Source organism: Achromobacter sp. ESBL13, assembly GCF_036668755.1.
In the GTDB taxonomy this organism is placed as follows: domain Bacteria; phylum Pseudomonadota; class Gammaproteobacteria; order Burkholderiales; family Burkholderiaceae_B; genus Achromobacter.
This window is the reverse complement of record NZ_JAZEVT010000006.1, coordinates 400,179-457,849: the sequence shown is the minus strand read 5'-3', so window position 1 is coordinate 457,849 and position 57,671 is coordinate 400,179. Positions and strand designations below refer to the sequence as shown.

The 57,671-nt window shown below is 65.6% G+C and carries 49 protein-coding genes and 1 tRNA gene; 37 read left to right on the top strand and 13 right to left on the bottom strand.

Annotation, left to right across the window (positions count from 1 at the left end; genetic code table 11):
• Positions 1-12 precede the first annotated feature (12 nt).
• On the bottom strand, positions 13-303 hold the full coding sequence (locus tag V6F88_RS23420) for a metal/formaldehyde-sensitive transcriptional repressor (RefSeq protein ID WP_046805570.1): 291 nt from the start codon (positions 301-303) through the stop codon (positions 13-15).
• Positions 304-431: 128 nt separating this feature from the next.
• On the opposite strand from V6F88_RS23420, the gene hutC reads away from it, so the two are divergent.
• The 8 genes from hutC to V6F88_RS23380 all read left to right on the top strand — a co-directional run bounded on the left by hutC (position 432) and on the right by V6F88_RS23380 (position 10,317).
• Positions 432-1,175 carry a histidine utilization repressor gene (gene hutC, locus V6F88_RS23415; RefSeq protein WP_332612585.1) on the top strand — a complete coding sequence of 248 codons (744 nt, stop codon included), beginning with the start codon at positions 432-434 and terminating at the stop codon, positions 1,173-1,175.
• On the top strand, positions 1,172-1,768 hold the full coding sequence (locus V6F88_RS23410) for a HutD/Ves family protein (protein WP_332612584.1): 597 nt from the start codon (positions 1,172-1,174) through the stop codon (positions 1,766-1,768). The genes hutC and V6F88_RS23410 overlap by 4 nt, the downstream gene beginning before the upstream one ends.
• A gap of 136 nt (positions 1,769-1,904) precedes the next feature.
• Positions 1,905-3,584: a urocanate hydratase gene (gene hutU, locus V6F88_RS23405; protein WP_332612582.1), complete on the top strand. Its 1,680-nt coding sequence runs from the start codon at positions 1,905-1,907 to the stop codon at positions 3,582-3,584.
• 83 nt (positions 3,585-3,667) lie between these two features.
• Entirely contained in the window at positions 3,668-5,080 is a 1,413-nt protein-coding gene (locus V6F88_RS23400) for a purine-cytosine permease family protein (protein ID WP_332612580.1), read from the top strand.
• A 45-nt stretch (positions 5,081-5,125) separates the two neighbouring features.
• Positions 5,126-6,655 carry a histidine ammonia-lyase gene (gene hutH, locus V6F88_RS23395; RefSeq protein WP_332612578.1) on the top strand — a complete coding sequence of 510 codons (1,530 nt, stop codon included), beginning with the start codon at positions 5,126-5,128 and terminating at the stop codon, positions 6,653-6,655.
• 127 nt (positions 6,656-6,782) lie between these two features.
• Positions 6,783-8,189 (top strand): amino acid permease, encoded by a 1,407-nt coding sequence (locus tag V6F88_RS23390; protein WP_332612577.1) that lies wholly within the window; start codon positions 6,783-6,785, stop codon positions 8,187-8,189.
• Positions 8,190-8,246: 57 nt separating this feature from the next.
• Complete coding sequence (gene hutI, locus V6F88_RS23385; protein ID WP_332612576.1) at positions 8,247-9,464, top strand: imidazolonepropionase; 1,218 nt, start codon at positions 8,247-8,249, stop codon at positions 9,462-9,464.
• Between the two features lie 88 nt (positions 9,465-9,552).
• Positions 9,553-10,317 (top strand): carbon-nitrogen hydrolase family protein, encoded by a 765-nt coding sequence (locus tag V6F88_RS23380; RefSeq protein ID WP_332612574.1) that lies wholly within the window; start codon positions 9,553-9,555, stop codon positions 10,315-10,317.
• 56 nt (positions 10,318-10,373) lie between these two features.
• Here V6F88_RS23380 and V6F88_RS23375 read toward each other — a convergent pair whose 3' ends face one another.
• Both V6F88_RS23375 and V6F88_RS23370 read right to left on the bottom strand, forming a co-directional pair.
• Positions 10,374-11,972, bottom strand: coding sequence for a methyl-accepting chemotaxis protein (locus V6F88_RS23375; protein WP_332612572.1), 1,599 nt, complete (start codon positions 11,970-11,972; stop codon positions 10,374-10,376).
• Positions 11,973-12,118: 146 nt separating this feature from the next.
• On the bottom strand, positions 12,119-13,537 hold the full coding sequence (locus V6F88_RS23370) for an MFS transporter (RefSeq protein ID WP_332612612.1): 1,419 nt from the start codon (positions 13,535-13,537) through the stop codon (positions 12,119-12,121).
• 431 nt (positions 13,538-13,968) lie between these two features.
• Between V6F88_RS23370 and V6F88_RS23365 the strand changes: the two genes are divergently transcribed.
• The 4 genes from V6F88_RS23365 to V6F88_RS23350 all read left to right on the top strand — a co-directional run bounded on the left by V6F88_RS23365 (position 13,969) and on the right by V6F88_RS23350 (position 18,631).
• A complete protein-coding gene (locus V6F88_RS23365) occupies positions 13,969-14,472 on the top strand; it encodes a Csu type fimbrial protein (RefSeq protein WP_046805579.1) in 504 nt (167 codons plus the stop codon).
• Positions 14,473-14,483: 11 nt separating this feature from the next.
• Complete coding sequence (locus tag V6F88_RS23360; RefSeq protein WP_332612570.1) at positions 14,484-15,197, top strand: fimbrial biogenesis chaperone; 714 nt, start codon at positions 14,484-14,486, stop codon at positions 15,195-15,197.
• Positions 15,198-15,284: 87 nt separating this feature from the next.
• Positions 15,285-17,594: a fimbria/pilus outer membrane usher protein gene (locus V6F88_RS23355; RefSeq protein ID WP_332612569.1), complete on the top strand. Its 2,310-nt coding sequence runs from the start codon at positions 15,285-15,287 to the stop codon at positions 17,592-17,594.
• Positions 17,594-18,631: a Csu type fimbrial protein gene (locus V6F88_RS23350; RefSeq protein WP_332612611.1), complete on the top strand. Its 1,038-nt coding sequence runs from the start codon at positions 17,594-17,596 to the stop codon at positions 18,629-18,631. The genes V6F88_RS23355 and V6F88_RS23350 overlap by 1 nt, the downstream gene beginning before the upstream one ends.
• 7 nt (positions 18,632-18,638) lie before the next feature.
• Here V6F88_RS23350 and V6F88_RS23345 read toward each other — a convergent pair whose 3' ends face one another.
• Complete coding sequence (locus tag V6F88_RS23345) at positions 18,639-20,768, bottom strand: site-specific recombinase (protein ID WP_332612567.1); 2,130 nt, start codon at positions 20,766-20,768, stop codon at positions 18,639-18,641.
• A 16-nt stretch (positions 20,769-20,784) separates the two neighbouring features.
• The gene (locus V6F88_RS23340; protein ID WP_332612566.1) at positions 20,785-22,476 is read right to left on the bottom strand and encodes an MFS transporter; all 1,692 of its coding nucleotides are present in this window, start codon (positions 22,474-22,476) and stop codon (positions 20,785-20,787) included.
• A 550-nt stretch (positions 22,477-23,026) separates the two neighbouring features.
• On the opposite strand from V6F88_RS23340, the gene V6F88_RS23335 reads away from it, so the two are divergent.
• Complete coding sequence (locus tag V6F88_RS23335; RefSeq protein WP_104144852.1) at positions 23,027-23,458, top strand: ribosomal maturation YjgA family protein; 432 nt, start codon at positions 23,027-23,029, stop codon at positions 23,456-23,458.
• Between the two features lie 115 nt (positions 23,459-23,573).
• On the opposite strand, the gene V6F88_RS23330 is transcribed toward V6F88_RS23335, so the two are convergent.
• Entirely contained in the window at positions 23,574-23,789 is a 216-nt protein-coding gene (locus V6F88_RS23330) for a hypothetical protein (protein WP_052946040.1), read from the bottom strand.
• A 236-nt stretch (positions 23,790-24,025) separates the two neighbouring features.
• On the opposite strand from V6F88_RS23330, the gene V6F88_RS23325 reads away from it, so the two are divergent.
• The 4 genes from V6F88_RS23325 (at position 24,026) to V6F88_RS23310 (ending at position 25,821) form a co-directional block, all read left to right on the top strand.
• On the top strand, positions 24,026-24,757 hold the full coding sequence (locus tag V6F88_RS23325) for a TenA family transcriptional regulator (protein WP_332612565.1): 732 nt from the start codon (positions 24,026-24,028) through the stop codon (positions 24,755-24,757).
• Between the two features lie 74 nt (positions 24,758-24,831).
• A complete protein-coding gene (locus V6F88_RS23320) occupies positions 24,832-25,131 on the top strand; it encodes a 2Fe-2S iron-sulfur cluster-binding protein (protein WP_332612564.1) in 300 nt (99 codons plus the stop codon).
• A 4-nt stretch (positions 25,132-25,135) separates the two neighbouring features.
• Positions 25,136-25,465 (top strand): ferredoxin, encoded by a 330-nt coding sequence (locus tag V6F88_RS23315; RefSeq protein ID WP_332612562.1) that lies wholly within the window; start codon positions 25,136-25,138, stop codon positions 25,463-25,465.
• Positions 25,462-25,821 carry a 2Fe-2S iron-sulfur cluster-binding protein gene (locus V6F88_RS23310; protein ID WP_332612561.1) on the top strand — a complete coding sequence of 120 codons (360 nt, stop codon included), beginning with the start codon at positions 25,462-25,464 and terminating at the stop codon, positions 25,819-25,821. Before V6F88_RS23315 ends, V6F88_RS23310 begins: the two co-directional genes overlap by 4 nt.
• 112 nt (positions 25,822-25,933) lie before the next feature.
• Here the strand turns inward: V6F88_RS23310 and V6F88_RS23305 are convergent, their stop codons facing one another.
• Positions 25,934-26,659 (bottom strand): GntR family transcriptional regulator, encoded by a 726-nt coding sequence (locus V6F88_RS23305; protein ID WP_332612560.1) that lies wholly within the window; start codon positions 26,657-26,659, stop codon positions 25,934-25,936.
• Positions 26,660-26,738: 79 nt separating this feature from the next.
• Positions 26,739-27,482 carry a sulfite exporter TauE/SafE family protein gene (locus tag V6F88_RS23300; RefSeq protein WP_332612559.1) on the bottom strand — a complete coding sequence of 248 codons (744 nt, stop codon included), beginning with the start codon at positions 27,480-27,482 and terminating at the stop codon, positions 26,739-26,741.
• A 224-nt stretch (positions 27,483-27,706) separates the two neighbouring features.
• Between V6F88_RS23300 and V6F88_RS23295 the strand changes: the two genes are divergently transcribed.
• From V6F88_RS23295 to V6F88_RS23280, 4 genes are all read left to right on the top strand, one after another.
• Positions 27,707-29,239, top strand: a complete 1,533-nt coding sequence (locus V6F88_RS23295; RefSeq protein WP_332612557.1) for a hypothetical protein — start codon at positions 27,707-27,709, stop codon at positions 29,237-29,239.
• Positions 29,240-29,462: 223 nt separating this feature from the next.
• Entirely contained in the window at positions 29,463-30,896 is a 1,434-nt protein-coding gene (locus V6F88_RS23290; RefSeq protein ID WP_442880385.1) for an aldehyde dehydrogenase family protein, read from the top strand.
• 31 nt (positions 30,897-30,927) lie between these two features.
• Complete coding sequence (locus V6F88_RS23285) at positions 30,928-31,407, top strand: GlcG/HbpS family heme-binding protein (protein WP_104144846.1); 480 nt, start codon at positions 30,928-30,930, stop codon at positions 31,405-31,407.
• Between the two features lie 13 nt (positions 31,408-31,420).
• Entirely contained in the window at positions 31,421-32,434 is a 1,014-nt protein-coding gene (locus V6F88_RS23280; RefSeq protein ID WP_332612555.1) for a 2Fe-2S iron-sulfur cluster-binding protein, read from the top strand.
• Positions 32,435-32,463: 29 nt separating this feature from the next.
• Here the strand turns inward: V6F88_RS23280 and V6F88_RS23275 are convergent, their stop codons facing one another.
• A complete protein-coding gene (locus V6F88_RS23275) occupies positions 32,464-32,901 on the bottom strand; it encodes a universal stress protein (RefSeq protein ID WP_046805591.1) in 438 nt (145 codons plus the stop codon).
• Between the two features lie 222 nt (positions 32,902-33,123).
• Between V6F88_RS23275 and V6F88_RS23270 the strand changes: the two genes are divergently transcribed.
• From V6F88_RS23270 to V6F88_RS23235, 8 genes are all read left to right on the top strand, one after another.
• Positions 33,124-33,339 carry a TOBE domain-containing protein gene (locus tag V6F88_RS23270; protein WP_046805592.1) on the top strand — a complete coding sequence of 72 codons (216 nt, stop codon included), beginning with the start codon at positions 33,124-33,126 and terminating at the stop codon, positions 33,337-33,339.
• 144 nt (positions 33,340-33,483) lie between these two features.
• Positions 33,484-34,947, top strand: a complete 1,464-nt coding sequence (locus V6F88_RS23265) for a DUF3300 domain-containing protein (RefSeq protein ID WP_332612554.1) — start codon at positions 33,484-33,486, stop codon at positions 34,945-34,947.
• A 4-nt stretch (positions 34,948-34,951) separates the two neighbouring features.
• Positions 34,952-35,824, top strand: a complete 873-nt coding sequence (locus tag V6F88_RS23260) for a DUF2950 family protein (RefSeq protein WP_332612552.1) — start codon at positions 34,952-34,954, stop codon at positions 35,822-35,824.
• Between the two features lie 173 nt (positions 35,825-35,997).
• Positions 35,998-36,978, top strand: a complete 981-nt coding sequence (locus V6F88_RS23255; protein ID WP_442880384.1) for a YncE family protein — start codon at positions 35,998-36,000, stop codon at positions 36,976-36,978.
• Positions 36,979-37,102: 124 nt separating this feature from the next.
• Positions 37,103-37,876, top strand: a complete 774-nt coding sequence (locus V6F88_RS23250) for a polysaccharide deacetylase family protein (protein ID WP_442880383.1) — start codon at positions 37,103-37,105, stop codon at positions 37,874-37,876.
• A gap of 2 nt (positions 37,877-37,878) precedes the next feature.
• Positions 37,879-38,886, top strand: coding sequence for a sterol desaturase family protein (locus tag V6F88_RS23245; protein WP_332612551.1), 1,008 nt, complete (start codon positions 37,879-37,881; stop codon positions 38,884-38,886).
• A gap of 156 nt (positions 38,887-39,042) precedes the next feature.
• Positions 39,043-40,824: an esterase/lipase family protein gene (locus V6F88_RS23240; RefSeq protein WP_332612549.1), complete on the top strand. Its 1,782-nt coding sequence runs from the start codon at positions 39,043-39,045 to the stop codon at positions 40,822-40,824.
• Positions 40,812-42,044, top strand: a complete 1,233-nt coding sequence (locus tag V6F88_RS23235) for a T6SS immunity protein Tli4 family protein (RefSeq protein WP_332612547.1) — start codon at positions 40,812-40,814, stop codon at positions 42,042-42,044. Before V6F88_RS23240 ends, V6F88_RS23235 begins: the two co-directional genes overlap by 13 nt.
• Positions 42,045-42,065: 21 nt before the next feature.
• Here the strand turns inward: V6F88_RS23235 and V6F88_RS23230 are convergent, their stop codons facing one another.
• Complete coding sequence (locus V6F88_RS23230) at positions 42,066-42,566, bottom strand: acyl-CoA thioesterase (RefSeq protein WP_332612546.1); 501 nt, start codon at positions 42,564-42,566, stop codon at positions 42,066-42,068.
• 79 nt (positions 42,567-42,645) lie between these two features.
• The gene (locus V6F88_RS23225) at positions 42,646-44,142 is read right to left on the bottom strand and encodes a DUF1254 domain-containing protein (RefSeq protein WP_332612545.1); all 1,497 of its coding nucleotides are present in this window, start codon (positions 44,140-44,142) and stop codon (positions 42,646-42,648) included.
• Positions 44,143-44,370: 228 nt separating this feature from the next.
• Between V6F88_RS23225 and fdnG the strand changes: the two genes are divergently transcribed.
• The 7 genes from fdnG (at position 44,371) to V6F88_RS23190 (ending at position 53,565) form a co-directional block, all read left to right on the top strand.
• Complete coding sequence (gene fdnG / locus V6F88_RS23220) at positions 44,371-47,439, top strand: formate dehydrogenase-N subunit alpha (protein WP_332612544.1); 3,069 nt, start codon at positions 44,371-44,373, stop codon at positions 47,437-47,439.
• A 10-nt stretch (positions 47,440-47,449) separates the two neighbouring features.
• The gene (gene fdxH / locus V6F88_RS23215) at positions 47,450-48,349 is read left to right on the top strand and encodes a formate dehydrogenase subunit beta (protein WP_046805599.1); all 900 of its coding nucleotides are present in this window, start codon (positions 47,450-47,452) and stop codon (positions 48,347-48,349) included.
• Entirely contained in the window at positions 48,342-48,974 is a 633-nt protein-coding gene (locus V6F88_RS23210) for a formate dehydrogenase subunit gamma (protein ID WP_046805600.1), read from the top strand. The genes fdxH and V6F88_RS23210 overlap by 8 nt, the downstream gene beginning before the upstream one ends.
• A 78-nt stretch (positions 48,975-49,052) precedes the next feature.
• Positions 49,053-49,985: a formate dehydrogenase accessory protein FdhE gene (fdhE, locus tag V6F88_RS23205; RefSeq protein WP_332612541.1), complete on the top strand. Its 933-nt coding sequence runs from the start codon at positions 49,053-49,055 to the stop codon at positions 49,983-49,985.
• 4 nt (positions 49,986-49,989) lie between these two features.
• Positions 49,990-51,513: an L-seryl-tRNA(Sec) selenium transferase gene (gene selA, locus V6F88_RS23200; RefSeq protein ID WP_332612540.1), complete on the top strand. Its 1,524-nt coding sequence runs from the start codon at positions 49,990-49,992 to the stop codon at positions 51,511-51,513.
• Positions 51,510-53,456 (top strand): selenocysteine-specific translation elongation factor, encoded by a 1,947-nt coding sequence (gene selB / locus V6F88_RS23195; protein WP_332612538.1) that lies wholly within the window; start codon positions 51,510-51,512, stop codon positions 53,454-53,456. The genes selA and selB overlap by 4 nt, the downstream gene beginning before the upstream one ends.
• A 13-nt stretch (positions 53,457-53,469) precedes the next feature.
• A tRNA-Sec gene (locus V6F88_RS23190) sits at positions 53,470-53,565 on the top strand.
• A 55-nt stretch (positions 53,566-53,620) separates the two neighbouring features.
• On the opposite strand, the gene V6F88_RS23185 is transcribed toward V6F88_RS23190, so the two are convergent.
• A complete protein-coding gene (locus tag V6F88_RS23185) occupies positions 53,621-54,169 on the bottom strand; it encodes a TlpA family protein disulfide reductase (RefSeq protein ID WP_442880382.1) in 549 nt (182 codons plus the stop codon).
• A gap of 158 nt (positions 54,170-54,327) precedes the next feature.
• Between V6F88_RS23185 and selD the strand changes: the two genes are divergently transcribed.
• A complete protein-coding gene (gene selD / locus V6F88_RS23180; protein ID WP_332612535.1) occupies positions 54,328-55,389 on the top strand; it encodes a selenide, water dikinase SelD in 1,062 nt (353 codons plus the stop codon).
• A 102-nt stretch (positions 55,390-55,491) separates the two neighbouring features.
• Here the strand turns inward: selD and V6F88_RS23175 are convergent, their stop codons facing one another.
• On the bottom strand, positions 55,492-57,555 hold the full coding sequence (locus V6F88_RS23175) for an LTA synthase family protein (RefSeq protein WP_332612533.1): 2,064 nt from the start codon (positions 57,553-57,555) through the stop codon (positions 55,492-55,494).
• Positions 57,556-57,671 lie beyond the last annotated feature (116 nt).

Sequence of the window (57,671 nt, the reverse complement as noted above, 5' to 3'; positions counted from 1 at the left end):
ATGTCGGGGGAATTACTTCAAATAGGAACGGACGATGCGCATCAGCTGATCGACCTCGGCCTCGGCGTCGATCCCGGCGTGTTGCGGCCCGCCCTGGGCGGATTGCAGGAAGGTTTCCCGGAGATGGCTTTCCAGCACCTCGGCCATCAGGCCGGTGGCCGCGCCGCGCAAGGCGGCCAGCTGTTGCAGCAGCGCGCCGCATTCCGTGCCTTCGTTGACCGCGCGTTCCAATGCTAACGCCTGCCCCTGGATACGGCGCAGGCGGGTGACGACACGTTTTTTTTCTTCCGGCGAATGCGGCACGGCAGGCTCCGAAAACGATACAGGGGGGGAGTATACGGAAAGCGGCCAGTCATCCGCAAGACATGTGTACCTGTCTATACTACAAGCCGTTTTCCAACGCCTTGCGGCGCCCACCCCAGGATCATTCCGTGGCTTCTTCTCCCCCCCGACTTCCCGTCCAGGCCAATGCCCTGCCCGCCCCGCTGTATGCGCAGGTCAAGCAGATGATTGCGCAGCAGATCCGCACGGGCGCGTGGCCCGCGCACTATCGGGTGCCCTCGGAAAGCGAACTGGTCGAAGAGTTGGGATTCAGCCGCATGACGATCAACCGCGCGCTGCGCGAGCTGACGGCCGAGGGCCTGCTGGTGCGCATGCAGGGGGTGGGCACGTTCGTCGCGCAGCCCAAGGCGCGGTCGGCATTGTTTGCCGTGAACAACATCGCGGACGAGATCGCGGCGCGCAACCATCGGCATCACAGCCGCGTGGTGCGCCTGGCCGAAGAGCCGGCCGGGTCCGAGCAGGCGCTGGCGCTGGACCTGCGCGTGGGTCAGCCCGTATTCCATTCCGTCATCGTGCATTTCGAGGATGACGTGCCCATTCAGCTGGAAGACCGCTACGTCAATGTGCGGCTGGCGCCGGACTACCTGAAACAGGACTTCACGCAACACACCCCCTACGAATATCTGACGCGCGTGGCGCCGCTTAGCGAAGGCGAACATGTCGTGGAAGCCATTCTGGCCAAGCCGCGCGAATGCCAGCTGTTGCAGATCGAGCGCAGCGAGCCGTGCCTGTTGATCCGTCGCCGCACCTGGTCCGGCGACCGCGCGGTAACGCTGGCGCGACTGATCCACCCCGGCTCGCGCCACCGTCTGGAAGGCAAGTTCACAACATGAATCCGCCCGACGTTCGCTTGTATCGCGCGGCCGACTACCCGCGCATGCCCTGGAAAAACGGCGGCGGCACCACGCAGGAGGTTGCCTGCAACCCCGGCGGCAGCACCGCCGAGTTCGATTGGCGCCTGTCGATTGCCGACGTCGCGCAAGACGGCGGCTTTTCAGCGTTCACGGGCTATCAGCGCATCATCACGGTGCTGGAAGGCAGCGGCATTGAATTGAGCGTGGACGGGCAAGCGCAGACGCCGCTGACAACGCTTCAGCCTTACGCATTCCTGGGTGACGCCAAAGTCCATTGCCGTCTGCTGGACGGGCCTATCCGCGACTTCAACCTGATCTACAAGCCGCGGCGTTATCACGCGCGGCTGCAATGGGCTTCCGGCGCTGGGCCATGGGCGTTTCATAGCGACGCGCACAGCGTGCTGGTGCTGAACGCGGGCGACGCGCTGGTGTTGACCGTGGACGGCGCCGACCATGCGCTGCCTGCGCGCTACGACTGCCTGCATGTAGAGGGGCGGCACGCCCTGACGTCGTATCGCCTTGCCGGCTGCGGCGATGTGAAGGCTTGCGTGATCGAGCTGCATCCGCGATAGAGGGAAAAAAGGGCGGGTAAACCCCTATCCAAATTCATCTCGTCCTATCTTGTATATACAAGCATAGGCATCCTATGATGCGGGCAATCGCCGCGCTGCGGGCACGCGCGCGGCAGAACCGATCAAGGAGACTGTCTTGGACCAATCGAATCGATATCGCGATGTCGTCATCCGCGCCCCGCGTGGCAACCAGCTGACCGCCAAAAGCTGGTTGACCGAAGCGCCGCTGCGCATGTTGATGAACAACCTGGACCCGGACGTCGCCGAAAACCCGAAGGAACTGGTGGTGTACGGCGGCATCGGCCGTGCCGCCCGCAACTGGGACTGCTACGACAAGATCGTCGAATCGCTGACCCAGCTGAACGATGATGAAACGTTGCTGGTGCAGTCGGGCAAGCCCGTCGGCGTCTTCAAGACCCATGCCAACGCGCCGCGCGTGCTGATCGCCAACTCCAATCTGGTGCCGCATTGGGCCAACTGGGAACACTTCAACGAACTGGACGCCAAGGGTTTGGCCATGTACGGCCAGATGACGGCGGGCAGCTGGATCTACATCGGCAGCCAGGGCATCGTGCAGGGCACGTATGAAACCTTCGTCGAGGCGGGCCGCCAGCACTATGGCGGTAATCTGGCCGGGCGCTGGGTGCTGACCGCGGGCCTGGGCGGCATGGGCGGCGCGCAGCCGCTGGCCGCCACGCTGGCGGGCGCATGCTCGCTGAACATCGAATGCCAGCAGGCCAGCATTGATTTCCGTCTGCGTACCCGCTATGTGGACGAGCAGGCCACCGACCTGGATGACGCGCTGGCGCGCATCAAGACCTACACAGAACAAGGCCGCGCCGTGTCCATCGCGCTGTGCGGCAACGCCGCCGACGTGCTGCCCGAACTGGTGCGCCGTGGCGTCAAGCCCGACATGGTCACCGACCAGACCAGCGCGCACGACCCGCTGAACGGCTATCTGCCGTCCGGCTGGACGTGGCCCGAATATCGCGAACGCGCCAAGCGTGAGCCGGCCGTCGTCATCAAGGCGGCCAAGCAATCGATGGCCGTGCACGTGCAGGCGATGCTGGCGTTCAAGCGCCAGGGCATCCCCACGTTCGACTACGGCAACAACATCCGCCAGATGGCGCAGGAAGAAGGCGTGGCCGACGCCTTTGACTTCCCCGGGTTCGTGCCCGCGTATATCCGCCCCTTGTTCTGCCGCGGCGTCGGCCCGTTCCGCTGGGCCGCGCTGTCGGGCGACCCGCAAGACATCTACAAGACTGACGCCAAGGTCAAGGAACTGATTCCCGACGACGCGCACCTGCACCGCTGGCTGGAGATGGCGCGCGAACGCATCAGCTTTCAGGGCTTGCCGGCGCGCATCTGCTGGGTGGGTTTGGGCCAACGCGCCAAGCTGGGTCTGGCGTTCAATGAAATGGTGCGCTCGGGCGAGTTGTCGGCGCCCGTCGTCATCGGTCGCGACCACCTGGATTCCGGATCCGTCGCCAGCCCCAACCGCGAAACCGAATCCATGCGCGACGGCTCGGATGCCGTGTCCGACTGGCCGTTGCTGAACGCCTTGTTGAACACCGCCAGCGGCGCCACCTGGGTGTCGCTGCATCACGGCGGCGGCGTGGGCATGGGATTCTCGCAGCACTCGGGCATGGTGGTCGTGTGCGACGGCACGGACGAGGCCGCCGAACGCATTGCGCGCGTACTGACCAACGATCCGGCCACGGGCGTGATGCGCCATGCCGACGCCGGCTACGACATCGCCATTGACTGCGCGAAAGAGCAGGGCTTGAACCTGCCCATGGTCAACGCCCAGCGCTAAGCGCCGCGCAACTCCCGATCCCGCCAACCCGCGTGGGGCCATGACCGCATCGGTTGGCCCCACGTCACTCACGAGGCAATGCGATGGCGCAAGACAGCGAGGCCGGTTCCGCGCCGCTTATCGAGCGGCGTTCGATTGACTACATTCCGCCGTCCGAGCGGCACGGCAAGCTCTACAGCCAGTTCACCCTGTGGATGGGCGCCAACCTGCAAATCACCGCGATCGTCACCGGCGCGTTGGCGGTGGTGTTGGGCGGCGACGTGTTCTGGTCCTTGATCGGGCTGTTCATCGGGCAAGTGCTGGGCGGCGTCGTGATGGCGCTGCATGCGGCGCAAGGTCCCAAGCTGGGCTTGCCGCAGATGATCTCCAGCCGCGTGCAGTTCGGTGTGTACGGCGCCGCGATTCCGATTGTGCTGGTGTGCCTGATGTACCTGGGCTTCACGGCCACGGGCACGGTGCTGTCCGGTCAGGCGCTCGGGCAGTTGTTCGGCGTCAGCGATACCGTGGGCATCCTGATCTTTGCGTCGGTCATCGTGGTGGCCACGCTGTTCGGCTACCGCGTCATTCACCTTATCGGGCGCGTTGCCACCGTGTTTGGCCTGATCGCGTTCGTGTACCTGTTCACCCGCGTGATCGCAGTGGGCGATGTGGGGCAGCTGCTGCAAATCCGGCATTTCGCCTGGGGGCCGTTCCTGTTGGCGGTGTCGCTGGCGGCGTCCTGGCAGATCGCCTATGGCCCGTACGTGGCGGACTATTCGCGCTATCTGCCGGCCTCGACGTCATCGGCCAAGACGTTCCTGGCGGTGGGCCTGGGGTCGGTGCTGGGCGCGCAGATCGCGATGGTGCTGGGCGTGTTGGCGGCCGCGATGTCCGCTGGCCAATTCGCCGGACGCGAAGTGGCGTACATCGTGGGGCTGGGCGGCACGGGCACGATGGCGGCCTTGCTGTACTTCAGCATCGCGTTCGGCAAAGTCACGATTTCGACGCTGAATTCCTACGGCAGCTTCATGTGCATCGCCACCATCGTCAGCGGTTTTCGTGGGCACGTGGAGATATCGCGGCGCCAGCGCGCGGTGGCGGTGGTGCTGATTGTGGGCGCGGCCACGGCGGTGGCGTTGGTGGGCCAGCATTCTTTCCTGAACGCGTTCAAGTCCTTCATCCTGTTCCTGCTGGCCTTCTTCGTGCCCTGGAGCGCGGTGAACCTGGTGGACTACTACTTCGTCAACCGTGGCCGCTATGACGTGGCCGCGTTGTCGGACCCGAATGGGCGCTACGGGCGTTGGAACTGGCCCGGCATCCTGGTGTACGCGTTTGGCGTGCTGGTGCAGATGCCGTTCATCTCGACCAAGCTTTATACCGGCCCCATGGTCGAACGGCTGGGCGGCGTGGACGTGTCCTGGATCATCGGCCTGATCGTGCCCAGCATTCTCTATTACCTATTCGCCCGCCGCGATTCGCGGCTTGCGGCGCACGAGCCGGCACAACGTCCGGTCTGACAACAACATTGCATCAAGCCGGGAAACCGGCGTAGGAGACCCCCAATGGATTTGCACTTGAAGCCCGGCCATCTGACTTTGTCCGACTTGCGGCGCGTGTACCAAGCGCCTGTGCGGCTGACACTGGATGCCGGCGCGGCCGATGCCATCGACGCCAGCGTGGCCACCGTTGAGCGCCTGATCGCGGAAGGCCGCACGGTGTACGGCATCAACACGGGCTTTGGCTTGCTGGCATCCACCAAGATCGCGCGCGAAGACTTGCAAGCGCTGCAAAGTTCGCTGGTGCGCTCGCATGCCGCGGGCGTGGGCGAGCCCCTGGATGACGCCATGGTGCGGCTCATCATGGTGCTGAAGATCAACAGCCTGGCGCGCGGCTATTCCGGCATTCGCCGCCATGTGATCGACAGCCTGATCGCGATGGTGAATGCGGGCGTGTACCCGCACATTCCGTTGAAGGGCTCGGTGGGCGCCTCGGGCGACCTGGCGCCGTTGGCGCATATGTCCATCGTGCTGCTGGGCGAAAGCCGTGCGCGCTATCAAGGCGAATGGCTGCCCGCGCAAGAAGCGCTGGCGCGCGCCGGGCTGGTGCCCTTGACGCTGGCGGCCAAGGAAGGGCTGGCGTTGTTGAACGGCACACAGGTGTCCACCGCGTATGCGCTGCGCGGCTTGTTCGAAGCCGAAGACATGATGGCGGCCGGCCTGGTGTGCGGCAGCCTTAGCGTGGAAGCGATGCTGGGTTCGCGCGTGCCGTTCGATGCACGCATCCACGCCGCGCGCGGCCAGCCGGGCCAGATTGCGGTGGCCGCCGTCTACCGCGAGCTGCTGGGTCAGGACAGCGAGGTCGGCCATTCGCATGCCGATTGCGAAAAGGTGCAGGACCCGTACTCGATGCGCTGCCAACCGCAGGTGATGGGCGCGTGCCTGACGCAGATCCGCCACGCCGCGCACGTGCTGCAAATTGAATCGAACGCGGTGTCCGACAACCCGCTGGTGTTCGTGGCGCAGGGCGACGTGATTTCGGGCGGCAACTTCCATGCCGAACCCGTGGCGATGGTGGCCGACAACCTGGCGCTGGCGTTGGCCGAGATCGGTGCGCTGTCCGAACGGCGCATTGCGCTGATGATGGACAAGCACATGTCGCAATTGCCGCCGTTCCTGGTGGCCAAGGGCGGGGTCAATTCCGGTTTCATGATCGCGCAGGTGACGGCCGCCGCGCTGGCCAGCGACAACAAGGCCCTGGCGCATCCGGCCAGCGTGGACAGCATGCCCACGTCGGCCAACCAGGAAGACCACGTGTCGATGGCGCCCAATGCCGGCAAGCGCTTGTGGGCGATGGCGGAAAACGTGCGCGACATCCTGGCCATTGAATGGCTGGGCGCGTGCCAGGGGCTGGATTTCCGTGAAGGGCTCAAGACGTCGCCGCAGCTGGAGCAGGCGCGCCGGGCGTTGCGCGAGCAAGTGCCGCACTACGAGGAAGACCGCTTCTTCGCGCCCGACATCGCCGCCGCCAGCGGCTTGATTTCGGCGCAGGTGCTGAACGGGCTGATGCCGGCCGGGTTGCTGCCCAGCCTTTGATTCTTCAACCGTCGCGGCGCCCAGCAAGGGGCCGCCACTGCCGCGCTGTGCCGAAGCGTCCATAGAAGCCGCTCGCGCAGCGCTTGATGCTGTACGCCTATACCTATAACAAGGACGGAGACGCAACATGCAAGCTCAAACGCAGGATCTCAAACGGGGACTCAACGCCAGGCACATCCGCTTCATGGCGTTGGGCTCGGCCATCGGCACGGGGCTGTTCTACGGGTCGGCCAAGGCCATCGAGCAGGCCGGGCCGTCGGTGCTGATCGCGTACCTGATCGCCGGCGCGGCCGTGTACATGGTGATGCGCGCGCTGGGTGAAATGGCGGTGAAGGATCCCGTGTCCGGCTCCTTCGGGCACTATGCCACCGCCTACCTGGGACCGGTGGCGGGCTTTCTGACCGGCTGGACTTACGCGTTCGAGATGATCATCGTGTGCCTGGCGGACATCACCGCGTTCGGGCTGTACATGGGCTTTTGGTATCCCGATGTGCCGCGCTGGATCTGGGTGCTGTCCATCGTGTTCTTCATCGGCGCCATCAACCTGTGTTCGGTCAAGGTGTTTGGAGAACTGGAATTCTGGCTGTCGCTGTTGAAAGTGGGCGCCATCATTGCGATGATTGCCGGCGGGTTGGGCATCATGCTGTTTGGTTTTGGCCTGAACGTGGAAAGCGCGGCGACGGGTGTGCATAACCTGTGGGAGCACGGCGGCTTCATGCCCAATGGCGTGGGCGGGCTGATTGCGTCGCTGGCGGTGGTGGTGTTTGCATTTGGCGGCATCGAGATCATCGGCATCACGGCGGGCGAAGCCAAGGACCCCGGCCGCACCATCCCGCGCGCCATCAACGCCGTGCCGCTGCGCATCCTGCTGTTCTACGTGCTGACCTTGTTCGTGTTGATGTCCATTTTCCCGTGGACGCAGATCGGCAGCCAGGGCAGCCCGTTCGTGCAGATCTTTGATGGGCTGGGTATCAAGTCGGCGGCCACCATCCTGAACATCGTCGTGATCTCGGCGGCGGTGTCGGCCATCAACAGCGACATCTTCGGTGCGGGCCGCATGCTGTATGGCATGGCGCGCCAGGGGCAGGCGCCGCGTGGCTTCGCGGCGGTGTCGGATTCCGGCGTGCCGTGGATGACGGTGGTGGTCATGACGGTTGCGCTGCTGCTGGGCGTGCTGCTGAACTACCTGATCCCGGAAGACGTCTTCATGTTGATCGCGTCGATCGCTACGTTTGCCACCGTGTGGGTCTGGCTGATGATTCTGTTATCGCAGGTGGCGATGCGGCGCAAGATGAGCCCGGACGAGGTCGCCGCCCTGAAGTTTCCAGTGCCTTTCTGGCCTGTTGGCCCGCTGCTGGCAATTGCGTTCCTGGTGTTCGTAATCGGCGTGCTGGGATATTTCCCGCGGACCCAGATGGCGCTGGCCGTAGGCGCGGTGTGGATTGCGTTGCTGTGCGTGGCCTACCGCTATCTGGTGCAACCGCGCGGCCCGGGCGGCGGGCTTCCGGCGCCGGTGCCGCAAGGGTCTGACTGAACGAACACGGCGCCCTGCCGCCTTGCGCGGCGCGGCGCCGGCTTTAAGGAGAACTGCATGAGACAGGTCTGGCGACATTGCCACGCCGCCACGATGGTGGACGGGGCGTATTCGGTGATTGAAGACGCGGCCATCGTGACGCATGCCGACCGCATCGAATGGGTCGGCAAAGAAGCGGTGCTGCCGCCGGTCGATGCGGTGCATGAGCATGACCTGCGCGGCGCCTGGGTCACGCCCGGGCTCATCGATTGCCACACGCATCTGGTCTTTGGCGGCAACCGCAGCACGGAATTCGAGCAGCGCCTGCAAGGCGTGGACTACGCGCGGATCGCGGCGCAAGGTGGCGGCATCGCCAGCACCGTGCGCGCCACGCGCGAGGCATCCGAAGACGGGCTGTACGCCAGCGCCCGGCAACGCGCGCTGCACCTGCTGCGCGATGGCGTCACCACGCTGGAAGTCAAATCCGGCTACGGGCTGGACCTGCCCAATGAACGCAAGATGCTGCGCGTGGCGCGGCGCCTGGGCCAGATGCTGCCGATGACCGTGCAGGCAACCTGTCTGGCCGCGCACGCATTGCCGCCGGAATTTGCCGGCCGGCCCGACGACTACATCGACGAGGTGGCGCGGCGCATGTTGCCGGTGCTGGCGGCCGAAGGGCTGATCGATGCCGTCGATGCGTTCTGCGAGCATCTGGCGTTTACGCCGGAACAGGTGGAACGTGTCTTTCAGGCGGCGGTGCATCTGGACCTGCCCGTCAAATTGCATGCCGAGCAGCTGTCGTCGCTGCACGGCGCAACCTTGGCCGCGCGCTACGGCGCCTTGTCGGCGGACCATCTGGAATACCTGACCGAAAGCGATGTGCTGGCCATGGCGCGGGCCGGCACGGTGGCGGTGCTGCTGCCCGGGGCTTTCTATGCGCTGCGCGAAACGCAGTTGCCGCCGCTGGAACTGCTGCGCCGCCATGGCGTGCCGATTGCGATTTCCACCGACCTGAACCCGGGCACATCCCCCGTGCTGTCGTTGCGGCTGATGATGAGCATGGCCTGCACGCTGTTCAAGATGACGCCCGAAGAAGCGCTGGCCGGCGCAACGTTGCACGCGGCGCGCGCCCTGGGGCTGCACGTCACGCATGGCTCGTTGGAAGCGGGCAAGGTGGCCGACTTTGTCGCCTGGGACGTGGCGCACCCGTCCGAGCTGGCGTACTGGATCGGCGGTGACTTGCCCAAGCGCGTGATCCGCCACGGCGCGGTGGTGAATGTGGCGGCGCTGAACTGAGCAGCCGATGCACCATGGCGGGCCCTGGCGTTTTACGATGTCGTTCGGTCGCGCCTGATTCCGGGCGCGCCGTGCATCAGGGGAACGTATGCGGATCTGCATGATGGAAGGGCCGGTGGACTTGATGCCGGACAGCGCCACGTGGGCGGGCATCGCCGACCGAGTGGCCGAGCTGGCGCCGGACCTGCTTGTCACCAATGAAATGCCTTTCGGCCCGTGGCTGGCGGCCTCGGCTGCCTATGACGCCGCGCGCGCCGCCGAGTCGGTGCGCCTGCACGAAGCGGGGCTGACCGCGCTGGCCGCGTTGCAGGTGCCCGCCGTTGTTTCGTCACGCCCCGTGCCCGCCGGCGACCGTCTGGCCAACGAAGCGTTCGCCTTGCAGGGCGGGCGCTACACGGCGCTGCATCACAAGCAGTTCTTCCCAGAAGAGCCCGGGTTCTTCGAAGCCACCTGGTTTCGCCCCGCGATGGACGGCTTTCAGGTGTTCGAGGTGGGCGGCATCCGCCTGGGCGTGCAGCTGTGCACCGAATTGATGTTCAACGAACGGTCGCGCCGCTACGGGCGCGAGGGGGCCGAATTGATCGTGGTGCCGCGCGCCAGCGGCGCGTCCGTCGGCCGCTGGATGACGGCCGGCGCGATGGCGGCGTTGGTGTCGGGCTGCTATGTGGTCAGCTCGAACCGGGCCGGGCGCACGGAGCAGGGCCAGGTGTTCGGCGGCCGGGCGTTTGCATTTCAGCCGGACGGCGAAGTGCTGGCGCAGTCCACCGATACGGAGTCGATCGTGGTCGTCGACGTCGACCCGGCGCGGTCGCGGGCGCAGCAGTCGCAGTATCCCTGCTACGTGAAGGAATAGCCGGTCCGCTGGAATAGCCGGTCCGTTGCGATTGCGAGCGCGGCCCTGCGCCGCGCTCAGGCTGCGATGGCGATGTGCCGTCGGTCTTCGATCAAGGTCGGCAGCCGGAACGCGCTGACGGCGCCTTGCAAACGTTGCGCCTGGTTTTCCAGCGACGTGGCGGCGGCCGCGGCTTCTTCGACCAGCGCGGCATTTTGCTGCGTCACCTGGTCCATCTGATTGACGGCGGTGTTGACCTGATCAATGCCGGTCACCTGCTCTTGCGAGGCGGTGGCGATGTCGTTGACCAGCAGCGTCAGCCGCTCGATGGTGTCCAGGATTTCTTGCATGGTGCGCCCGGCCGTTTCGACCTGGGTGGACCCCGCCTGCACGGTGGCGCTGGAGGCCGACAGCAATTGCTTGATCTCTTTGGCCGCGCCCGCGCTGCGCTGCGCCAGCGACCGCACTTCCGCCGCCACCACCGCGAAGCCCTTGCCCTCTTCGCCCGCGCGCGCGGCCTCGACCGCTGCGTTCAGCGCCAGGATGTTGGTCTGGAAGGCGATGCCGTCGATTACGCTGACGATGTCCTCGATGCGGCCGGAGTCCTGCGCGATTTCGCGCATGGTGCTGACGGCTTCTTTTACTGCCATGCCGCCGCGCTGCACCACCTGGCTGGCCACGACGGCCATCTGATTGGCCTGGCGCGCGTTCTCGGCGTTGCTGGTCACCGTGGACAGCAGTTGCTCCATGCTGGCGGCGGTTTGTTCCAACGACGCGGCCTGTTGCTCGGTGCGGCTGGACAGGTCCTGGTTGCCGGCGGCAATTTCGCTGGAACCCGCGTTGATCTCCACCACGCCTTCGCGCACCGCATGCACGGTGCGCACCAGGCTGTCCTGCATCTCTTGCAGGTAGGGGATGATCTGCCCCACGCAGTTGCGGCCATAGGGCGCCAGTGGCGTGGTCAGGTCACCGCCCGCGATGCGGCGAAAGTGGGCCTTGATGGCGTCCAGCGGACGCCGCACGAAAATCACCACATAGCGGTCGCCCAGGGCCAGCAGGAGCAGGCAGACCGCCAGGACGGCGCCCATGCCGATGTAGGCTTGGCGCCGCTTGGCGGCAGCGTCCGCCCACAGCTGCGTTTCGCGGTCCTTGGCGTAGGCCTCGTAGTTTTCGATGCTCTTGCCGAACGCGCGGCTGGCGTTTACGACGGCCCCGGCCGCATGTTCGCGCGCGCGCTTGATATCGCCGGCTTCCAGGTGTTGGCGTTGCACGGCGATGCCGCCATTGACCAGGGCGTCGAAGCCGGCCTGCATGGGTTCAAGGATGGCGGCGGGCGCGTCTTTGGTGGCTAGCTCGATGAAAAGGGCTTGCTGCTTGCGCGCCTCGTTCAGCGCGCTGTCGATGCTGCGGCCTTCTTCGGCCACTTGCGCGGCCCGGCCTTCGGCGGCGTATTCCAATTGACGCGACAGCCGCAGCCGGGCGCGCATGATCTGATCGTTGACCCGAGACAGGGCGGAGACTTCATGAAGCAGGTCGCCGCTGGTGGCAAGCGCTTCCCCGGCGCTGCGTAACCCGTTGGCGCTAATGGCTGAAAGTCCGATGACCAGTGCACTGACGGCAAGCAGCGTGCACAGGATGAGGCGCCGGATGGTGATGTCTTTCAAAAACTGTGTCATGCGTGTCGTCCCAAATACAGCGAGTGCTGCATAGACAACAACGACCCCGCCGCCGCGATATTTAGCGACTGTTGCACAACTTACGAATATGTCTGCCCGTTCAACGAATATGTCGATAAATACCGCAACAATATTGCGATTTGGCGTTATTTCGAGGGGTGCGGCGTGGGCGTTTGCACGGGTTCGGACGCGTCAAAGCGCAGGCGCGAAAAGCTGGCGATGCAGGCAAGCGCCGCGCACAGCCCGCCCAGCCACAACGCCGCCACCGCGCCATGGGTCGTGGACACGTGGAAACAGGCCGCCACCAGCGCCGCGCCGGACGCCTGGCCCAACAGGCGCACGGTGCCGATCATGCCGCTGGCGCCGCCCGCCCGCGAGGCCGGGGCCGACGTCATGATGGCGCGCAAATTGGGCGATTGGAAAAACCCGAAGCCCGCGCCACAGATGGCCATGCGCCAGCAGATATCCCAGACCGTCGGCGCGGCGGGCAGCAGCGCCATCAACACCATGCCCAGCGCCAACATGGCCAGGCCGACGCCGCCCAGGATGCCCGCCGGATACCGGTCGGACAAACGGCCCGCGATGGGCGCCATGACGGCGACCACGACGGGCCAGGGCGTGATCAGGAAGCCGGTGTGGACCTGGCTGTAGCCCAGCACCGTCTGGAACATGAAAGGCAAGGACACGAAGGCCAGTGCCTGCGCGGCGAACGCACACACGGCGGTGGCGGCCGACAGGGCGAACAGGGGGCGGCGCAACAGGTCGACGGCCAGAATGGGCGCGGGGTGGCCGGCTTGCCGCCGCATCAGCAGCCACAGGGCGGCAACGGCGCCGCCCCATTCCAGCGTGACGCGCGGCCATGGCGCGCCTTGTGCCAGTTCATTGGAGCCCAGCACGAACAGCCCCAGCGTCAGCGCGCAGAGCGCGGCGGCGATGCCGTCAAAGCCGTGCGGGGCGCGGGCGGTTTCCGGCAAGCCGCGCAAGCCCAGGACGGCGGCCAGGATGCCGATCGGCACGTTGATCAGGAACAGCCAGTGCCAGGAGCCCAGCAGCAGGATGGCTGACGCAGCGGTCGGCCCGGCGGCGAACGACAGGCCGACCACCATGGCGTTCAGGCCCAGGCCACGGCCCAGCATCGAAGACGGATAGATGAATCGCAGCAAGGCGCCGTTCACGCTCATCACGCCTGCCGCGCCCAGCCCTTGCAAGATGCGCGCCACCACCAGCGTGGGCAGCGACGGCGCCAGCCCGCAGGCCAGCGACGACAAGGTGAACACCACCAGCCCCACCATGTACACCCGACGGTGCCCCAGGATTTCGCCCAGCGCGGCAGCGGGCAGCAAGCCGGCCACCATGGCCAACTGATAACCGCTGATCACCCAGATCGACCCGGCATCGCTGGCTTGCAGGTCGCGCGCAATGGTGGGCAGCGCCGTGTTGGCGATGGCCGTATCCAAGCTGGCCATGCACACCGCCAACATGACGGCCAACAAGGCGCCCAGGCGTTCCGAGGCGGGCAGGCCGGCGCCGGCCGGGTAAACGGTATTGCGTGAGAACGGGAGCATGGGCGTCAGGGAGGGCGTGCGGGCGGACGTGTCCGGCATCAGGAGGACTGATTCTAATGCGGCATCGGGATTCAACGCTTGGTCAGCCAGCCGCCCCGCGCATCGGTAATCAAACTGATGCCGGCGATCGACCATGCCAAATAATCGCCGAGGCGTCTCGGGATTAATACTTGCTACATGTGCTGAATATCCGCAGAGTCACATGCAGAAACGAAATTCAGCGCGCATTTACAACGAAATGTATGTCCGCAAAATCGGCCGATTTTCATAGGGTGAGTCTCGCAACGCCACCGCTGCGTTGCATTCCATTTTGTCGCAATGGGCAAAATGCGCAGGCGAATTTGAAACTATTCTGCTTGGGTATGCGATATTGCACGTACGATTAATTTCGATTTTCTTGATGGTGCAACTATTTGGGTGGGAGGTTTCCTATGAAGCGCTTGTCCTTGTATGTAGCAGCGTTGTCCGCGTGCGGCGTGGGTTTACCGGGGGTGGTAAATGCGCAAGCCGGTCCCACCGCGAATTTCAATGTCACGCTGACCATTACCGCCAACTGCGTGATTGCCGCGAATAATCTGGCGTTTGGCACCCACGGTGTGTTGAATACCGCGATAACCGGCAATACCACGCTGAACGTCACGTGCAGCAATACCACGCCATATACCGTGGGCTTAAGTTCCGGCACCGGCACCGGTTCCACCGGCACGACGCGGTTTATGCAAGGCACGGGCTCCAATACCGCCACGGTTGCGTATCAGCTGTATCAGCCGAATAGCCCCACCGTTGTCTGGGGCGACGCCCAGGTAGCGGACCGGGTGGGCGGCGTGGGCAACGGCAGCGCGCAGGCACTGGTTGTCAACGGCACGGTGCCGGTGCAAACCACCCCGGCGCCAGACACCTACTCTTCCACGGTCACTGCCACGGTCTACTTCTAGTGCGCGCCCTGATGCGTACGCTGCCGGCGGCCGTGTCGGTGCTGTGCCTGGCGGCGTGGACGCCGGCCGCGCTGGCGGCGGCCTTGCAAATATCGCCGGTGCTGGTGGAGCTTGCGCCCCAGCAGGGGGCCAGCGCCGTCATGCTGCGCAACCCGGGCGCCACACCGATCTACGGCCAGGTGCGCACCTATCGGTGGGACCAGGCCAATGGCGACGATGTCTTGACGCCCACGGAAGATATCCAGGCCAGCCCGCCGATCATCCAGGTGCCGCCCGGCGGCGAGCAACTGGTGCGGCTGGTGCGCGCCTCGCGCGAACTGGAGCCGGTGCAGCGCAGTTACCGCGTCATCATCGACGAGATCCCCGACCCTTCCACCCCCGGCATGAACGGCGTGGTGTTGCGCCTGCGATATTCCGTGCCGGTGTTCGTGGCGGGGGCGGCGGCGTCGCCGCAACCCGAGCTGGCCTGGCGCGTTGCCAAAGAGGGCGACGCCTGGGTGCTGCGGTTATCGAACACCGGCTCGCGCTACGCGCAGGTCGCGGCGTTGCAGATCGTTAACGGGGCGGGCAAGACGGTGGCGAAAGTCGACGGGTTGCTGGGCTACGCATTGGCGCAGCGCGCCCGTGAATGGCGGATTCCCGCAAAGCAGGCCGCGCCAGGCCCGGTGCGGATCAAAGCCCTGATCAATGGTGACGACGTCACCGTCGCCCCGCGCATCGAATGACCGCGCATCGCGCGCGGCTGCGCGAGGGGCAATGACGAGGAAGGCCAGTCCATGGCAGTACGCGCTTGTCTTGGGCGGGGACGACGCATGTGGCGGCTTGCACTTTGCCTGCTGTGCGCGCCGGCAATGGCGGCGGACCCGCCCGACCAACTGGTGTCTTTCGGCAATATCGCCGAGCGTGATGTGTATCTGGAGGTCAGTATCAACGGCGTCAATACGTCCCAATTGATTCGGTTTCGCGACGTGCAAGGCCGGCTGTCGGCCAGCGCGGGCGCCTTGCGGTCGGTGGGTGTGGACCTGTCCACGCTGGGCCTGCCGGATGGCCGCGATATCGCGCTGGATAGCATTGCCGGCGTGCGCTACGCGTACCGGACGGCAGAGCAATCGGTGGACATCCAATTGCCCGACTCGTTGCGCGTGCCCTATGAAGTGGGCGCGGCCGGGGCCACGCAAACGCCGCCGGCCACCTCCGGGCGCGGGCTGCTGCTGAACTACGACGCGTATGCGCAAACCGATTCGCTTTATCGGCTGGCGCTGTTTACCGAGCAGCGCTACTTCGATCCGACCGGCCTGTTCAGCAATACGGGCACGGCGTATCTGGGCGGCGCGGCGGATCGCTACGTGCGCTATGACACCTTCTGGACGCGATCAGACCAGCAGACGATGCGCACGCTGCGGCTGGGCGACACCATCACGTCGTCGTTGAACTGGTCGCGTTCGGTGCGAATGGCCGGCGTGCAATGGGGCCGGAACTTCGCGCTGCGGCCCGACCTGGTGACGTTTCCCGTGTCGTCGTTGAGCGCATCGTCGGTGGTGCCCTCGTCCGTTGCGCTGTACGTCAATGGCGTCCAGCAGTTCTCCGGCAACGTGCCGCCCGGGCCCTTTGTGGTGAACCAGATTCCGGGCATCACGGGCGCGGGCCAGGCCACGCTGATCACTCGCGACGCGCTGGGCCGCACGGTGACAACCTCGGTGCCGCTGTATATCGATACGCGCATGCTGGCGTCCGGCCTGTCCAGCTGGTCGGTGGAAGCGGGCTTTGTGCGCCGCCAGTTCAGCGTGCGCTCGTTCGACTATGACGACAAACCCATGCTGACCTCGTCAGGGCGCTACGGGGTCAGCGACGACCTGACCGTGGAAGGGCACGCGGAAGCGGGCGCCGGCCTGGCCAACCTGGGCGCGGGCGCCTTGGTGAAGCTGGGGCAGGCGGGCGTGCTGAGCGGGTCCGTGGCGGGCAGCGCGGGCAGCTATTCCGGAGGCCAGATCGGCCTGGGGTACCAGTACGTGCGGCCAAGCTTCAGCATCGATATGCAGGCCACGCGCGCGCTGGGCGATTACGGCGACCTGGGTTCGCGCGAAGACGCGCCGGTGCCGCGCCAGACCGAACGCGTCACCGTGTCCCTGCCCCTGACCAGTGCGCAAAGCGTGGCGTTGAGCTACATCGGCTATCGCATGCCGCAGGTGCCGGCGGCAAAGCTCGGGTCGGTGTCGTACACGGTCAATCTGCACAGCCGGGTGGTGCTGACGGCCAGCGCCTACAACGATTTTGCCGAGGACGGTTCGCGCGGTGTCTACCTTGGCCTGTCGCTGATGCTGGGCGATCGTACGCAAGCCACCGCATCGGCAGGTCGGCAGGCCGGGCAGGACACCTACAGCGTGGGCGCGCAGAGCAGCGTGGCGTACGAAGGCGGCTGGGGGTGGGCGTTGCAGAACGGGCGGTCGGGCAGCATGCAATACAACCAGGGGCAGGCCCAGTTTCTGGGCCGCTACGGCCAGCTGACGGGCATCGTGCAGGACTATGGCGGCACGACGACGGCCGCCGCGCAGGCATCCGGGTCGCTGGCCATCATGGACGGCGCGGTGCTGCCGTCGCGCCGCATCAACGACAGCTTTGCGCTGGTCTCCACCGACGGCGAGCCCGATGTGGCGGTGCTGCACGAAAACAGAAAGTTGGGCAGGACGAACCGCAGCGGCTATCTGTTGGTGCCGGACTTGAATTCCTATCAGACCAATCGCCTGGCCATCGACCCGGAGGACCTGCCCGTGGACGTGAAGCTGGACACCACGAAGGCCGTGGTGGTGCCGCAGGCGGGCGCCGGGGTGCTGGCCAAGTTCCAGGTGGAAAAGTACGCGGCGGCCTCGGTCATCCTGCAATTGCCGGACGGCGCGCCGGTGCCCGTGGGCGCCCAAGTCGTGCAGGTGGAAAGCGGCAAGCGTTCCGTGGTGGGATACGACGGAATTGCGTTCGTGGAAGACCTTCAGGCCAGTAACCAGCTGCGGGTGCGTGGCGCTGGCGTATCTTGCCTGGTGGACTTCGATTACGTGCGCGACGAAGAACACCCGCTGCCAACGCTGGGGCCGTATCCGTGCCGGCCGCTGCAAGGAGCGCGGCCGTGATGGCGCGGCGGCGCGGCATGGGGCCGACGCAGGGGGCGGCGCGGTTGCCGCTGCGCTGGCTGTTGTTGTCCGCCAGCGCGGCGTTGGCCATGGCCTATGGCAGCTTGGCGCAGGCCAGTTCCTGCACGTTGGGCGCGGGCACGACATCGACGATGGATTTCGGCGCGGTCAACCCGCTGCTGCCGGCCGATACCGTCAACGATAGTGGGCAGGTCACGGTGACCTGCACCTTTACCGCCCTGGGCCTGTTTGCCCGCGTGTGCTTCAACCTGGGCCTGGGCAATACTAGTACGTCGAACAACCCGCGCACCCTGGGGGCCGGCACGAACCGGATGAACTACAACCTGTACACCAACACCGCACGCACGCAGGTGTGGGGCGCAGCGACCAGTTCCGGCCCGACGTCGGTATTGCTGACCGGCCCGCTGCTGGTTCTGGGCGGGCCGGTGTCGACCACGTTCAAGTTCTACGGCAAGGTGCCGGGCAACCAGCCGCTGGTCTCAACGGTGAACAACGCCAACACGACGTATTCCGAAACCTACCCCAACACGGCCACGGTCGACGTGTTGTTCGGTCTGGGAGCATTGGCCAATTGCCCGCTGTCGACGGTCTCGCAGCGCATCTCCATCCCGTTGACCGTGACGGCACAGGTACAGAAAAATTGCACGATCAACGCGACGGATCTGGCGTTTCCGCCCAAGGGGGTGTTGAGCACAGCGGCCACGGCCACCAGCGCCATCACCGTCAAGTGCACCAATAACAACGCATTTTCGATCGCGCTGAACGGCGGTTCGGTAGCGGGCAACGTGCTGGCGCGCAAGATGAAGCACGCGACGGCGGCCGACACGGTCAGCTATCAGCTTTATCAGGACAGCAGCTACGCCACGATTTGGGGCGACGCTTCGGGCGGCGCCCCGCGCGTGGGCACCGGCACGGGCGCCAACCAAACGTTCACGGTGTACGGCCGGGTGCCGCCCCAGCCTACTCCCCGGCCGGGTAACTACAAGGACGTTGTCACCGCCACCATCACGTTCTGACGCCCGCCTAGGGGGTGGCCGTGGGCGTGGGGGCAGGCCGTGGCTTGACGGGCCAGAACAAGGTGGCGGGCCGTTGCCAGATGCGTTGGCGCACGCCGGCAGATAGCGAATCGCGGTCGCGGCGGCGCAGGTCGCGTGAACGCAGCGCGACGTTGAATGCCAGGGCGAAGCTGACGCCGACGTTCAGAATGCCGGTCAGCGCCGTGCCCGCCACGGCCAGCCAGAAAATCTGTGTGTGCACCACCTGCCAGCCCAGCGTGCCGATCACCGTGCCAAGCTGTCCGGCGCTGAGCGTCACGTGGCGCACTTCGACGTGCGGCCCGAAGAAGCCCACGATGGCCGGCCCCAGGCCCAGCATCAGGCCCAGCGACACGTTGCCGGCGATGCCCGAGATGTTGCGTTGCCAGAAGCCCGCCCAGCGCGCCGCGCCGCGTTCGCCCAGCAGGTGCCGCGCGCGCCGGTTGTAGGCCATGACGTCGTGCACGCGGTGCAGCGCGAACCAGTTGTCGGCCCAGCCCGCGATCAGGCTGGACAACCACAGCAGCACGCCGGTAGCGGCGGCGTACAGGGGGGTCGGCCCCCAGACGGAAAACGACGCCAGTGTTTCCTGCGCTTTCTCGGCGTTGATCAGCGGGCGGTCCAGTGCGTTGAGCGCGAGCCATTGCACTGCCCAGGCCAGCGGAAACACCACCGCCAGGTTGCCCAGGATGGCGGCCGCGTTGGACCGGATCATGGCAAGCGTGTCGTCCAGGAAGGCGTCGCGACCTTCGGGCGTGTAGGCATCGTCCAGACGGTGGGCCAGCGCGGGGCCGGTCATGGCGGGCTGCTTGGTGGCCAGCGTGAAGTGGGCGAAGTGAATGACGAGGAAGCCGCCCGCATAGTTCAACGACGCCAGCAGCCCCTCGATGAACTTGTCCAGATGCAGCGACACGATGAAGAACTTCAGATAAACGGTGAACACCATGATGAAGCCGCCGCCCAGCGACGCCTTGAGCATCGTCAGGTATTCCACCGTGTCGCGCGCGATGTAATGTTCGCCGGTTTCGGCGGTGCGTTCCATGACGCGCCGGGCCAGCTGCGCGAACGACGAGGCGGCCAGGTGGCGGATGCTGCTGCGCGCCTGGGTGGACCGGATCAGCTCGGCGGTCAGGTGCACGAACTTGTGGCGCTGGGTGGGGTCCACCCACACGCCAAGCAGCAGTTCGATGCGGGCCAGGCGCAGTTTCATGCGTTCAATCTGGAACACGACTTCGACGGATACGCCGTTCTTTTCCAGCTCGTCGTAGACGCCCTGGGAGGCGGCGCGGCAGCTGTCCAGCAGCGCGCGGAACACGTTCAGGCGGCGGCCGAATACGTCGCGCGGCGTGGCGGGCGTGGTCGCGCAGAGCTCGGCGGACGCGGCGGCCAGGGCGAAGAAGGGCGATTCTTCAACCCGACCGGGCAGGCGTGTGCGGATGTCCTGGCTCAGGCCGGTCGCGCGCACTTGGCTGACCAGCACCTGGATGCTGCTGGTCAGCGCCTGCTCCAGCCTGGGCGATAGCGGTTCGGCGCCGGTGGCGTCGCGGTGTTGCGGCAGATCGGCCGCGTGCATTGCCGCGTCCTCGCCGGCGCGATACAACGCCCGCATGCGCGCCAGTGTGTCGTCATCCAGGGATTCGATCCAGGCCGCGTCGCCGGTGCGCCGGAAGATCAGCGCGAACAGGCCGAACATGTCGGGGCGATTGGGCGGGGGCGGCAACAGGCGTGCTTGCGCGCGGTCCCAGAACTCGCCCCAAAACCCGGGGTGCGAGGCCACGCCCGTGTCGCACAGCAATGACGTTGGATCGTTATCGGCCACCAGCGAGCGCAACGTGGCGCCCACGCGCGCGGCGCGTTCGGGGTCGCGTTCCAGCACCTGCAATACGTAGCGCAGCCGGGCGTGCTGCGGGTGGTGCGTGGCGGGGGGCGTGGCGGTGCCCGGGGCAGCCGCCACGGCGGCGGCCGGCGGGCTGGGGCGATCCAGCCAGCGGCACAGGTCCACCATCCACATATTGCGGTCGGCCAGCGGCGCGCCGGGGTCGGCGCTGGACAGGATGACGTCCAGCTGCGGGCCGCCGTGCCGCGCGGCGCGCCACTTGCGCCAAAGGGATGTCAGCATGGGCGGGCCTCGCGATTCAGGGGGCTTCGGGGTGTCGGCGCAAGGAGAACCCTTGCGCTTCGTTCATGGCCTGGTAGCTGACATTGCGCGACACCACCGGCGGCTTGTCGCCGCCATGCAGGGCCCGCACTTCGTCCAGCACCATCTTGTCAGCCAGCGTCATGCGGTCGATCATGCGCAGGTACTGCATCCAGCTTTCCACCAGGAACACTTCGCGCCACACGCCTTCGCGCTCCAGGTCGCGAAACAGCTGCCACTGCTGCGCGCCGTTGCGCAGGCGCAGCAGCCGCAAGGGGTGCGCGGCGGCAATCAGCGCGCGCAGTTTTTCGTGATTGATCTGGTATTCCACCGCGACCAGCACGGCGCCATGCTGCGTGTTGAAGCCGGCGGCGGCCATGGCGGGCTCGGCGTTGTCCACGCGGGCGAGCGACTGCGTGTCCAACTGTTCGGGCAGGCGCGAGCGGTACAGCAGCGCCACGGTGATGCCCAGCATGATGCCCGCCGTGGTCAGCGCGCCGGACACGCCCATGGTGCCCGCGAAGTGGCCCCACATGAACGAGCCCGCCGCCAGCCCGCCAAAGATGGCGGTCTGGTACAGCGCCAGGGATCGCGCCTTGACCCAGTCGGGCACCAGCATCTGCACCGTGGTGTTGTAGGTGGCCAGCACGCCGATCCAGCAACTGCCCGCGACCAGCAGGGCCGGAAAGGCCACCCATAGCGTGTGGGTCATGCCCAAGGCCGCCAGGCACACGGCCAGCAATGCGGCGGCCACGGTAACCAGCCCGCTCGCGCCCCAGGCGGCCTGCACGCGCCGCACCACGGCGCTGCCCAGGATGGCGCCCACGCCCAGCGCGCCCAGCATGTAGCCGTAAAGCAGCGCGCTGCCTTCCTCGTGCGCATGCGCCAGCAGCGGCAGCAAGGCCCACAACGCGCTGGCGGACAAGCCAAAAGCAAACGAGCGCAACATCACCACGCGCGTCACGGTCGAGTGCTGGGTGTAGCGCAGCGCCGCCACGACGCCTTCCAGCAAACCTTCGGGGGGCAGACGGCGTTCGGGCAGATCGCGCCGCCAGCGCCAGATCGCCCAGACCAGCGCGCCGTAGCAAACACAGTTCAGCAAGAACACCCAAGGTGCGCCCATGGCGCCCAGCAGCAGGCCTCCAATGGCCGGCCCGACCGCGCGCGCCACGTTGTAGTTCACGCTATTGAGCAGCACGGCGCTGCCGACGTGTTCGCGTGGCACCTGTTCGCCCACTGCCGCCTGCCAGGCGGGTGTCACGATGGCGCTGCCGATGGCAATGCAGAACACCGAGGCGATCAGCGTGACGGGGTGCAGCAACCCGGCAAACGCCAGGATGGTGATGAAGACGCCGCCCGCCAGTTCCATCAGCATGCCGGTCAGCATGACCTTGCGGCGGTCGTAGTTGTCGGCCAGCACGCCGGTCAGGATAGACAGCGCCACCAGCGGAAGCGCCGCGGCTACCTGGATCATGGCAACCATCAACGGGCTGCTTTGCTCGGTGGTGATGATCCAGGCGGCGGCGACGGATTGCGCCCACGTGCCCAGGTTGGCGAACAGGTTCGCAATCCAGATGACGCGGAACGCGGGAAAGGCGAAGGGGGAAAGCGTGCTGACCGTCAGGGGCGCGGCAGGCACCGCGGGCGCGTTCGGCGGCAGGTCGGCGGAGGGCGAGACGGGTTGGAGCATAGGGGCTCGGGGGCGCGTCTGGGTCCGCCCGGAAGGGCGGGCGTTGCTCGGTTGCTCGGGTGATCAATGGTACGCCTGAATCGGGGCCGCTGTGCAAGAGCGCCAGGCGGTGGATAACACTGTGGGTAAACCGGTGGATTGGCGGTGGACAGCCGGGGGATAAGCGGTGGACAACGCGGGATAACTTTGCGAGGCGGCCGGCGAATCGCGACGTTGTAGGGCGCATTGCGACACGGCATGACAGCGCCGTGAAGGGCGCGGTGGTGTGACCATGGCGCCGGGATAACTTTTAGTGACGCATGAAAGGCAGCTGTTTCCGGGTTTTCCCGGGGATATCGAGTACGCTGCCCGGGGTCCGGTTGCCGGCCCTCTTTTCTTGAATTTCGGGCTGCTTGCTTGCCGCCGGGGCTGGCTTCTGCCTGCTACCGGCTATCTGCTGCCCGTGTGTACTGCGCGCCGTCTGCTATGCGCTTTGTACTGCGGGCTTCGTACTGCGTACTGTTGGCTGCGTGCCTGTGCTTGTTACTAGCTTCTAACTGCTTCTTCTCCCATGACCCTGACTTTCAACGGGCGCGCGTTCGCCGCCCTGCTTGCCGTTACCGCGCTGCTGGCGCTGATCGCCTTGTATGGCGCGCCGTACCCGTTCCTGCGCGGGTTCCTGGGCGACGTGATTGCGGTGGGCTGGGCCTACCTGGTGTACCGCACGTTCATCCGCGCGCAGGTCTTGCCATTGGCGATTGCGGCGCTGCTGACGGGGTATGCGGTGGAATTTGGCCAATACCTGGCGCGGCTGTACGGCTGGCAGTTGCAGCAGCCGGTCTTGCGGGTGGTGCTGGGCAGCGTGCCCGACTGGTGGGACGTGCTGGCCTATACCGTGGGATTCGTCGTGGTGTTGTTGTTGGCGGGCGCCAACCAGCGCCGCCAACACGCCGCGTCGCTACAGGACGCGCGCCTGCGTGCAAGCTTGCGCGCCCGCCGCTAGGCGGACGCCGGCGCACCGGCCGGGGGCTGGCGCCCCGGCGGGATGACCGACCACTTCAGCAGCGTTCGCCCCGGCACATCACAAGCCCGGCCTTGCCGGCCGGCTACCAAGACCATTACCCGGCTTGATACATCGGCTCGTCGTCGTTACGACGGGCCGCGGGTGCTGCCGGGCGCAGCGGTTGCAGGCGGGCGTTGCGGAAAGGCGCGAACAGTTCGGCCCAGGATTTGGGCAGCAGCGGCGTGGCGTGGCGCACCGCATCGCGGCGGGCGTAATGCGCCAGCAGCTGCTGGCCGATGGGAGCGTCTCCAAGAGGATGGCGGGTATTCATGGTATTTCCGTATTGCATTGAAAGTGTATTCATTGTACTAGCGCCGCCCCGCATCGTCCAGTTCGCCCGCCGCGCCTGTTGTGCGTCTTCAACTCGTTGATATCAAAGGTTCTGCCCCTTTTTTCACGGCTTTTCTCCGGGATTGCCCTAGCAGTCCGAAACAGTAGACGGTATACAATGTTCTTCATGCCCGGGCTAAACCAGCCTGGAATCCTCCCACTGGACTGGAGCGCGTCATGGCAAAACTGATGAACCGAGATGAATTCCGTACCGCGTTGGAAAACGCGATCAAGGGCAAGAGCGCCAACGCGTCGCCCTTTTCCATTGCCTGGGCCGAAGGCAAGCTCAGCCGCGAGCACCTGTCTCGCTGGGCCGAGAACCACTATCACTATGTCGGCCCGTTCGCGGATTACCTGGGATATCTCTACGCCCGTACGCCCGATACGTACACCGAGGCCAAGGACTTCCTGCTGGCCAATATGTACGAAGAGGAAATCGGCGGCGATCGCCATACCGATCTGCTGATCCGCTTTGCCGAAGCCTGCGGCACGACGCGCGAACGCGTCACCAATCCGGACAACATGTCGCCCACCACGCGGGCACTGCAAAGCTGGTGTTATGCCGTGGCCATGCGTGAAGACCCCATCGTGGCCGTTGCCGGGCTGGTGGTGGGCCTGGAATCCCAGGTGCCGTCCATCTATCGCAAGCAGACGCCGACGCTGCGTGAAAAGTACGGCTTTACCGATGAAGAAGTGGAATTCTTCGACCTGCACATCGTGTCGGACGAGATTCACGGTGAACGCGGTTATCAGATCGTGCTGGAACACGCCAACACGGTCGAGCTACAGCAGCGCTGCCTGAAAATCTGCGAAATCGGCGCCCAGATGCGCCTGCTGTACACCACGGCGCTGTACACCGACTACGTGCAGCACGAGATCAAGCTGCCCGAACTCGGTCTGGCCGCCTGATTCACCCCCGGCGTTTATCGGGGCGGCGCCGCATCGGTGGCGCGCCCCGCCCGCCGCTCCAGGACGACAGACTCATGCCTACCGTTGTATTTCATAAAGGCGGCCAGACCTACACCGATGTGGTCAAGGACAACACCAACCTGGTGGTGCGGGCCGGCATCAAGCAGTTTCCGTATCCGCATCTGCGCTACGAATGCGGCATGGGCAAGTGCGCCAAGTGCGCGTGCCGGGTGCTGGCTGGCGCCGAGCATCTGCCCGCGGTGAACTGGAAAGAAAAGAAGCAGCTGGGCGATCGCATCGAGCAAGGCTACCGGCTGGCGTGCCAGCTGTGGCTGAACCACGATGTTGAACTGGTCCAGGACGCGGAGGCATAAGCCGATGGACGCTGCCTGCTACGTGATCCTGACGACCAAGCCCGGCGTGTTCCACACCGACGTGGGCGCCGACGTCGACATCGTCGAAACCTACGACTACGTTTTCTACGGGCGCACGCTTGCGATGTTTCGCATTGCCCGGTTGCACGGCGAGACGCGCCTGGTGGTGACCGAAGATACGCCGCCCTACGTGGTCAACCGCGTGCCGTCCAAGTTCCTGGAAAAATTCGCGTCTGTCGAGGCCGCCCGCAAGGAACTTGCGCACCTGACGCGCTTCGGCAGCATGGAATCCACCTTGACGCTGCGCCCCGCCGCCGCTGTCGCAGAGCATTGACACCCATGGTTCAGATCACATTTCTATCGAATGGCGGCAAGATTGCCACCGCGCCCGAGAACAGCAACTTGCTGCGCGTGTCGCTCAAGGAAAAGGGCGGCATCCCGTTCAAGTGCGGGGGCGGCTTGTGCGGCACCTGCAAGTGCCGGATCGAAGAGGGGCTGGAAAACACCGACGCGGTCAAGCCGAAAGAGCGCAAGCACCTGCGTCCCGAGGACTTTGAAGCCGGCTACCGCATGGCCTGCCAGACGTTCGTGAACGGCGACGTGAAGGTGTCGTGGGTGGTGCAGAACGGCAAGGGTGTGGTGGTGGGCGTCGGGGCCGATCCGGTCGACGCGCCGGTGCCGTCCGCCTGAAGCTAAGGGGTAATGCGCGTCGCAGCATCGGCTGCGACCGCACATTGTCCGGGACCGGCGTTTCCAAGTCGGCAAAAAAAACCGCAACGCCGCGTTGATTCGCCGCGCCGGGTCAATCCGCCGCGTCGTGGTGCTGCTGCTGTTGCTGCGTTTCCGTGTACGCCTTGGCCGCGTTGTGCACGTGCTGGCTGGCCAGCAAGGCGGCCAGGTCGCCGTTGCCGGCAATCACGGCATTCAGAATCTGCGAATGCTCGTCCCAGTTGGCCTTGGCGCGGTGCATGTTGCTGGGGGCGAACAGCAGCGCCGTGCGATCCCGCAGCGACCGCATCAAATCCGTCAGCACCACATTGCCGCCGATGGTGGCCAGCATTTCATGAAACTGGGAATTCAGCGCCAGGAACTTGTCCAGCTGTTCACTGCGCGCGGCCTCGGTGCCTTCGCGCAGAAAGGCCTGCAAGCGTTCCACCGTCTTGGCATCGCGCCGCTGCGCCGCCAGCTTGGCATTGAGCCCTTCCAGGGTGGCGCGCACTTCAACCATGTCATACGCCACCGCATCCGACAGCACCGATACCGAAGCACCGCGACGCGGCTCGATGGTGACCAGCCCTTCGGCGGCCAAGGCGCGCAACGCTTCACGCACCGGTATGCGCGACACGCCCATCTCTTCGGATAAGCGGCCTTCAACCAGGCGGTCTCCGGGGGTGAATTCCCCGCTGAGAATGCGTTCGCGCAGCTTGTCGCGGATGACGGCGAACAACTGAGGATGCTGCTCGCCGATCTTCAGCGGAGCGGAAGACTGCGTTTCAGCGGCTTGCGGGCTGACAGGCGAAGTGGTCATGGCGAGCATGTGTGGATTAATGGATACAGTCTCCATTGTATTACCGGGTGTAGCAAGGTGCCGTGGCAAAAAGCGCGCATCAGTTGCTCCAAAACGCTTTGATCAGCACACCCACCGCGCCCAGCGCGCATGCCGCAAGCAGAACGACGCGCACGGCGTGGGGCGGCAACAACGTGCGCAACCGGTTGGAGACCGCAAAACCGGCCAGCAGGAAGGGCGCCAGGCTCAGTGCCAGGCCGATGTGATAGCCGGTGTACCGCTTGGCCAGCGCCAGCATGGCAAGCGAAAAGATCGACCCCAGGAACAGCACCACGCCCAGCGTGGCGCGTAAGCGGGGCGGCGCCGTGTGTTGCAGCACGATGGCGATGGGCGGGGCCCCTACCGAGGTCATCGTGCCCATGATGCCGGAGGCCACGCCGGCCCCGGACACGCGGCCCGGCGTGGCGGTAAAGCGCAGCCCCGCCGCGCTTAGCCCCACCGCGATCAGGATCATGCCGGCGAACAGCACGCCCAGCGTCTGCGGCGCGAAGCGCGCCATGGCGTAGATGGCGATCAAGGTACCCACCGCACGGCCAACCAGCGCATACGACACCGACGACCAATCGATGGAAGCCCGTTCGCGCAGCGCCGTCAGCAGCGAGATGAAGCCGCCCAGCGTCAGCAGCGGGCCGGGGGCCAGCTGCGGGAAGAACATCGCCGCCACGGGGGCGGCAAACATGGCGAAGCCGATGCCGCCCACGCCCTGGGCCACCGCCGCGCCGAACACCACGACGGCCATTGCGGCGTACTGCCAAAGATCGGGGTAGGGCAAGGTCGCTGGCATGGGCTACAGCCTTTTATGTATACGATAGTCAGAGAGGCAATTTTGTCACGCCCGCTGCGTTGGATAAAACCACGGGTATTCCCTTGTTTTTACGCCGTTATTCATCCATTTTTCAGAATTATCGGTTTCCCTAGGCGCTGCATATTTCGATTGGTATGGCTTACAACGAAATATAGTATACCGACTGTGGCGATCCAACAGCCACGTCACAAGGGGAATCACGCATGCAAGCGGACGTTGTGCTCACAGCTGCTCACTGGATGTACCTGATCAGCGTGGCCGCCATCATCCTGACGATGATTTTGCGGGCCAATGTGGTGGTGCCATCGGTGATCGGCACCTTTCTGGTGGTGCTGGCCATCACCGGCAATCCGATCAGTGCGCTGATCGGAATCTTCTCGGCCAGCTTCGTGGCCGCCAAGGAGTTGTTCAACATCTTTCTGGTCATCACGTTCATGACCGCCCTGCTCAATTCCCTGAAGACGCTGCAGGCGGACGTGCGGATGGTGCAGCCGTTCCGGCGCATCATGCGGGGCGGGCATTCGTCGTTCATCATCATCGCCCTCTGTACGTATGTGATCTCGCTGTTCTTCTGGCCGACGCCCGCGGTGCCGCTGGTGTCCGCCATCCTGCTGCCCGCCGCCATCGCGGCCGGCCTGCCGCCGCTTGCCGGCGCCATGGCCATCGCCATCGCCGGGCAGGGCATGGCACTGTCGTCCGATTATGTGATTGGCGTGGCGCCCAGCATCAGTGCCAAGGCGGCGGGCGCGGCCGTCAGCGCGGCCGTGGTGGCCGACCGGGCGCTGGTGCTGTCGCTGATCACCGGCGCCGTTGCGCTGGTGACGGCCTACCTGTTGATTCGCAAGCACATCGTGCCCGCCAACGCGGCGTTGCTGGACGCCTGGCAGGCCCGCGCGCAAGACGGCAGCCTGGCGCGGATCGAGCAGTCCGGCTCGTTCGACAAGGCTGAACTGGCACGCGGCACCATGGGCGCCGACCCGGCGTTGCCGCAAGGCCCCGTCGTCAACGACGAGGAACGCCGCCGCGTGCGCTGGTCCAAGACCTTTGCCGTGGTGACGCCGCTGGCCTTTCTGGCCGTGATCGCGGTGATGGTATTGCCCCGCCTGTTCCCGACGCTGCCCGCCCTGCGCGGCGGCGATGCGGCGGCGCTGGTAGGGGGCGTCGCCTTCGTGGTGATGATGCTGGTTACGCTGGCCGCGGAAGGGCCGCGCAAGATGCTGGACGTGTGCCCGGAGCACGTGACGGACGGCTTTGTCTTCGCCTTCAAGGCCATGGGATCGGTGCTGCCGATTGCCGGCTTCTTCTTCATCGGCGCCAACGAAACGGCGGCGCAGATTCTGGGCGTGCCGCAGGCGCAGGCTCCCGGGTTGCTGTTCGAAGTGATTTCGGCGGGCCAGCACCTGATTCCCGAAAACCATTTCCTGGTGGCGTTCGGCGTGTTGCTGGTGGGCATGATCACCGGCATCGACGGCTCCGGCTTTGCCGGCCTGCCGCTGACGGGCACCTTGTCCGGCGCGCTGGGACCCGTGGTGGGCGTGGACCCGGCCACGCTGGCGGCGGTTGGCCAGATGGGCGCCGTCTGGACGGGCGGCGGCACCTTGATCGCCTGGTCGTCATTGATTGCCGTGGCCGGATTCGCCCGAGTCAACGTGCTGTCGCTGGTGCGGGCGTTGTTGCTGCCGGTCCTGCTGGCGCTGTTTGTCTCGACGATCTGCGCGGTATTGATCTGGAGCTGACGCCGCCGGGCGGGTTGATGCCGAAAAGGGGCTCGCGGGCCCCTTTTTCGTGCCCGGGCCTTGGGGTTATCACGGATCGTCGGCAAGTGATTAAAGTATACAATGTTCACAGCTACTCGATTGCCCCGCTGAGCCAATAAGCCCAAGGTTCATTGGGCCACTCGGACCACCCCGTACCGGTAAAGGAAGCGCTTCCGTGGACGATCTTTCGCAGCAGACATTCATGAACCATATCGGCGGCGCCTGGGTGCCCAGCACCGGCGGGCGTACGGCGCCGAATATCAACCCGGCCGACACCCGCGATATCGTGGGCAACTTTCCCGTGTCGGATGCCGACGATGCCCGGCGCGCGGTGCAAGCTGCCGACGACGCCTTCGCCGCCTGGCGCGACACGCCGATCTCCAAGCGCGCCGCCATTCTGTTTCGCGCCGCGCAGTATCTGGAAGACCACGCCGATGCCTTTGCCCGCGAGCTGACCCGCGAAGAGGGCAAGGGGCTGAACCTGGCCAAGGACGAAGTGCTGCGTTCGGCGCAGACGATCCGTTTCTATGCGGTCGAGGGGCAAAGCTTCACCGGCGAAACCTTTGTCAATGACGATCCCGACATGGTTGTCTACAGCCAGCGCGAGCCCCTGGGCGTGGCGGCGGTCATTTCGCCGTGGAACTTCCCGATTTCCATTCCCGCCCGCAAGATCGCGCCCGCGCTGATCGCCGGCAATACCGTCGTCTTCAAACCGTCTTCCGACGCGCCGTTGTCGGGCTACCGCCTGACAGAAGCGTTCGTGCAAGCCGGCTTGCCCCCAGGCGTGCTGAACCTGGTGATCGGGCCGGCGGCGGCCGTGGGCGCGGCCATCACCAGCGCGCCGGCCGTACGCGCCATCTCGTTCACCGGTTCGACGGCCGCGGGCGAACAGATCCACCGCAGCGCGGGGCTGACCACGCGCACGCAGATGGAACTGGGCGGCAAGAACCCGTTGATCGTGCTGGCCGACGCCGACCTGGATCGCGCCGTGGACCTGGCGGTCAAGGGCGGCTTTTCGCTAAGCGGCCAGGCTTGCACGGGCACCAGCCGCGTGCTGGTCGATGCGAAGGTGCGGCAGGCGTTCACCGACAAGCTGGTGGCGCGCATTCAGGCGCTGACCATCGGCAACGGCCTGAAAGGCAATTTCGACCTGGGCCCCTTGGCCACCCGCAAGCAGCTGGACAACGTGTTGGGTTACGTGGCGATCGGCAAAGAAGAAGCCACGCACCTGTGCGGCGGCGACGTGCTTGCCGGCCCCGAGTTTGACCACGGCTATTACGTCACGCCCGCGCTGTTTACCGATGTCACGCAGCAGATGCGCATCGCCCGCGAAGAGATCTTCGGGCCCGTTATCGCGCTGATCGAAGTCGACGGGTACGAGGACGCCATCGCCAAGGCCAACGACACCGAGTACGGCCTGTCCGCCGCTATCGCCACCACGGACGCGCGCTACGCGCACCGCTTCGCGCGCGACATCCAGGCGGGCACCGTCAAGATCAACCGCACCACCACCGGCAACCTGATCAATGCCCCCTTCGGGGGGCTGAAGCACTCCAGCACATCCACATTCCGCGAATCGGGCCGCGTGGGCCTGGAGTTCTACACGCAGATCAAAACCGTCTACCGCGCCGGCTGAACGCGCGGCACACACTGAATAGGCTACGAACATGAAACAGATCTACCGCCTGGAACTGGAAGAAGCGCGCCTGATGGTGCGCGCGGCCATCGCCAAATCCGAAGCGATCGGTGTGCTGGAATCCATCTGCATCGTGGATGACGGCGGCTATCCCATTGCGCTGGAACGCATGGACGGCGCCCGCATCACCGGCCCGCAGATCGCCTGGAACAAGGCGTTTACCGCCGCGGGCCACAAGCGTTCAACGCATCTTTTCAATACACCGCCCAACGGCCCCGCGCTGCCCGGCAACGAAGCGTTCGGCATCCAATGGAGCTTTGACGGCAAGTTCGCCGTGTTCGTGGGCGGCTTCCCTATCGTGGTCAACGACGAGGTGATCGGCGGCGTGGGTCTTAGCGGCGGCAATGGCGAACAGGACACGCAGGCGGGCCTGGCGGCGTTGACGGCGCTGGCCGAACTGCTGGAGCCGCGTGGCATGAAAGTGCTGGTGCAGGCCGACATCAAGAAATAAAGCGAGGCTGGCGATGGCATACCGCGTGCACATTCTTCAAACCGGCGAAGCCTTCGTCGCCGGCCCCGACGAATCCCTGTTGGAAGCGGCCGAGCGCGCGGCGGTGAAGCTGCCGCACGAATGCACCTTCGGCGGCTGCGGTACCTGCCGCATCAAACTGGAATCGGGCGCGGTGGGCTATGAAGAATTTCCGATGGCGTTGACGCCCGAAGAAGCGGCCGAAGGCTACGCGCTGGCATGCCAGGCGCGCGCGCAAAGCGATCTTTGCATCAGCGTGGCCAGCAGCCGGCAGGTGTTTCCCGAGCCGCGCCGGATGTCGGCCACCGTGCACGGCATCCACGCCTACACGGACGACATCCTGCACCTGACGCTGGCGCTGCCCGATGGCCCGCTGGACTATGTGCCCGGCCAGTACATGAACGTGCTGCTACCCGACGGCGAAACGCGCAGCTTTTCGATGGCATCGGCGGCGTCGGGGCGCGCGCAGGTGGACTTCCATGTGCGCCGCATTCCTGGCGGGCGCTATACCGACCAATGGCTGGGCCAGGCGCAAGCGGGCGCTGCGTTGACGATCGAGGCCCCGCTGGGCGTTTTCAGTTACCACGAGGAAGACTGGCGCCCGTTGATCATGGTTGCCACGGGCACGGGCATCGCGCCAATCAGGGCCATCCTGGAATCCTTGCTGGACAAGGAAGACTGCCCGCCCGTCACCTTGTATTGGGGCATGCGCACAGAAGCCGACCTGTACCTGCAGGACGAGATTGCGGGCTGGGCGGGACGCTTGTACGAATTCACTTTCGTGCCGGTGTTGTCACGCGCGGACGCAAGCTGGCAAGGCCGGCGCGGCCATGTGCAGCACGCCGTCCTGCAAGACCACGACGACCTGTCCGAACACGCCATCTACCTGTGCGGCGCACCGGCGATGGTGCAGGACGCCAAGCACCTGTTCGCCGGGCGCGGCGCCAGCCTGGACCATATCTACGCCGACAGCTTCACCTTCCAGCACGCGCTGGAACCGGCGGCGTGACGCCGGGCCCGGCCCCGACCGGCGTCCACCTACCGAAATACCAGCACCGGCAAGCGCGTCTTGGCCAGCACGCGCTGCGTTTCGCTGCCCAGCAGAAAGCCCGTCATGCCGTGCCGCCCGTGCGAACCCATGATGATCAGGTCACAGCCCTGCGTCTTGGCGGTTTCCACGATGGCCTCGTGCGGATGGTCGTTGACCATCACGACGACGTTGCACGGCACCAGCGCGTGTCGGGCCTCCATCTCAAGCCCTTCCAGGTAGCCTTCCGCGTTCTTGCGGGCCTGATCGGTATGGTGCGCCTGCGTGGTGCCCAGCATCTCGGCCTGGTAGACCAGCAGATGGTCTTCGGGAATGGCGCGAATGAGCGTGATGGTGGCGCCCATTTCCTTGGCGAAGACAAGGGCGCGCTTGAATGCCGATTCGGATAGCAGGGAGCCATCCACGGCGATGAGCAAATGCCTGTACATGTTGCCTCTCCTTTAGGAAAAGGAATGTCGAGCAACGGCGAAATCAGTATAGGCCTGCTGATCCGCGCTATCCAGTCCCGCGAAAGGAGGATGCAAAGGAGACGTTACGCGCGCGCGTCCCCCCGGCATAACGTCATGCCGACTAAGTATTTTTCCGCATCCGGACAGGGTGAAAGAATGCCGCTTCGCCTTTCACCTTTTAGCCTCAGGCCGGGACCCTTCATGACCATTCAATCCATCAACGCCCGCAACCAGTTTCGCGGCAAGATCAAAGAGATCATCCTGGGGCCGGTCGTGTCCGAGGTTGACGTGGACACCCCCGCCGGCATCGTCACGTCGGTGATCACCACGCGTTCCGTGAAGGAACTGGACCTGCAGGTGGGCACCGAGGTGTTGGCATTCGTCAAGGCGACCGAGGTGTCCGTCGCCAAGCTGTGAACGGCCTGCACCGGATCGGACGTACTGATCGGCCGTAGTGAAAAATATTCCCTTGCCCCGGCGTTAGGCATATATTGTCATCGCGATATCCGGCAGTTCCCTCGTGGCTTTGAGCTTCATGCGTTGCCTCACGGAGAACGGTTCATGCGTCGACTGCAAGGGTGGTTCATTGGCTGGTTGTGCCTGGGGCTGGCGGTTTGCCTGCCCGCGGCGGCGCAAACCCAGCTGGACAAGGGGCAGCTGGATCAGTTGATGGCGCCGGTGGCGCTGTACCCTGATTCCTTGCTGTCGCAAATTCTCATGGGGGCCACGTACCCCGACGACATCGCCGAAGCAGCGAAATGGTCGGCGGCCCATACCTCGGAATCGGGTGACCAGGCGGTCAAGGCCGTCGAGGCCGAGCCCTGGGATCCCAGCGTCAAATCGCTGGTGGCGTTCCCGTCCGTGATGGACATGATGGGGCGCCAGCCGGATTGGGTGAAATCCGTGGGCGATGCCTTCCTGGCGCAGCCCGACGCGGTGATGGATTCCGTGCAGCGCTTGCGTACGCAGGCGCAAAAGGCCGGCAACCTGAAAAGCACGCCACAGCAAACCGTCACCTCCAGCACCACCAACGACAAGACCGTGGTGGTGATCCAGCCCACCGATCCGCAGGTCGTCTACGTGCCCAGCTACAACCCCAGCGTGGTGTACGGGGCTTGGGCCTATCCCACATATCCACCGTATTACTACCCGCCGCCGCCGGGGTCCGTGTTTGGGACGGCGCTGGTGTCGGGCATCGGCTTCGGCCTGGGGGTGGCGGCCGTCAACTCCATGTGGGGCGGGTTTGACTGGGGACACAACGATGTCGATATCGATGTGAACCGGTACAACAACATCAATGTGAACCAGCGCATCGACAACGCCCGCAACAACAACGTGTCGTGGAAGCACAACCCTGAAAATCGCGGCAACGCGCCCTACGCCGATTCGGCCAGCCGGCAGCGGTTTGACAGTCAGCGCCAGGCGGGTTTGCAAAACCGTCAGTCGGGGCAACGGGTGGGCCAAGGTCAGGCGCAGGGCGCGCGCGCGGCGGGCGCCGGCGGGGGCGCCGCGGTGAATTCTCGCGATGCCGCGCGTGACCGCGCGGCGCAATCGTTCCAGGGGCGCACGGGGCAACCCATCGCGGGCCACAACGAGGGCGGCGGGCGTGGCCAGGGCGCTGCCAACCGGGGCGGGCAAGGGGGCGCCGGGCGGGGCGGTGAAGGCGCGGCCGAACGTGCGCAGAACCGTCCGCAGGACCGCGCGCAGGACCGTTCCCAAACGCGCACGGGCACCGGCGCACAAGGCGGCTCGCACTCGCCCCGATCTTCCAGCGTGTCAACCAACGATCGCCAGGCCGCCGCGCAACGCCAGCGCGCTGACGAATCGGCCGCGCGCGAGCGCGCCCGGGCATCGAACACCAGCAGCGCCTTGAGCGACGCCGGCAACGGCGACCGCATGCGCCAGCAAAGCCATCGCAGCGATATGAATCGCGGCGGCGGCGGGGGCGGTGGTCATCGTGCGACGGGTGGCGGCGGGCATAGAGGCGGTGGCGGCGGCGGTGGCCATTTTGGCGGCCGGAGGTAGCACCATGGACAAGGGAGCTTTCATGACGAATGCCTGGGTTCGTGCGCGTACGCTGGGCGCCGTGTCGCTGCTGGCGCTGGGCCTTGCGGCGCCGGTCGCTGCGCAAAGCGTGTATCCCACCGCGCAGGCCGCGGCCGACGCCTTCACCGATGCGCTGGCCACAAGCGACCCGGCGGCCATGGCCAAGGTGCTGGGACCCAACCACAAGCAGCTGGTGCCCGGCGGCGTGCCGCAAGACGACATCTACCGCTTTCTGGCCGCGTGGGCGAAAAAGCACGAGGTCATCGCCGAGGGCGGCCGGTCGTGGCTGGCCGTGGGCGATTCCGGCTGGACGATGCCCGTGCCCATTGTGAACGCCGGCAAGGACTGGCGCTTTGACCCGGTGGCGGGCAAGGCCGAACTGGCCCGCCGCGCGATCGGCCGCAATGAACTTGCCGCCATCGACACCCTGCAACAGCTGCAGGCCGCGCAAACCCGTTATCAGCAAGGCGTGGGGCAGGGCCGCTACGCCGGCCGACTGATCAGCCGTGCGGGCGCCATGGACGGCCTGTACTGGCCCGAGGTGCCGGGCGCGCCACCCCAGGCGTTCGGCCCGGACGCGCTGGTGATGGGCCCCGAGGTGCCGGCGGCGGACGCGTACTTCGGCTATCGCTACAAGGTCCTGCCGGGCGCGGACAGCACGACTTATCGCATCGTTGCGTGGCCCGCGCGCTACGGGCAAACGGGCATCGGCACCTTTGTCATCGGCCCGCAAGGCGGGGTGCTGGAGTCCGACCTGGGCCCCGCCTCCGCCAGCCGCGCGCAGGCGCTGCGGGAACGCGATATCGCTGCCGGCGCGTGGGTGGACGCCAACGCGCAACCCGTTGGCGGCAAATGACTTTTTGGAAATCCGGGGGCAGTGCCGGCGGGGATGTTGCCAAGTCGCAACAGGCGCAAGCGAATGCCGCCAAAGCCCCCCTTGTTGCCCTTTTGAAAGGTGGCTGTGCCTAAAATGGCGAGCACTGGGATCGGTGCCCGATCCTCTTTTGCCGGACCTTGAAATTGAACCCCTTGCATTTTGTCCGCTACGCCCTGGCCGGCGTAGGGATGGCGCTTAGCGCAGCGGCGGCATCCGCCCCGATTTTTGTCCTGAATTCCCTGGACGCCAACGTCAGCATCGTCGATCCGGTGTCCTACAAGGAACTGCGCCGCGTGCCCACCGGCAAGGAACCGCACCACCTGTATCTGACCCCCGACGAAAAGTCGCTGATGGTGGCCAACGCCACGGGCAACACGATCACGATGATGGACCCCAAAACGGGCGAAATCCAGCGCACGCTGACCGACATCGTCGACCCCTATCAGTTGCAGTTTTCGCCGGACATGAAGTGGTTCGTCACGGCCGCCAACCGGCTGGACCACATCGACATCTACGCGTGGCAGCCGCAGCACAAGGGCGCCGAGCTGAAGCTGGTCAAGCGGGTACAGGCGGGCAAGACGCCCAGCCACATCATGATCGACAAGAACAGCACCACGGCTTACGTCACCTTGCAGGACAGCGACCAGCTGATCGCCATCGACCTGGCGACGCAAACGCCCAAGTGGACGGTATCGGTGGGCAAGACGCCGGCCGACGTGTTCTTGACGCCGGATCAGAAGACCTTGCTGGTGGCGCTGACGGGCGATTCCTTCGTGGAAGCCTATGACGTCAGCCACGGCCCGGCCAAGCTGATCAAACGCATCCCCACCGCCGCGGGCGCCCACGCGTTTCGCGCGCGGGGCGACAAGCGCCATCTGTTCGTCAGCAACCGCACCGCCAATTCCATCAGCCGCATCGACATGCTGTCGCTGACCGTGACCGACACCTTCGCGGTGCCGGGTGGCCCGGACTGCATGGACGTGCTGGCTGACGGCAAGACGCTGCTGGTCACCTCGCGCTGGGCGCGCAAGCTGACGGTGGTGGACCTGGAGCAGAAAAAGGTTGTGAACCAGGTCCCAGTGGGCAAGTCGCCGCACGGCGTCTGGACGCTGAACCATGCGCCGACCCGATAGGGGTTGTTGCCCCCACGCTGCGCCCGCTGGCGCGGACTTGCTGCCCCCCAAGGGGGCTGCCCCGTCTTGGGGCGGCCCGGCGGCGGGTTGTTGCCCCCACGCTGCGCCCGCTGGCGCTAGCTTGCTGGCGCTGGCGCTGGCGCTGGCGTTTGCCGTGCCGCTGGCGAGTGCCGCCGCGCCGACCACCTGCGACAAGCCCGTCTACCTGACCCTGGACACCGGCCACATGGGTGTCGCGCCGCTGATCGCCGATGTGCTCAACCGCCATCACGTCAAGGTCACGTTCTTTTTGGCCAATGAACGCACCAAGACCGACGGCTCCAGCCTGGACGACGTCTGGGCGCCGTGGTGGAAGGCGCGCGCGGCGGAAGGGCATGCTTTCGGATCGCATACCTACGACCACGTTTACTGGCAGGGCGACTTGCCGGGCGGCAAGTTCCGCGTCAAGCCCAGCGCGGGCCCCGACACCGGCAAGCGCGCCGAATGGACGGCCGAACAGTACTGCGCCGACATCAAGCGTTCGGCCACCCGCTTTCACCAGATGACCGGCGCCAGGATGCTGCCGCTGTACCGCGCACCGGGCGGCAAAACCTCGCCCGCCTTGCTGCAGGCCGCCAAGGCCTGCGGCTACGAACACGTGGGCTGGTCGCCCGCCGGCTTCCTGGGCGATGAATTGCCCAGCGATAAATACCCCAACGCGAAGTTGCTGGATCAGGCGCTGCGCACCATCAAGCCCGGCGATATCCTGCTTGCCCACCTGGGCATCTGGTCGCGCCAGGACCCCTGGGCGCCCGCCGTGCTGGAGCCCTTGATTGTGGGCTTGCAGCAGAAGGGCTATTGTTTTGCCACCTTGGACACGCATCCGGCCTATCGCGACTGGATCGCCACGCATCATTGATCATGGACACGTTTAGCCAATTCTTCGGGGCATGCCAGCAATGGCTCTTCGAAACGCTGATCCAGCCCGCGCTGTTTCACCTCGGAATGAGCAACTTCATCGAGGACGGCTATGACGCCACCATGTGGCTGCTGGTCGGCCTGGTGCAGGTTGCCGTGCTGGTGTTGGTGTTCGGCCCGCTGCAACGCCTGCGGCCGGTTGAAGCCGTTACCGACCGACGCCAGATCGGCATCGACGTGCTGTACACGCTGATCCACCGTCTGGGCGTCTTCCGGCTGGCGCTGTTCTTCACCATCGACCCCTTCTGGGACAGCGTCTTCGGCCAGCTGCACGTGTGGGGCTTTGCGCCATTCCAGCTAGACCAGTACTGGCCGGGCGTGACCGACAAGGCCTGGGTCAGCCTCATCATCTATCTGCTGCTGTTCGATGCGGTCGACTACGTCTACCACCGTGCGCAACACCGCTTCGGCTGGCTGTGGGCGCTGCATGCCGTGCATCACAGCCAGCGCCAGATGACCATCTGGAGCGACGATCGCAACCATCTGCTGGACGACATGCTGCGCGACGTGCTGGTCGTGTTCGTGTCGCAGTTGGTGGGCGTGCCGCCGGCGCAGTTCGTGGCGGTGGTGGCCATTACGCAGCTGGCGCAAAGCTTCTCTCACGCCAACCTGCGCATGCACTTCGGCGCGCTGGGCGAACGCCTGCTGGTCAGCCCGCGCTTTCATCGGCATCACCACTCCATCGCGTACGACGCGTCCACGCCCGGTCCCGTCGGCGGCTACAACTTTGCCGCGCTGTTCCCCATCTGGGACGTGTTGTTTCGCACCGCCCGTTTTGGCGTGGGCTATGGCCCCACGGGCATCCACGACCAACAGGCCGAATTGGGCGGCCGCGACTACGGCCGCGGGTTCTGGTCGCAGCAATGGCTGGGCCTGAAACGCATGGTGGGCCGAGACCGCGAACCGGCGGCGGCGCCGCCGCCACCGCCCGGAGCGGCGGAGCGGGCCTGATTCGCCACGCGGGTTCATAGCAATCTGATCCGGAAATCAGACTCTTCCAATAGTCTTTTTTTCGGATCGCCATCACTGTTGCGGGTTAAGTGATTTGCTCGCGCAGCGCCACGCAATCCGCCAAGGCCACGCGCGTGCCCCACTCAGGAGCCCGCCGTGCCCGATACCGCAGCGTCCGCGCAGCGTTTCGCCCCGATGTCCTACAACGCCCGGGGCCAGCCCGTGTTTCAGTGGACCCTGACGCCCGCCGAGCAGTGCGATCCGGTCATCCTGCTGATCCCGCCGGACGCTATCCTGCCAGTCGTATTCGTTCCGGGCATCATGGGCTCGAATCTGAAGTCCGTGCCGGATGACGGGCAAGAAGCCGAACCCGTCTGGCGGCTGGATGCGGGCTTGGCAGGCAAACCTATTGATTTGTTCCGGCGTTGGAACAGCGTTCCCGCAGGGACCCGCCAGGCGGTGTTGCACCCCGACCGCGTGACCGTCGATGACGCTGGCGCCGTGCCCGAGCGTCGCGGGGGGTCGGTGATCGTGCCTTCCGTCGAATCGGCCACGCAAAGCAAACAGGCGCTTATCGATCGCTATCGCGAACGGGGCTGGGGCGAAGTCGGCGAAAGCAGCTATCACCCATTTCTGCTCTGGCTGGAAGACTCGCTGAACAGCTCCTATCGGCCGCACGAGTGGCCGCAATTCCAACTGAAGTCCATGCACCTGGACGTGCCCGACGACCCCTCGTTGCCGCCGCGCCTGAAGCCCGGGCTGGAGGTGCCCCTGGCAGGCCTGGGCGAACACCTGCTGCGCCAGCTGCCGCATCTGAAGACGGACGACCTGTCCGCCCGCGCCGCATACCGGATGCCGGTGCACGCGTTTGGCTACAACTGGCTGGCGGACAACGACGTGGCGGCAAACAAGCTGGCCGAGCGTATCGACGAAATCAGGCGTCAGTACGGGTCCAAGTGCCGGCAGGTCATCCTGGTCACACACTCGATGGGCGGGCTGGTGGCACGGCGTTGCGCGCAGTTACCCGGCATGAGCGAAGCCATTGCAGGCGTGGTGCACGGCGTCATGCCGACCCATGGCGCCCCGGTGGCATACCGGCGCTGCAAAGTGGGCATGCAGCAAGAAAGCGCGATGGCCGCCGCCGTGATCGGTGTGACCGGCCAGGACGTCACAGCGGTATTCGCCCAGTCGCCGGGTGCACTGCAATTGCTGCCCACCAAGAACTATTCGCCGGGATGGTTACGCCTGCGAGACCCCGACTACGCGCCCGCCATGCCTGCGCGTCCTGAGGCAGACCCGTACCAGGAAATCTATTTGCGCCGTGATCGCTGGTGGGCGTTGCTGCGCGAAGAGTGGTTAAAGCCGGAGGATGGGGCTCCCATCGACTGGGTCCACTACGCAAAGAATATCAAGAAGGCGAAGCTGTTTCACGAAACGATAGACGCCGCCTATCACCCCAACACCTACGTGTATTACGGGGCTGACGCCAAACAGCCGAGTTTCGAAACCATTACCTGGCAAATGCGAGCCGGACGGGGTGATCTGAATCGGCCTTTGGGTGTGCCCCCGGATGCCTTCGTTGTGTCCACCATGCAGATGGCGCAGGTGCGAGATCAAGGATCCAGCCCGTTGTATGTTGGCGGCAGTCGCGTCGTGGAACACGTGCCGGTCAGGGCAGGCCGGCTAGCCGTATCCATGGAAGTCAGCCATTGGGAACTGCACTGCGAAATGCAGGACGGCGTCGGTGATGGCACGGTTCCGGTCAGTTCAGGCCAAGCGCCGGCCGCGCAGGCGCGCGAAGGCCAAGTGCGGGTGCAAGTCAGCGCCACGGGCTTTGACCATGAAGGCGCATTCAAAGGGATGCAGACCCGGCACTTCGCGCTGTATAGCCTCATCAAGATCGCTGCTCAAGCCAAGCGTCCGTCATGCGTCGCTTGATCCCGCTGTTTTGTCTGTTGGCCGGGCTCGCCGCGGGCGTGATGGCCCTATTTCATTCAAAGGAGGATTCCGCCGTGAACGAGATTACCGGCCCCATGCGAACGTGGGCGGTAGGCAGGCAACTGATCGAACTTCCCGCCGACTGGGGGCCGCCTTCCAGGGCGTTCGCGAAGCTTTACTACGGAGGAGGGGCCGATCATACGAGCGTTGGAATCGATATTCTGGGGCAAGACATCACGTTGGCTCAGTTTGACGAGGCTCTATCAGAACGCGCCCGCCGCATCGGCGCCGTCAACAGTTATGAAACCGGCAAGTCCATGCTTCTCGGCGCAGAGGAATTGGCGCGGGGGAAGTGGCTGTTCCAATATCAAGAAAGTATGGGCGCCACATGGTCGCAAACCTATGAACTGCATCTGCTGGTGAACGGCACGCACGTCAAGCTGGCAGCAGAGTCGTACGAGGGCAGCAACGCACAGGTCGAGTCGCGCCTGCTTGAGCTCGCTGCGCAAGTTGTCGGCGTCAAGCAAGCCGAAGCGGCCGGCCCGGGCCTTTCGCTGGGCCCCGTCATCATCCGGGGCACGCACGACCACGAGATGGGCATCGTGAGCTTCATGGCGCGAGGCTCGAACGTCAAACTGGAAATCTACTTCAGTGACTCCGCGCGCAATGAGTCGCCTCGCCTCATCGAACGCATGGTCCGCGACTTCAAAGCCTTCCGCGTCTGGGCCCCCGATGTGGTGCGCAAGGGGCATACCACGCTGGCTGCGAATCCCGCGGAGGAATACCTGATGCGGTATGAAACGAAAGACCATCGCGGGTTCTTGTTTGTGGCTGAAAACTACCGGGATAGTCGTTCGTTGGCGAGTCCATCGGTCAATTTCCGCCTGACCGCGGGCGGCGTGCCCAGACTGCACGCCAACCCGGAGATCACACCGGACAAGTTGCTTAATTGGCTTTTGCCCAACTTTGTCCCTCGGGGCGATCCTCCGTTGTGGCAAAGAAAAAGGCCGCGTCCACCTGTTGACTCCACATTGAGCAAGGATCAGACGCTGGCAATCTGGGATCACGCTATGCGTTCACTGCGCCCGCGTTACGGGGCCATTGCCCCGCCCCGCGTCGAGCCGCAAAGCGCTACGCGTGGACCCACCCCCGCCCAGGCGGAAGCGGCCCGAAAAGCCCTGGACGACTTTATCGCCAGCGAACCCGGCACAGAGAAATAGCCCCAGCCGGTCCGTCAGGCGTTACGGCGCGTCGTGCGTCGTTTCCCGTTTGATCTCGTCGTGGCGGCGTTCCATTTCCTGGCGCAGTTCGCGGCGCAGGCGCGCGGCTTCGAAGCGTTGCTTTTCTTCCAGGTTGCGCGGGGCCAGCGGCGGCACGGCGGTGGGTGCGCCGTTGTCGTCAACCGCCACCATCGTGAAATAACAGCTGTTGGTGTGGCGCACGAGCTTCTTGCGGATGTCTTCGGTGATGACCTTGATGCCGATTTCCATCGACGTGCGTCCGGTGTAATTCACCGCCGCCAGGAAAGTGACCAATTCGCCCACGTGGATCGGTTCGCGGAACACGACCTGGTCCACCGACAGCGTGACCACGTATTGGCCGGCGTAGCGGCTGGCACAGGCGTAGGCCACCTGATCCAGGTACTTCAAGATGGTTCCGCCGTGTACGTTCCCTGAAAAATTCGCCATGTCCGGCGTCATCAGGATGGTCATCGACAATTGGTGGCTAAAGGCGTCGTCCATGGCGGGCGCTCATCATTGAAAAATAAAACGCCTATGGTAGCGGCAGCCGCCTGTCACCGAGCCGTCATCTGGCCGCGTTCTAGGGTTTCTTCTCGGAAGGCTGGGCGGCGTTGGCGGCGGGGTCCACATTCAAATCCGCACCCGCCTGCGGTTGCGGCTCATCGCGCATCAGGGCGGGCGGCATCCACAAGCCGTCCAGCAAGGCGGGCTGCGGTTCGTACATACGCAACAACATCGTTACGGCGCCCGATGCCGGCAGCGGCAGCCAGTTGGCCTGGTCTTCGGGGGCGGGCGGCGTCTGGCTGAAATGCAGGTCCAGCGAACCATCGGCGTTGTAGCGCAACGGCTGGCGGTCGCCCAAGGTATGACGGCCAAGCATGTTGGCAACGGGCATGCCCTGGTTGTCGTAAGCGGCCAATGACCACAGCGCGCCGGCGGGCGGCAATTGCCCGCTTTCAAAGTGCATGAGGTAGCGCCGCGCGCCGTCGATCGGGGCACCCTGGTTGTCGGCGGACCGCAGCAGCACGGCCAGATCCTCGGGCAGGCTGGCGCCCGGCTGTGCCTGTGCGGCCAGCGCCCGGCGCAGGTACGCGTTGCCATACACGGCCACGCTGGCCGTTTCCTGTTGCCAGCCATTCAGATTGCGCAGCGTGGCCCCCGCCGCTGCCTGCATGCGCTCGCGTGCGGCGCGCAGCCCGCGTCGCATGCCTTGTTTGGCGGGATGGTCAAGCTTGTCGAAATCAAACGGACGACCGGCAATCAGGCCCGCCTGGCGCAGCTTGGCCAGGATAGGCTGGTCAGTCGCGTGCGCCGGGTTTTTGCGCAGCAGCTCGGCAGCGTAGGTGAAGAACGCATCGGTCGGCATGGACTCGACCTGCTCGCGCACGGCGATCTTCAGGTCCAGATTGGGGTCCGACTTCACCCGCTGCGATTGCGGGGGCAGGTTCCATTGCGACAGCGGCGTCAGCGCATAGCCGTCCTGCAAGGCGTTCACGGCGGCGAAGTCGGCGGGCCGGTCTGCCTGGATCAGCAGCTTGGCCAGGACGTGTGGGGTGGGCGCGTCGATGCGGGCCATGCCGGAGGGCAGCGTGCCGGTCCAGCCGGGCGGCACGATCACGGTGTTGGACTTGCCGGTGCCGGTGGTGCGCTTGCCCAACATGGCGAAGGCGTCGGTCCACATGTCCACCAGCGTCAACGAATACAGCCGGCCCTGGGTGTCGGGCACGGACAGCACGACGGGGCCGGCGGTCAGGTCGACCCAGCCGGTGCTGCGCAGCATGTCGGGGTTGGCCCACGGTGTTGCCGCGCCGGCGGGGGGCAGGCCGCGGCCATGCAGGAACGCGTTGGCCGCCGCGCCCCGCGCGCCTTGCGACGGATGCGTGAACTGGCGCCGGGTCAGATCCATCGTCACCAGCGGATAGAAATACAGGTAGCCATCCATGGCCGCTTGGTGAGCGGCTTCGGTCGCGGCGGCGGCGGGTGTCAGCCGCGCGGTTGTGGGCGCGGCCAGCGCGGTGGGGGCGGGCATCCCTGCCAGGCAGGCCAGGGACAAGGCCAAGGGAACAAAACGGCGCATCGGGCATTCCAACGGTCAAGCGTGAACGAGGAATGTAGCAGCCGCCAGACACTCCAAAATCTGCGAACAACTCCCATTTCGCCGCCAAATCGTCGCAAGCCGGGCTTTTATCGTGGCGCGCGACTTGGTCTTGCGAATATACTTATTGAAATATCCTTGGAAGTTGTAGGGCTTTTCCGCGTCGGACAAGCCATCGGCTTTCGTCATTCACCCGGAGAGGAGTGCTTCATGGTCAACATGAATCGCCGCCAGTTCTTCAAGGTGACAGGTGCCACCCTGGCAGGCTCTAGCCTGGCATTGCTCGGGGTAGCTCCCGGCACGGCCATGGCTGAAGTGCGCCAGTACAAACTTGCGCGCATGACTGAAACGCGCAACACCTGTCCCTACTGTTCGGTCGCCTGTGGCTTGCTGATGTACGGTCTGGGCGACGGCGCCAAGAACGCGCGCGCCAGCATCATGCACATCGAAGGCGACCCTGATCACCCCGTCAACCGCGGCACGCTCTGTCCGAAGGGCGCGGCGCTGATCGACTTCATCCACAGCCCCAACCGCCTGAAGTACCCGGAATACCGGGCACCCGGGTCGGACAAATGGGTGCGGATGTCGTGGGACGACGCGCTGACCCGCATCACCAAACTCATGAAAGCCGACCGCGACGCAAACTTCGTCGAGAAGACCGCGGACGGCAAGACCGTCAACCGGTGGCTGACCACCGGCATGCTGGCCGCCTCGGCAAGCAGCAACGAGGTGGGCTACGTTACGCACAAGACCGTGCGCAGCATGGGGATGTTGGCGTTCGATAACCAAGCACGTGTCTGACACGGCCCGACGGTGGCAGGTCTTGCCCCGACGTTTGGCCGTGGAGCGATGACGAACCATTGGGTCGACATCAAGAACGCGGACGTAGTGCTGATCATGGGCGGCAATGCCGCCGAGGCCCACCCGTGCGGGTTCAAATGGGTCACGGAAGCAAAGGCCCATAACAAGGCGAAGCTGATCGTTGTGGATCCGCGCTTTACGCGTTCGGCATCCGTGGCGGATTTCTACGCGCCCATACGCACCGGCACCGACATCATTTTCCTGGGTGGCGTCATCAAGTACCTGTTGGATCACGACAAGATCCAGCACGAGTACGTGCGCAATTACACCGACTTTTCTTTCATCGTTCGCGAGGACTTCTCGTTCGAGGAAGGCTTGTATTCCGGCTACAACGCCGACAAGCGTACCTACGACAAGGCCAGCTGGGACTACGAGCGCGGCGACGACGGCTTCGTCAAGACGGACCCGACGCTGGCGCATCCGCGCACCGTCTACCAGCTAATGAAGAAGCACTATTCGCGCTACACCGAAGACATGGTCGAGCGCGTGTGCGGCACGCCTAAAGACAAGTTCCTGAAAGTGTGCGAAATGCTGGCGTCCACCGCCAGCCCCACCCGCGCGGGCACGATCCTGTACGCGCTGGGCTGGACGCAGCACTCCATCGGATCGCAGATCATTCGTACCGGCGCGATGGTGCAGCTGTTGCTGGGCAACATCGGCATCGCCGGCGGCGGCATGAACGCGCTGCGCGGGCACTCGAACATTCAAGGCCTGACCGATCTGGGCCTGATGTCGAACCTGCTGCCGGGCTACATGACGCTGCCCAACGAACCCGAGCAGGACTACGCCAAGTACATCGAGACCCGCACGCAAAAGCCGCTGCGTCCGAACCAGCTCAGCTACTGGCAGAACTACAACAAGTTTCACGTCAGCCTGATGAAGGCCTGGTGGGGCAAAGCCGCCACGGCGGAAAACAACTGGGCGTTCGACTACCTGCCCAAGCTGGACAAGCTGTACGACATGCTTCAGGTCTACGAGCTGATGGTCCAGGGCAAGATGAACGGCTACATCGCGCAGGGTTTCAACCCGCTGGCGGCGGCGCCCAACAAGGCCAAGTTGAACGACGGTTTCGCCAAGCTGAAATTCCTGGTCATCATGGACCCGCTGGTCACCGAAACCTCGGAATTCTGGCGCAACGCGGGTGAGGCCAACGATGTGGACCCGTCCAAGATCCAGACCGAAGTCTTCCGCCTGCCCACCACCTGTTTCGCCGAGGAAGACGGCGCGCTGGTGAACTCCGGGCGCTGGCTGCAATGGCACTGGAAGGGCGCCGAGCCCCCGGGCGAAGCCAAGAGCGACATCGAAATCATGTCGCTGATCTTCACGCGCCTGCGCAAGATGTACCAGGACGAAGGCGGCACGTATCCCGACCCCATCGTCAACCTGTCCTGGCCGTACTCCAACCCGCAGAACCCCACCGCCGAGGAATTGGCCAAGGAATACTCCGGGCGCGCCCTGGTGGACCTGGTCGACCCCAAGGACCCCACCAAGGTCACCCGCAAGGGCGGCGAGCAATTAGCGGGCTTTGCGGAACTGCGCGACGACGGCTCCACGGCCAGCGGCTGCTGGATCTTCGCCGGCGCCTGGGGCCCTGGCGGCAACTTGATGGCGCGGCGCGACAACAGCGACCCCACCGGCATCGGCCAGACCCTGAACTGGGCCTGGGCGTGGCCGGCCAACCGCCGCATCCTGTACAACCGCGCGTCTTGCGACGTGGCGGGCAAGCCCTTCGATCCCCGCCGCAGCCTGATCGGCTGGAACGGCAAGATCTGGGCGGGCGCCGACATCCCCGACTTCAAGGGCGATGAAAACCCCGACGGCGGCATGGGTCCGTTCATCATGAACCCCGAAGGCGTGGCGCGCTTCTTCGCGCGCGCGGGCCTGGCCGAAGGGCCGTTCCCGGAACACTACGAACCCTTCGAAACGCCGCTGGGCTACAACCCGCTGTATCCGAAGGCCAAGGGCGTGACCAGCAACCCGGCCGCGCGCGTCTTCAAGGACGACCTGGCCGCGATGGGCACGGTGGACAAGTTCCCGTACGTGGCCACCACCTACCGTCTGACCGAGCACTTCCACTACTGGACCAAGAACGTCCGCATCAACGCGATTCTCCAGCCGGAGCAATTCGTCGAGATCGGGGACGCCCTGGCCAAGGAACTGGGCATTGCCAACGGAACGCGGGTCAAAGTGTCGTCCAACCGCGGCTACATCAAGGCGGTGGCGCTGGTCACCAAGCGCCTGCGCGCGTTGACCATCGAAGGCAAGACGGTGCACCACGTGGGTATTCCGATCCACTGGGGTTTCGTGGGCCTGGCCAAACCCGGCTTTTTGACCAACACCCTGACGCCATTCGTGGGCGACGGCAATTCCCAAACCCCGGAATTCAAGTCGTTCCTGGTCAAGGTCGAGAAGGCCTAGGAGAACCGACATGTCCATGCAATCCCTAGACATCAAGCGGCGCTCGGCCACCACGACACCGCCGCCCGGCATCCGTGAACCCATCACGGGTTCGGTCGCCAAGCTGATCGACGTTTCTAAGTGCATCGGGTGCAAGGCTTGCCAAAGCGCCTGTATGGAATGGAACGATCTGCGCGACGAGATCGGCACTAACGTGGGCGTCTATGACAACCCGGCCGACCTGACCGAGCACTCCTGGACCGTCATGCGTTTCTCGGAATACGAGAACCCCGCCGGGGACCTGGAATGGCTGATCCGCAAGGACGGCTGCATGCACTGCGAGGACCCGGGCTGCCTGAAGGCCTGCCCCTCGCCGGGCGCCATCATCCAATACACCAACGGCATCGTGGACTTTCACGAAGAAAACTGTATTGGCTGCGGCTACTGCATCACCGGCTGTCCGTTCAACGTGCCGCGCATCTCCAAGAAAGACCATAAGGCGTACAAGTGCACCTTGTGTTCCGACCGCGTGGCCGTCGGCCAGGAACCGGCCTGCGTCAAGGCCTGCCCCACCGGCGCCATTGTGTTCGGCACCAAGGAAGACATGAAGCAGCATGCCGAGGAGCGGATCGTGGACCTGAAGTCGCGCGGTTTCGACCAGGCCGGGCTGTACGACCCGCAAGGCGTGGGCGGCACCCACGTCATGTACGTGCTGCATCACGCCGACCAGCCCGGGCTGTATCACGGCCTGCCCCAGGACCCGAAGATCAGTCCCATGGTGTCGCTGTGGAAGGGCTTGGCCAAACCGCTGGGTGTGGCCGCGATGGCCCTGACCGCCCTGGCGGGATTCTTCCACTACGCCCGCGTGGGCCGGAACGAGGTGTCGGAGGAAGACGAACGCCGCGCCGAAGAGGAGATCCGCCATGACTGAAGACCACCGTCACCGTCGCATCAAGCGCTATTCGCCCGGCGAGCGCACCAACCACTGGATCATCGCCTTCACGTTCATCCTGTTGGCGCTGTCCGGGCTGGCGCTGTTTCACCCGTCGATGTACTGGCTGACCAACCTGTTCGGCGGCGGGCCCTGGACACGCATCCTGCACCCCATCATCGGGGTGGTGATGTTCGTCTGTTTCGTCGTGTTCGCCGGCCACATGTGGCGGCACAACCTGATGACACGCGCCGATCGCCAGTGGCTCAAGCAGCTGAACGACGTGGTCGAGAACCGCGAAGAAAAGCTGCCCGAAGTCGGCAAGTACAACGCCGGCCAGAAGCTGCTGTTCTACGTGCTGGTGTTGTGCATGCTGGGCTTGTTCGCCAGCGGTATCGTGATCTGGCGCGAATATTTCGCGTTCTATTTCCCGATCTGGGTGGTGCGGGTCGCGTCCGTGGTGCACGCCGTCAGCGCGCTGGTGCTGATCTGCTCGATCATCGTGCACATCTACGCCGCGATCTGGGTCAAGGGCTCGCTGACGGCGATGCTGCGCGGTTACGTCACGGCGGGTTGGGCGTGGAAACACCATCGTGCCTGGTTCCGCGAACAGATCCGGAAGTAGCGCCGGTTTTATCCTGATCGCACGGCTGCTATCCTTCTTCGAAGGCTGGCAGCCGTGTTTGTTTTTTTGGAGACGCAATTGCAGCGAATTCTTCCGCGCGGTGAAATCGAAGCGCTAGACCACAATGTCATCCCCCGCGTCAGCCTGCCTGAACGCGGCTCGATTTTTTCAACGCGTGCCGCACGGTTGCGGCAGTTGGCGTCCGACAGCCCGGTGGCCGACTACCTGCTGCTGATGGCGCATCTGGTCGACGCCCAGCATCGCGCCCTGCAGGACTGCGCCGCGCCCGGCGTATCCGAAGACCGGCTGTCGCTGGCGCAGGCGCATGGCATGCCGCCGCTACAGGCGGTGGGCTGGCCGCGCGACCCGATGTGGCGCGGCATCCTGGCGCGCCTGGTCGACGACGTGGCGCGCGCCCCGAGCGTGCCGGCCGAAGCCGTCCAGGTCTGCGCTGCCTTGCGCCGAGCGGTGGACGAAGACCCCGAGTCCCTCGAAGACCTGGCCGAAGCCGTGCTGGCCGAACAGGACCAGGGCGTGGACGGCGCCGCCGCGCCCTTCGTCATGGCCGCTCTGCAAGTCTATTGGACCGATCTGGCCAGCCGCTTCGACGCCAAGCAATTGCCCGTGGTCAGCCCCTTTGGCGTGTGCCCCGTTTGCGCCAGCCTGCCGGTGGCCAGCGTGGTGCGCGTGGGCGGTCAGTTCGAGGGCTACCGCTATCTGTGTTGCAGTCTGTGCGCCACGCAATGGCACATGGTGCGCGTCAAGTGCACGCATTGCGAAGACGTGGAATCGGTTGCGTACCAGGCCATCGACGGCCGGGCGCCCGCCATCAAGGCTGAAACCTGCGACCACTGCCACACCTATCGCAAGATCTTCTACCAGGACAAGGACCTGCACGTGGAGCCCGTGGCCGACGACCTGGCCAGCCTGATGCTGGACGTGCTGGTGGGCGAGGCGGGCTATTCGCGCGCCAGCGGCAACCCGCTGCTGTGGCATGGCAACGAGGGCTAGCCGCATGGCCAAGCTTCCGCCAGAAGGCGGCGCCGTCGCCACCGAGTCTGCCGCTGCTGAAACCGCCGCCGGTGGCGCTGCCGGCGTCGGGACTGTCGCCGCTGAAACCGCCGCCGCCGACACTGCCGCCGCTGCGTCCGACATTCCGCCGCTGGACCGCCTGTTGAATGCGGACGCGATGCGCGCCGCGCTGGACATGCACGGGCGCACGCAGGTCGTGGCGGCATTGCGGCGCCACCTGGACACGCTGCGACAACGCGCGCTGGCCGGCGGCTTGATGCAGCGCGAACTGAATGCCAGCACGGTGGCCTCCCGCGTGACGGCAACGCTGGACAAGGCCGCACAGCCCCGCCTGCGCGCGGTCTATAACCTGACCGGCACCGTGCTGCACACCAACCTGGGCCGGGCGCTGTTGCCCGACGAAGCGGTGGCCTCGGTGCTGCGCGCGCTGACCACGCCGGCCAATCTGGAATTTGATCTGGATACCGGTGGCCGCGGGGATCGCGACGATCTCATCGACGACCTGCTGTGCGAATTGACCGGCGCGGAAGCGGCCACCGTCGTCAACAACAACGCCGCCGCCGTGCTGCTGATGCTGAACGCGCTGGCCGACCGGCGCGAGGTCGTGGTGTCGCGCGGTGAACTCGTTGAGATCGGCGGCGCGTTCCGCATCCCCGACATCATGAAACGCGCCGGCGCCAAGCTTGTCGAAGTGGGCACTACCAACCGCACGCATGCCGCCGACTACGACGGCGCCATCGGACCGCGCACCGCGATGCTGATGAAGGTGCATTGCAGCAATTACGCCGTCACCGGCTTCACCAAGAGCGTCGGCGTGGCCGAGGTGGCGGCGCTGGCGCATGCCAAGGGCTTGCCAGCCACGGTGGACCTGGGCAGCGGCACGCTGGTGGACCTGACCCAATTCGGCTTGCCACGCGAGGACACGGTGCGCGACACCATCGCGGCAGGCGCCGACCTGGTCACCTTCAGCGGCGACAAACTGCTGGGCGGCCCGCAGGCCGGCCTGCTGGTTGGCCGCGCCGACCTGATCCGCAAGATCAAGAAAAACCCGCTCAAGCGTGCGCTGCGCGTCGGCAAGCTGACGCTGGCCGCGCTGGAGCCCGTGCTGCACTTGTATCGCGCGCCGGAATTTCTGGCCCAGCGCTTGACCACGCTGCGCCTGCTGACCCGGCCGCAACGCGATATCCAGCCGCTGGCCGAACGGCTGCGCAACGTGGTGGCGCATGCGGTGGGCGCGAGCTACGCCGTGCAGGCCGTCCCCATGTTCAGCCAGATCGGCAGCGGCGCGTTGCCGGTGGACCAGTTGCCCAGCTTCGGCCTTGCGCTGCGCTACACCGGCAGCGGGCGGCCCGGCCGCCATCTGGACAAGCTGGAAACCCGGCTGCGCGGCCTGCCCACGCCCGTCATCGGCCGTATTGCCGACGACGCACTGTGGCTGGACCTGCGCTGCCTTGAAGCCCGCGACGAAGCCGCCTTCACCGCGCAACTGTCGGAGCCGCTGGCATGATCATCGGCACCGCCGGGCACATCGACCACGGCAAGACCACACTGGTGCGCGCGCTGACCGGCGTAGACACCGACCGGCTCAAGGAAGAAAAGGCGCGCGGCATTTCCATTGAATTGGGCTATGCCTACACGCCGCTGGACAACGGCGACGTGCTGGGCTTCATCGACGTACCCGGTCACGAGAAGCTGGTGCACACGATGGCCGCCGGCGCCAGCGGCATTGACTTCGGCCTGCTGGTGGTGGCCGCCGACGACGGCGTCATGCCGCAAACGCGCGAGCACTTGGCCATCCTGACGCTGTTGGGCGTTGCGCGCGGCGCGGTGGCGCTGACCAAGGCCGACCGCGCTGACGCCGACCGCCTGGCCGCCGTGCGCGCCGATATCGCCGCGCTGACAGCGGGCACTTTCTTGGACGGCGCGCCCGTTCATGCCGTGTGCGCCACGCAGGCCGACGACGGTGGCACGGCACAGCTGAAAGACACTCTGCACCGCCAGGCACAGGACCTGCAACGGCGCGATGCCGCCGGCATGTTCCGGCTGGCGGTGGACCGCGTGTTTACGTTGGCCGGCCACGGCACCGTGGTGACGGGCACGGCGCATTCCGGCGTGGCGCGCGCAGGCGACGACGCGGCCGACCTGCGCCTGATGCCCGCCGGCACGCGTGTGCGGGTGCGCGGCATCCATGCGCAAAACCAACCCAGCGAAACCGGCGCGGCGGGCCAGCGTTGCGCACTGAATCTGGCGGGCATCGACAAGCACGCTATCGCGCGCGGCGACTGGATCGCGGACGCCCGCTGTTTTCTGCCGTCGCGCCATCTGGATGTGGCCTTGACGCTGCTGCCGTCCGCCGACGCGCCCTTGCGCGCGTGGGCGCCGTTGCACGTGCACATCGGCGCGGCGCGGCACGTGGCGCACGTCGTGCCGATCAGCGCCGAGACCTTGGCGCCCGGCAAGTCCGGCTGGGTGCAACTGGTGTTCGATGAGCCCGTCTGCGCCATGCCGGGCGACCGCTACATCGTGCGCAACGCGCAGGCCACGCGCACGGTGGGTGGCGGACGCGTGCTGGATCCGAACGCACCCGACCGCAAGCGCCGCGCCGCCGCTCGCAGGCTGGCGTTGCAGGCTCTGTCCGACATGCTGGATGGCGCTGGTTTGCCACCCGTGCTGGAGCACGCGCCGCTGGGCCTGGACGAAGCCGCATTGCAACGCCTGACGGGCATGCCGGCGCGCGACATCGACGCACCGCATGGCGCGCTGTGGGTGGAAACGCGCAACGCGCAGGCGCCCCGCACGTTGATCCTGGCCACGCACTGGCAGGCGCTGCTTACCCGCGTCGAACACGCGTTGGCATCCTTTCACCATGGCGCACCGGACGAGCCCGGCCCGGACAGCCCGCGCCTGCGTCGCATGGCGATGCCGGTGGGCCCCGATGCCATGTGGACCGCCGTGCTGGACGCGCTGCAACGCGACGGACGCGTGGCGCGCAACGGCCCGTGGTTGCACCTGCCGTCGCACACGTCCACGCTGGCCGACGACGAAAATGCGCTGGCTGCACGGGTGCTGCCGCTATTGAATGCCGGCGCGTTCGATCCGCCCTGGGTGCGCGACGTGGCGGGCACGCTGGCCGAACCCGAAGAACGCGTGCGCCTGTTGTTGCGCAAGCTGCTGCGTCGCGGCGAGGTGGCGCAAGTGGTCAAGGACCTGTTCTATCACCGTGATCAGGTGCGTGTGCTGGCAAGCATGGCGGCGGACCTGGCAAGCCAGGCGGGTGGGCTAAACGCCGCGGTGTTCCGCGATGCAACGGGCCTGGGACGCAAGCGCGCCATTCAGATCCTGGAGTTCTTTGATCGCGTGGGCTACACGCGGCGTGTGCGCGACACGCACGTGCTGCGTGGCGACAGCGCTTTTGCCTCGACGCAAGACGCGCCGCAGCCGGTATCATAGGCACCTTCGCCGCGGAAGGCATCCGTGCCCGGCGGCACGGCTGGGCTTCAAACCCAGTTGGGGGCGTCAGACGTTCCCAGGTAGGTTCGACTCCTGCTGCCTTCCGCCACACCTTCCGCCACACCTTCCGCCACGGCTTCATCCACGCACACCCGTACGCGCGCCTACCGCCGCAACATGCGCGTCACCACGGCCGTCACCCGTTCCGACTTCCAGTCCAGCTCGCCCAGGTGCCAATATCGAATCGACCCGCCCCGGTCCACCAGGTAGTTGGCCGGCAACGCGATGGCATCCCATTTCTTTGACGCCGCGCTATTGCGGTCGTGCATCACCGTGCCGGCAACCGGCGACTTCGCCAGAAAGGTCGAAACCTTGCCCAGCGCTTCGCCCACATTGACGGCCACCAGCCGCAGGCCTTCTTCACGATGCCGCTTGGCCATCGTGGACATCAACGGGATGGCGTCGCGGCAGGGTTCGCACCACGTGGCCCAGAAGCTGACGATGACCACGTTGCCGCGCCAGGCCGACAGCTTTTGCTCGCGCCCGGCAAGGTCGGGCAGCACCAGGGCGGGTGTGGGCAAGGTCCACGGCGCCCAGTCGGGGCCGGTGGCGGCCTTGAGCGCGGCGTCATCGGCGGCGCGCGCAAGTTTGGGCAGATACGGCAGGGCGGCCAAAGACAGGCCGGTTTGAAGCAGGCGGCGGCGGCTGATCAAGACGGCGTCCTTCGCAAAGGTCAAAGGGAAACGGGCTTGGATGGCGGGCGTCGCGCGGGTCATGCCCGGCATACCGCCACCGCGCGCGTCGCCGAAACATCATAGGGCGAAGGGCGGGCGCGATGCTATCCTTTTTCGATTGAGACCCGGAGACTGAAATGACCCACGATGTAGCGTCCGCGGCAGTGCCGCGTTTGACTTCGCTTTCGCACGGAGGCGGCTGCGGCTGCAAGATCGCGCCGGGCGTTCTGTCCGAACTGCTCAAGCGTTTCGGTCCCGCCGCCAGCTACCCCAACTTGATGGTGGGCACCGAGACCGCCGACGACGCGGCGGTGTACCGGCTTAATGACGAGCAGGCGCTTATCGCCACCACCGATTTCTTCATGCCCATCGTGGACGACCCGCACGACTTCGGCCGCATCGCGGCCACCAATGCGCTGTCGGACGTCTACGCAATGGGCGGCACGCCGATCATGGCGCTGGCCATCGTCGGCATGCCGATCAACGTGCTGCCGCACAGCGTCATCGCGGACATTCTGCGCGGGGGCGAATCGGTCTGCGCGGAAGCGGGCATTCCCGTGGCGGGCGGCCACAGCATCGATTCGGTCGAACCCATCTACGGTTTGGCGGTGATGGGCCTGGTGCATCCCAGCCGCGTCAAGCGCAACGCCGATGCGCGCGCGGGCGACGTGCTGATCCTGGGCAAGGCGCTGGGCGTGGGCATCTTGTCGGCCGCGCTGAAAAAGAACCAGCTGGACGAAGCCGGTTACCGCGTCATGATCGACACGACAACCCGCTTGAACCGGCCCGGCGCCGCGCTGGCCGCGCTGGACGGCGTGCACGCCGTGACCGACGTCACGGGCTTTGGTTTGCTGGGCCATGCGCTGGAAATGGCGCGTGGCGCAAAACTGACCGCGCGACTGAAGCTGGACGCGTTGCCCTGGCTGCCGGGCGTGGAAGCCTTGGCCGCCAATGGCGTCATCACGGGCGCATCAGGCCGAAATTGGGCGTCGTACGGCAGCGCCGTGCAGCTGTCCCCGGGCGTCACCGACGCGCAGCGCGCATTGCTGACAGATCCGCAAACCTCGGGCGGCCTGCTGGTGTCCTGCGCGCCCGAAGTGGCCGACGCAGTGCTGGCGCTGTTCCGCGAACAAGGCTTTGACCAGGCGGCCATCGTGGGCGAAATGATCGCGGGCGACGGGCAGGTGCAGGTCGGCTGAGTGCGCTTCAAGGCCCAATGCGAGCCGCCCCGGGGCTGCCCGAGGCAGCCTGGCGCTGCGGCATGCCGCGCCCGGCGTGCCCTGGGCCACAGCAGCGCAACCTTACGGCCGCGCTTGCGATTGCACCTGGTAATTGATCTGCCAGAGCATCAGTTTGGGATAGGCGGCCAGCCGCTCTTGTTGGGCGCGCTGCGTCGGCGTGGTGGGCTGCTCGGCGCCTAGCGCCAGGCCTTGCGCGTTGGCCCAGGGCAGGATCTTGCCCGGGCGGTCGCGCCGGTATGCACCGTCTTGCGTGATCGTCAGGTGCGGGTCGTTGATTCCGAAGCACCATACCGGGTCCGGCTGCGCCGCCAGCAGATCGCAGCCGGTGCGGTAGTAAGGCGTGGCCGGCAGGCTTAGCTGATACAGCGTCGGAAGTATGTCTTTGTGGCTGCCGACCCGGGCCGGGTCGAACACCGACCGGCCCCGGTACGCCTGCGGCACGTACAGGTAGAAGGGCACGGAGCGGGCCAACGCGGCTTCGCGCGCGTCTTGATAATTCAGGCCCTGCATATTGTGGTCGCCCGTGACGGCGATGATGGTGCGGGCGCCGCTGGCCGACGCTTTCACGCGCGTCAGGAAGCGGCCCAGCTGATCGTTGGCGTAGCGCAGCGTGTAGAACGCGTCTTGCACCGAGCTCCAGCTTTTGAAGTACGGCTGGCGCGTCACATCGGCCAGGTCCAGGCCGCTGTGCTGTGCGCCGTCGGGCGCGATGAAGGGGGGATGGTGCGTGGTGGACAAGGCGACGATGAACAGCGGCTGGCCATCCCGATCGGCATCGGCCAGGCGGCTTTCGATGTAGCGGAACATGTACTCGTCCGGTACGCCCCACGTGCCTGCCTGAGCTTGCGGGTACTTGGCGCGCAAGGTCTGCTGGTCGATGAATTCGTGGGCGCCCAGGTGGCTGGCGAAGGTGCCCAGGTTGCGCCAGGTGGCCGCGCCGGACGTGACGAACAACACGCGGTAGCCGCGCGCCAGATACGGTGCGAAGGCGTTGCTGGCGAAGGCGTCGTCGGCGGCCGACGATTGGCCGATGGCCGGCACCGGGCTGCGTACCAGCAGGCGCGCCAACGAATCAATCGTGCCATTGCCTTCCGACAGGAAGCGGTCAAAGCGCCAGTCCTGTTCCCAATGCGGCCGCAGTGCACCCAGCAGGTCGCGGCCCGGTTGGTCATAGGCATTGAGGTGGTGCCCCATGCTTTCCATGACTTGCAGCACAACATGCGGCGGCCACGCCAGGGCGGCAGGGTTGGCGCCGGTCACCGCGTTGAAGGGCGTCAGGTCGGGCTTGACCGGATGCCCAAGAAACCGTGCGTACAGCGCTCCGCCTTCGGCGGCCGTGGCGGGCAGGAAACGCTTGTCGTTGCCATGCTCGCGCAGTGCCCAGGAGAACGCGGAGATGCCGTTGGGCGCAATCGCGTTCAACAAGCCCATGGTCGAGATACTGGTGTCGTCCTTGTTCAGCGGAAACCGGCTCAGCGACCCCCGGCAGGCCAACACGGTTACGGCAACGATGAACAGTAGTTGCAGCGCGGTGGGAAGCAGCGCCCGCCGCCGCAACGGCAGGCTGAGCACGCGGCGCCGCCAGTGCGTGCCCAGCCACCAGGTGCAGGCCAGCACCGCCGACAGCAGCAGGCCGGCCTGCACCAGCGGATACCCGTGCCACAGCGTCATCAGGATGGCGCGGGTGTCGTCGTCGATCATGCCGAACACAAAGATATCGATCGATCGGGAAAACGTAGCGAAGTAACAGACGCTGACCACGGTCGAACCGGCGATCAACGCGGCCATGGCCGCCCCGACGCCCGGCGTCAGGCGCAGCCAGCGGGCATACAGCGGGCGGCTGCCCGCCACCAGCATCGCCGTCAACAGCAACGCCGAAAACGCGATGCTGGTGACCTTGATGTCGAACAGCAGGCCGATTCCCAGCGTGCGGCCCACGTCCTGCGGCAATGCGGAATAGGTGGCTGAAGGCGCGTACTTCACCAGCAGGTAGCTGCGTCCGATGAACTGCGCCAGGACGCTGACCAGCCAGGGCGCCAGAATCACGAGGAACGCGCGCTGCACGTTGTGAAACCAGTTTTGCCAGGTGTTGGTGTCGGTCAGGCGTAAACGCTTTATCTGCATCAGTGGGTCGGGGCTAGGCGAAAAACGGGGGTTGCGGCAATAAAGCACCCCTGGCCCGGGTTTGATGGGCCATCAGGGGATGAATGCATGATGGAACGCCGGCCCCGATTTCTGGG

Bases quoted from the DNA above. Each gene is read 5' to 3' on its own strand.
- V6F88_RS23270 (WP_046805592.1), top strand. From the start codon at position 33,124: ATGACCATTCAATCCATCAACGCCCGCAACCAGTTTCGCGGCAAGATC.
- V6F88_RS23280 (WP_332612555.1), top strand. From the start codon at position 31,421: ATGGCATACCGCGTGCACATTCTTCAAACCGGCGAAGCCTTCGTCGCC.
- V6F88_RS23260 (WP_332612552.1), top strand. From the start codon at position 34,952: ATGGACAAGGGAGCTTTCATGACGAATGCCTGGGTTCGTGCGCGTACG.
- V6F88_RS23325 (WP_332612565.1), top strand. From the start codon at position 24,026: ATGGCAAAACTGATGAACCGAGATGAATTCCGTACCGCGTTGGAAAAC.
- V6F88_RS23295 (WP_332612557.1), top strand. From the start codon at position 27,707: ATGCAAGCGGACGTTGTGCTCACAGCTGCTCACTGGATGTACCTGATC.
- V6F88_RS23290 (WP_442880385.1), top strand. From the start codon at position 29,463: ATGAACCATATCGGCGGCGCCTGGGTGCCCAGCACCGGCGGGCGTACG.
- V6F88_RS23340 (WP_332612566.1), bottom strand. From the start codon at position 22,476: ATGCTCCAACCCGTCTCGCCCTCCGCCGACCTGCCGCCGAACGCGCCC.
- V6F88_RS23410 (WP_332612584.1), top strand. From the start codon at position 1,172: ATGAATCCGCCCGACGTTCGCTTGTATCGCGCGGCCGACTACCCGCGC.
- V6F88_RS23305 (WP_332612560.1), bottom strand. From the start codon at position 26,659: ATGACCACTTCGCCTGTCAGCCCGCAAGCCGCTGAAACGCAGTCTTCC.
- V6F88_RS23350 (WP_332612611.1), top strand. From the start codon at position 17,594: ATGGCGCGGCGGCGCGGCATGGGGCCGACGCAGGGGGCGGCGCGGTTG.
- selA (WP_332612540.1), top strand. From the start codon at position 49,990: ATGGCCAAGCTTCCGCCAGAAGGCGGCGCCGTCGCCACCGAGTCTGCC.
- V6F88_RS23345 (WP_332612567.1), bottom strand. From the start codon at position 20,768: ATGCTGACATCCCTTTGGCGCAAGTGGCGCGCCGCGCGGCACGGCGGC.
- hutH (WP_332612578.1), top strand. From the start codon at position 5,126: ATGGATTTGCACTTGAAGCCCGGCCATCTGACTTTGTCCGACTTGCGG.
- V6F88_RS23175 (WP_332612533.1), bottom strand. From the start codon at position 57,555: ATGCAGATAAAGCGTTTACGCCTGACCGACACCAACACCTGGCAAAAC.
- V6F88_RS23225 (WP_332612545.1), bottom strand. From the start codon at position 44,142: ATGCGCCGTTTTGTTCCCTTGGCCTTGTCCCTGGCCTGCCTGGCAGGG.
- V6F88_RS23330 (WP_052946040.1), bottom strand. From the start codon at position 23,789: ATGAATACCCGCCATCCTCTTGGAGACGCTCCCATCGGCCAGCAGCTG.
- fdxH (WP_046805599.1), top strand. From the start codon at position 47,450: ATGTCCATGCAATCCCTAGACATCAAGCGGCGCTCGGCCACCACGACA.
- V6F88_RS23390 (WP_332612577.1), top strand. From the start codon at position 6,783: ATGCAAGCTCAAACGCAGGATCTCAAACGGGGACTCAACGCCAGGCAC.
- selD (WP_332612535.1), top strand. From the start codon at position 54,328: ATGACCCACGATGTAGCGTCCGCGGCAGTGCCGCGTTTGACTTCGCTT.
- V6F88_RS23235 (WP_332612547.1), top strand. From the start codon at position 40,812: ATGCGTCGCTTGATCCCGCTGTTTTGTCTGTTGGCCGGGCTCGCCGCG.
- selB (WP_332612538.1), top strand. From the start codon at position 51,510: ATGATCATCGGCACCGCCGGGCACATCGACCACGGCAAGACCACACTG.
- V6F88_RS23230 (WP_332612546.1), bottom strand. From the start codon at position 42,566: ATGGACGACGCCTTTAGCCACCAATTGTCGATGACCATCCTGATGACG.
- V6F88_RS23275 (WP_046805591.1), bottom strand. From the start codon at position 32,901: ATGTACAGGCATTTGCTCATCGCCGTGGATGGCTCCCTGCTATCCGAA.
- V6F88_RS23400 (WP_332612580.1), top strand. From the start codon at position 3,668: ATGGCGCAAGACAGCGAGGCCGGTTCCGCGCCGCTTATCGAGCGGCGT.
- V6F88_RS23315 (WP_332612562.1), top strand. From the start codon at position 25,136: ATGGACGCTGCCTGCTACGTGATCCTGACGACCAAGCCCGGCGTGTTC.
- V6F88_RS23210 (WP_046805600.1), top strand. From the start codon at position 48,342: ATGACTGAAGACCACCGTCACCGTCGCATCAAGCGCTATTCGCCCGGC.
- V6F88_RS23380 (WP_332612574.1), top strand. From the start codon at position 9,553: ATGCGGATCTGCATGATGGAAGGGCCGGTGGACTTGATGCCGGACAGC.
- V6F88_RS23365 (WP_046805579.1), top strand. From the start codon at position 13,969: ATGAAGCGCTTGTCCTTGTATGTAGCAGCGTTGTCCGCGTGCGGCGTG.
- V6F88_RS23245 (WP_332612551.1), top strand. From the start codon at position 37,879: ATGGACACGTTTAGCCAATTCTTCGGGGCATGCCAGCAATGGCTCTTC.
- V6F88_RS23265 (WP_332612554.1), top strand. From the start codon at position 33,484: ATGCGTCGACTGCAAGGGTGGTTCATTGGCTGGTTGTGCCTGGGGCTG.
- V6F88_RS23285 (WP_104144846.1), top strand. From the start codon at position 30,928: ATGAAACAGATCTACCGCCTGGAACTGGAAGAAGCGCGCCTGATGGTG.
- V6F88_RS23360 (WP_332612570.1), top strand. From the start codon at position 14,484: ATGCGTACGCTGCCGGCGGCCGTGTCGGTGCTGTGCCTGGCGGCGTGG.
- V6F88_RS23370 (WP_332612612.1), bottom strand. From the start codon at position 13,537: ATGCTCCCGTTCTCACGCAATACCGTTTACCCGGCCGGCGCCGGCCTG.
- V6F88_RS23320 (WP_332612564.1), top strand. From the start codon at position 24,832: ATGCCTACCGTTGTATTTCATAAAGGCGGCCAGACCTACACCGATGTG.
- V6F88_RS23300 (WP_332612559.1), bottom strand. From the start codon at position 27,482: ATGCCAGCGACCTTGCCCTACCCCGATCTTTGGCAGTACGCCGCAATG.
- hutI (WP_332612576.1), top strand. From the start codon at position 8,247: ATGAGACAGGTCTGGCGACATTGCCACGCCGCCACGATGGTGGACGGG.
- V6F88_RS23335 (WP_104144852.1), top strand. From the start codon at position 23,027: ATGACCCTGACTTTCAACGGGCGCGCGTTCGCCGCCCTGCTTGCCGTT.
- V6F88_RS23355 (WP_332612569.1), top strand. From the start codon at position 15,285: ATGTGGCGGCTTGCACTTTGCCTGCTGTGCGCGCCGGCAATGGCGGCG.
- V6F88_RS23375 (WP_332612572.1), bottom strand. From the start codon at position 11,972: ATGACACAGTTTTTGAAAGACATCACCATCCGGCGCCTCATCCTGTGC.